This window comes from Tessaracoccus terricola (assembly GCF_054776555.1).
Window position 1 is genome coordinate 626,864 of record NZ_BAAHBS010000004.1, and the last position, 57,671, is coordinate 684,534.

Consider the following 57,671-nt stretch of genomic DNA (forward strand, 5'->3'; position numbering starts at 1 on the left):
GGACGGCTTGCCTGCCGCCAGCCTGCTCGCCTCGCGGGGTTCCGCTGGTTGTCCTTGCCACCTGTATGGCCCGTGCGCGCCAGGGCACAGCGAACACTGTCAGGAGAGGCGTCTAAGAACGAGGACCATTCGTCGATCTGGGACCAGCTGCCTACTGCTCCTTGAGTAGCCACGGGGTCAAGCGCTTCGCCAGAGGCCCTTGGCCTCTAGATCGACCTCTCATGCCGATGTTGGGGCGTAGCGGAGCCTGCGAGGATCATCCAGAGGAAAGCGGCGACCTGACATCCATCGCTTCTATGATCGAATCACTCGCCCACGCCAAGAGTCGGAGGCCCACATCCCTATGCAATCCGTCCGTGCCGTCCTCTGGGACGCTGACGGCGTGCTACAGGACACGCCTGCTGGCACCTGGGACCTCGCGGCCTCGGTCGTGTCTCAGTTCCCTGGCGCGCTCACCGGAGCAGCGATCGATGAAGATGGCATTCGGGCCGTCGCTGACGCCATGGGTTTGGGCGATCGCATTGATGATGTTCTCTCCGTCTGGTGGACCTTCGACGTCCTGCAGCCCGTGTTGGAGATCGTCGCTAGAGTGCGAGCCACCGGGGTCTCCTGCTATCTCGCGACTAACCAGGATTCCTACCGCGCGACGTGCATGCGAAACCGTGCGCCTTACGAGGAGATCCTCGACGGCGCGTACTACTCTTGCGACATCCGCTCGGCAAAGCCGTCGGCGGTGTTCTTCGAACACATCGCGTCGGATCTTGGGCTTGCCCCCGAGCAGCTGCTCTTCATCGACGATCAGCCTGCGAACGTTTCGGGAGCTCAGTCCGCGGGATTGAACGCGGAACGCTGGACATATGGTGACGGGATGGAGAGGCTCCGGAAGCTCCTCGACACGTACGAGATTCATCTGGCCTGACTCCGGGAACGTCCTCAACTGCCGATGAGCGGCAGAGCCCCATGGACTGACTGGTGCGCACGGCTCTGTCTCCGGTGCTGAGCGCTCCACGCAGGTGCACCATTCGGGTGAGTTGCCACTTTGGCTCCGTCTCCGGTGTCAAGCGCTCCACGCACTCTTCTGCCGCATCGCGGGATCTCAGGAGTTGCCGCGGCGGCCGCTACCTTGATCCGTTCACGCGGTAGCGGTCTCCTTGGACCTCGGAAGATCCACGATCTCGTTCCAGGTCAGACACCCAGTCCTACGCTGGTCTCGAAGTGGGACCATTCTGGTCTCACCCAGGTGTGGAGGAACCGTGCTTGCAGCAGATTCTCACGTGCACAGCGAGTGGTCATGGGACACCGGCGGCCCAGAGTCGGCGGCCGGAGGGACCATGGCACGCACTTGCGAGCAAGCAGTTCGAATCGGACTGTCCACGGTCATCTTCACCGAACACCTCGACCTTGACGACAGCTGGCTCGCCGATCCGGGTGACTTCCCAGGTCTGGAGAATCAGCTACTCAACGACCAGGGCTACATGGCAGTGCCGCCACTGGATGTCGAGGGCTACTTCGAGACGGTGGAACGCTGTCGACACCAGTTTCCAGATCTGAAGATTCTGACAGGGGTGGAGTTTGGACAGCCGCACGTGTTCGAGGACCAAGCGCGGCACTTGCTCAGTCTCGACCGCCTCGACAGGATCAACGGTTCCCTGCACACCTTGCCTATTGGAGGGAGCCGAGCCGAACCCGTCACACTGTTCAATCGTTGGTCGCCAGAGGACGTGGTCTGGGCCTATCTGGAGGAGGTGCCTCGGATGGTCGATGGGTCCGACGTCTTCGAGGTGTTCACGCACCTGGACTATCCGGCACGCCACTGGCCCACTGAGCGAGTTGGGCCCTTCGACCCAACGCGCTTCGAGGACGGCATCCGGGCAGCAATGCGCGCAATCGCGCAGAGCGGACGAGCCCTCGAGATGAACACGCGGCGCCTCTGGCCCTGGATGCCCCAGTGGTGGGCTCAGGAAGGGGGACGAGCGGTGACGTTCGGAAGTGATGCTCACGCACCAGCGCAGTTGGCCGCCGGGTTCCCCGAGGCAATGGCCATGGCGCAGCATTTCGGATTCCGTCCAGGCAGCCAACCGGACGACTTCTGGATCCGCTGACCCAGCCTCTTGGTGCCACCCCATGACTTGGGCCAGCCCGCAAGTTTAACGGGACATCACGTAGGACGCCGTTAGCGCAGTCCCGAATATCACTGTGCGCCCACCAAGGAGCCGCTGCCGCACGTACCCCCTGACTCTTGGAGTGGAACACACCTACTGCACGAGGGTCCTGTCGGGAGTTTGCGTTCTCACTGTAGGGGTCGGTGGACGGGGTATAGAGGGTATGACGGCCTCTCTCCACAAGTTGACGGCTGGGTCGGGGTATGACTACCTGACCCGGCAGGTTGCTGTCCAGGACACTACCGAGAAGGGGCGTGTTTCGTTGGCGTCGTACTACTCGGAGAAGGGGGAGATCCCTGGGTACTGGTGTGGCAGTGGCTTGGCGTCGTTGGGTGATGTGGGGGTTGGTGATCCGGTTTCGGCGGAGCAGATGAAGGCGTTGTTTGGTGGTGGGTTCCATCCGAACATGAGATGGCGGCAGGCGATGTTGGGGCCGGGTGCGACGGCGGGGGAGGTGGCTGCTGCGGTCAGGTTGGGTCGGCCGTTCCCGGTCCATGCGGGGGCCACGAAGTTCCAGAGCGATGTCGCGGTCCGGTGCGCGGCGTGGGAGCGCCAGCACCCGGAGGCTTCCGAGGTGCCTTCCGGGGTGAGGGCGGAGATCCGCAACTCTTTGGCGAGTGAGGGATTCACTAGGCGGATGGGGCGAGCGCCGGCCGGGTTGGAGTTGTCGTCGGAGGTGGCGCGGTTGTCGAGGGATGTGTCGACGGCGTGTGCTGGGTTTGATGTTTCGTTCACGCCGGTGAAGTCGGTGTCGGCGTTGTGGGCGGTGGCGCCGCAGGGGCTGGCGGCCAGGATTGAGGAGGCCCACAACGCTGCGGTGGCTGATGCGTTGCGGTTCCTGGAGCAGAACGCGTTGTTCTCGCGTGAGGGTGCTGGTGGTGTCAGGCAGGTCGACGTCACCGGTTTGTTGGCTGCTGCGTTCGTGCATCGGGACTCTCGTGCTGGGGATCCGAATCTGCACACGCACGTGGCGATTGCGAACAAGGTCCAGACGTTGTCGGGGAAGTGGTTGGCGATTGATGGCCGGTTGTTGTTCAAGGCGAAGGTGGCGATCTCGGAGACCTACAACTCGCAGCTCGAGGCCCACCTCGCCGGCCTGGGGATCCGGTTCGCTGAGCGCGCGGGTGATGATCCGGGGAAGCGGCCGGTTCGTGAGATCGTCGGTGTCCCGGCGGTGTTGAGCCAGCGGTGGTCGTCTCGGCGGGCGGTGATCACGGTTCGCCAGCAGGAACTGGCTGCGAAGTTTCAGCGGGATCATCATCGGCCTCCGACGCCGGGGGAGGCGTTCAAGCTGGCGCAGCAGGCCACGTTGGAGACCCGCGACGCGAAACATGAACCCCGGAGCCTCGCCGAGCAGCGGGCAACCTGGTGGGCAGAAGCCGTTTCGGTTGTTGGCCAGGACGGCATCGCCGCCATGGTCACCGAAGCCACCGGAGGTGACCGGACCCCGTCCCGGGTCACTGAGGGTTGGGTTGCTGCGACGGCCGTGGAGATCATCGCTGCTGTGGAGCAGTCTCGTGCTGTGTGGCAGTCGTGGCATCTGCGGGCCGAGGCGTCCCGCCGCGCCCGTGAACACGTGCTGGATCCCGCCACCACCGAGTCCCTCACCGCCGAGTTGCTGCGCCGGGCCCTGCGCCTCAGCCAGCCCATCGGGGACCCACATACGGGACAGGGGGCGCCTGCGGTTCTGCGTCGACGGGATGGGTCGTCGATGTACTCGGTTGCCGGGTCCCAGCAGTACACGTCGGGACGGATCGTCGCTGCGGAACAGCGAATCGTCGAACTCGCTGGCCGTGCCGACGGTCACCGCGTCGACGAGGTGCAGGTGACTTTGGCGCTGCTGGCCTCCACGGCCAATGGCATCACCCTGAACCAGGGCCAGAGGGATCTGGTGCGTCGGATGGCAACCAGCGGTGCGCGTGTCCAGCTCGCATTGGCGGCCGCGGGATCAGGCAAGACGACCGCATTGAGAGTGTTGGCTGATGCGTGGCGTGAGAGCGGAGGAGACGTGTTGGGGTTGGCGCCGTCTGCGGTGGCCGCCGGGGTGCTCCGGGAACAGACCGGTCAAGCCGGCACGGTTGCGAAGCTGTTGTGGGACCTCGACCACAACCGACTAAGCATGCGGATCGGGCCGGAGACGCTGGTTGTGGTTGACGAGGCGGGAATGGTCGACACCAACTCCTTGGCCCGGGTCGTCGACCACGTCGTGGACCGTGGCGGGTCGGTGCGGTTGGTCGGGGATGACCAGCAACTTGCCGCAGTCAACGCCGGCGGCGTCCTCCGGGACATCGCCAGCACACATGGCGCTGTCGAGCTGACTGAGCTGATGCGGTTCACCGACCCTGCCGAGGCCGCCGCCTCCCTCGCCCTGCGCGAGGGCCGTCCCGAGGCGTTGGGCTACTACCTCGACCAGGACCGGATCCATGCCGGCACCGGACAGACCAGCATCGAGGCCGCATTCCAAGCCTGGACCCACGACATCGCAGACGGCCTCGACAGCCTGATGCTCGCCAGCACCAAAGCCGCCGTCGCCGACCTGAACCAGCTGGCACGCGAACACCGCCTCGCCGCGACGGTTGCACCGTCGGGGCCGTCGGTGGTGTTGGGTGATGGGAACCATGCCTCGAGGGGTGATGTGATCGTGACGCGGATGAACGCCCGCCGGTTACCGGTCTCGGCCACGGACTGGGTCAAGAACGGCGACCGCTGGACCGTCGAGAACATCACCCAAGGCAGCATCCGGGCTCGTCACCGCACCTCTGGTCTGCTGGTCACGTTGCCTGCCGCCTACGTCGCACAGCATGTCCAACTCGGGTACGCCGTCACCGTCCACTGCGCCCAGGGCGTCAGCGTCGACGTCACCCGGGGCGTCCTGTCCGGGGCAGAGCCGAGGCAGCAGCTGTATGTGATGATGACCCGCGGCCGTCACGCCAACCACATCTACACACCCGTCGTCGGCGACGGCGACGAGCACAGCCTGCTGCACCCCAGCACCCTTCGGCCCGAGACCGGAGTCGATGTCGTGGAGGCCATCCTCGCCCGAGACGAAGCTGCACGCTCGGCCACCACCGCGAACCGCGAGGCCACCGCAGCCGCCACCCAACTCAGAGACGCGACCCTGCAGTACCTCGACGGACTGCACGTCGCAGCCGCCGACGTCCTGGGAGCTGAGAACGTGAAGGCCCTGGACCGTGATGCTGACCAAGTCGTCGACGGGCTGACTGACTGCCCCGCATGGCCAACACTGCGCGCGGCCCTGCTCCTCAACGCACTCGCCGGCCACGACCCGATCAACGATCTCCGGGCCGCGGCCGCGGGCCACGAACTGGACTCCGCCAAGGACCCCGCAGCCGTCCTGACGTGGCGCATCCACACCCCAACCGGTGGACCGCTCCCGTGGCTACCCCCGATCCCGGAAGCCTTCAACAGGCATCCCAACTGGGGCGGGTATCTCAGCGGACGCGTAGGCCAGATCATGCGTAGCGTCCGAGCACTAGCCGACGAAGCCCCAGCAGCAGGGACACCGCCATGGGTATCGCCCGGGCAGCAACTGACGACGGACCTGATCGCAGACGTGGAGACCTGGCGCGCCGCGGCCGGGGTCGACCCATCCGACCGACGACCAACCGGTCCAACTCAACATGGTGCTGGCGCACGGGCTTGGCAGAAGCGGTTGGACGTCCAACTCAACCCCGCGTCAGCCATCGGAGCCCAGCTGCTAGCGTCCCTCGAGCCCAAGTTGGAGGGCGACACGTTCGTAACCACCCTCAACCACCGCCTCGCTCACCTTCATGCCGACGGCTTGCCCGTCGCGGCGATGTTGACCGAGGCCTGCACCGAGGGCCCACTTCCGGCAGAGCACCCGGCAGCGGCTCTGTGGTGGCGCCTTGCAAGGCACCTCGACGACAGCCTCAACCACGGGAACACGGAGCAAGCGCAACCCGATCCGGTTGTTCAACAGGCCTCGAGCGCCGTCGAAAAGGTCGATGTCGAGAGCCTGGTCGTCGAACCGGAGAGACACAGAGACGAGGGACCGTCGAGTGGTGAGCCACGCACATCTTCCCGTGAGGCCCGAGGCCGTCAGGAGCATCAGAACCACTGGCGGCTCGAACAACAGCGTCACCGACGCCCATCTTCCCCGTCCCGGTGAATGGGCAGAAGTTCCCGGAACCGACCAGAATTGGGCCTGTCGGGAACTTTGTGTAACTGGTGTGGCGTGATCCACGGTTTGGCCGTGGGGAACGGAGTATCTGTTCATGAACGATCGCAACGGTAGGGAAGCCGTCACGCAAGCTGTTGGGGTGCCGGCGGTTCGGGGTCCTGACATGACTGAGTTGGCCGAGCAGTTGGTGGCCACGGCTGGGGACCGCGGTATCGCGTTGACCGGGGAGGGAGGCCTGTTGTCGGCGTTGACCAGGCAGGTTTTGCAGTCGGCGTTGGAGGCGGAGATGAGTCTCCACCTCGGCTACGACAAACACGACCCGGACGGCCGCAACCGCGGCAACTCGCGCAACGGGTCGACACCGAAGACCGTGACCACCGAGATCGGGCAGCTCACGGTCCAGGTCCCCCGGGACCGGGACGGCAGTTTCGATCCGAAGGTCATCGCCAAGCACCAACGGCGCTTGTCAGGTTTCGATGATCAAGTCGTGAGTTTGTATGCGAAGGGCATGACCACCGGAGACATCGCAGCCCATTTGGAACAGATCTATGACACCAGCATCTCCCGCGACACTGTCTCGGCGGTGACTGCGAAGGTGGCTGAGGACCTCAAGCTGTGGCAGAGCCGACCTCTGGACAAGGGGTGTATCCGGTGATCATTATCGACGCGATCGTGTTGAAGATCCGTGAGGGGCAGGTCGCGAACCGGCCGGTCTATGTGGCGATGGGCGTCAATCTCGACGGGGTCCGGGACGTGTTGGGCATGTGGATCGGCCCCACCGGAGGAGAGGGCGCGAAACAATGGATGAAAATGCTCACCCGAACTGAAGAATCGCGGCATCATGGACGCATGCATCGTGTGTTGCGACGGCCTCAAGGGCCTGCCGGAGGCCATTTCGGCGATCTGGCCGTTGGCTGTGGTGCAGACCTGTGTGGTGCATCTGGTGCGGAACTCGTTGCGTTACTCGGCCCGGCAGCACTGGCAGACCATCACCCGGCAACTGCGCGGCATCTACACCTCCGCCACCGTCGACGAAGCGACCGATCGGTTCGAGGAGTTCGCGCAGCAGTGGCACCCCAAGTATCCGGCGATGATCGGGTCCTGGCGCAACGCGTGGATCGAGTTCGTGCCGTTCTTGGACTTCCCGGCCGAGGTCCGGTCCCTGATCTACACCACCAACGCGATCGAGTCGCTGAACTCCAGATTCCGGGCAGCTGTCCGGCGCCGCGGGCACTTCCCAGACGAGGCTTCCGCGTTGAAGGTCCTCTACCTCACCGTTCGCGAAAGACGCCCGAACCGGGCCAACCCCACCGGCCAGATCGCCGGCTGGAAGAACATCCTCAACGTCCTATCCTTGACCTACGGCGACCGCCTAGGTCTCAACTGAAGCCATGGCCACTTACACAAAGAATCCGACAGGCCCTTACGCGAAGCGGGATCCAGGTCACGGCGACAGACGATCACCCGTTCTATGTTGCTAATGAAGGCTGGGTCAGAGTTGGTGACCTCAAAGTGGGTGATCAGATAGCACAGCGGGATGGTGAACTTGCCGTCATTGCGTCGATCGGAGCAATTGGCGCCAAGGCGGCAATGTACAACTTTGCGGTCGAGGGGAACCGGAACTACTACATCACTGACGCGCAACTGCTTGTGCACAACTGTAAACTGTTCCCAGATCTTTCTGGGCTTAAAGGTGCGGATCCCGAGGAGGTGCTCAATGTCATCCCAGACCATTGGGCTCGTTACCACCCCAAATAAGAATCCGAGTGGCATCAGGTTCTCGAACCCGAAAGCGCCCGGGCAACAGATTATCTACGAGCCTGCTTGGCCGGGCGGGAGTGGCGTCCACGGCGGGCCCTACGTCCGTGTCTCGGATGGTGTCCATCCTGCCTACCGAATCCCCCTAGCGGGAAATCCGACACTGCAATGAGCGAACTGAAATGGACGGTATTGCTTCTTGGTGCGGAAGTTGAGACATTTGTTCTCGAAGCGTTCCTTGCCTGCAGAGGGTCCTATCCATATGACTCTGACGCCGCTCTCGCTGTTAAGGAGTGTTTAGTGAGTCTAGAGCAGACGGGATGGGTAAAGGTGTGGATGTCGGACGCGCTTGACCCTTGGGTGCCTCTCCCGAGGGATCCTCAAGTTTCGTGGCAGACAGCACTCGACGAGGACCGGGTCATGAATGCCGTGGCTTCAGATGGTCGCTGTTCGGTGTTCGAATCCACCGATTCCGGTATCGTGGCGCTCCGTGCGCACCTAGGGTCGAGATTTCGTGGCTAACCCGGCAAACCCGGAGGCTTACCGAGCGGGGAAGGGACTGTATGTGGAGTTCGACGTGCCGAGAACCACTGTTTTTCCTGCTGGCAAGCCCGAGTGGGGCGTGATCCCAGGACCAAATGTGGGAACCACGCGGTTCGGCCCGATCCCATCTGAGATGCCAAGAGCGTCCTGCATCCTGGTTGTGTGCAGCAGATGATGCGCCTCCAACGCTTGGGGACTTGGGTCGAGCATCACCGCGTAGATCTCGAAAGATGCGGTGATGTGAGATTCGTCGTGGGACCCAAATCGTACGCCAACCCGTCTGCTCAGCTGCTGATCTCTCATGGAAGCAATGAGGTAGAACTGCTGCTATGGGAGTCGGGTGAGGCTGAGTTCACCTGCGGCCCCGTTGATTCGTACGTTACTGAGCATATCGAAGTGCGCACATCACTGGAACTGGACAAGCTCCTGCGGCGCTTTCAGGTGGCAGCCCTCCGAATGGGGAGGCCCGATTGAATCAATTGACCGAGAAGTAATATAGACACCCGCATCCTCCCAGCGGCTAGGTTCCGTACAACGTCCTCGGGTTAAAGGTCCAGGTGTCTAGGTGTGGCCGCTAGGGCCATAGTCTCTCAGAAACACCCACCAGCAGCGGCGCAGGGAACTTCGAAACAAGCGATACGAGTCCAGCAGAATAAGTCCAACGTGGCGCTTGACGATGTGGTGGGACGCTCTGCCTACGACAAGGTGATGCAAGCGGTGCAGCTAAATTTGCGTGGCCGTGGGAGCCCCTTTGATTGGGAGATGAGACGCCTTTTCGAGGCTAGACTTATGCCGAGTGCTGACTTGTGGGAAGCAGGTGCGAAAATTGTCAATCCTTTCAACTGAGTTCAATGAACTTCAATACCCTGGCAGGGTGTTCCACCTTGAGGTGTTGCGTGGAGGCATGAACCGTCTTCTGTGGCGTTCAAACCGTTCCGAACGCTGGCCTGATCGTGTGGAGGTCATTTTCATGAATGTGCGCTACATGTCGGTGGGGTTAGAGCTTCAGAGTCCTAAGATCCGGCTTCTTGGATCACTGGCTGATCACCTCGACATGGTCCCATGGAGGCTGGATTACGCTGCGCAGCGCTCAGTCTACCTAGTCTGCACAGACAGCGGAGAAGGGGTGATCGTCGGTGATGGGGTGGGTGTTGATGAATCGGATTTGTCTGCGGAGGAGCCGAGTCGCTTTTTTATGATGTGACATCGCGTTGCCGGTACTCCGTCACTCAGGGCTGTCCCGGCAGCGTCGAGTTAGCCCGTGGCTGGAGGTGGTGATCATCAACATCTATTGCGAGGCTCGCGCCTGAGTTTCACACCTGAGCCCGGTTTTGGGTCTCCGGGTGCACGTAGATCGTAGTCAGGGCGATTTGTCTGAGGTGGTCGGGGCACTAAAAACCCACCTTGAAAGCCAGCTCCGAGGCTCGCGATGGGCCGCGTGCGTCCCCGCGGTGACGGCTAGGACGAGTGTCGCTCCGTCTTCGAAGGCTGGATCCGCAGTGGTCAAGGCAGCAACTCGCTCCTCAGAGGCCGTTCAGCGGTGCCCGAAGGCCGTTTGGCAGCTGGGCTCGGATAGCCTGGGCCGTTCCTCGGGTCCGTGAGAGACCTCACGAGGAGCCGCGGTCGCCTTTCGCTTGCCAACGGGCCTCTTCCTCCTCGTCGAGATGGGCACTAAAAGTGTGAAACTCGGGCGGTACTCCGTCACTCAGGGCTGTCCCGGCAGCGTCGAGTTAGCCCGTGGCTGGAGGTGGTGATCATCAACATCTATTGCGAGGCTCGCGGCAACCCCCGTGTCCGGTGCGTCCACGCGGCCCTGGCTGCTCTGGGTCACAGACTAGGGCCGAAGCGGGTGTGGCGGCTCATGAAGACCGCTGGCCTGCAAGGACGCCACCCCAAGGCGTGGAAACGTACCACCATCCACGGCGAGGACCCGGCACCGGACCTGATCGGCCGCTGCTTCACCGCGGAGGAACCAAACCAGAAGTGGTGCGGCGACATCACCTACGTCCGGACCTGGGAGGCTGGGGCGATGTCATACCGTCGTAGCAACAGAGGGGGTTGCGGGTGGTGGAGCAAAGGAACAGCAGCGGCGGCGTCGGTTGACGTTGGAGGACAGGGTCCAGATCGCATTCGGGATCAAGCAGGGCCTCAGGGATCGCGAGATTGGGGAACTCACGGATAGGGACCGGAGCGTGATCTGGCGGGAGCGCCGACGCAACTCGTGGAAGACCGCCGGCTACAAACCTGCCGCTGCGGACACGAAGGCCCTCCGCCGGGGTGCGCGTCCGCAGACTCGCTCGATCGACGCGGACCCTGTCTTCGTGGCGTGGGTGCGGGCCGACCTTCGGCGGCCCCGGACTCAGCGGCAGATCGCTGGCCGGTTGCGTATCGAGGCCCGGGACGCGAGTGTGGAGACCATGGTGAACTCACCCGACGCGCAGGGACGGCTTGTGTGCCATGAGGCGATCTACCGTTGGATCTATGCCCACCCGAAAGGGGCGTTGGCGCGTGAGAACATCCTGCGCACGAACCGGCGGCGGCGCCGACCGTTGGGTGAACGTACCGGTGGCCGGATCGTGGGGATGGTCTCCATCGACGACCGCCCCGAAACAGCCGCCGATCGGCGGGTGCCGGGGGCGTGGGGAAGGTGACTTGATCATCGGCGCTGGTGGGAAGTCAGCGGCGGCCACTTTGGTGGAGCGTCACTCCCGGTTTCTTGGTGATCCTGGGTCTTCCGGATGGGAAGAACGCTGACGGACTCGCCGACGTCCTGGTAGATCATGTCGGTGACATGCCAGCTCATTTGCGGGGATCTTTGGCGTTGGACCAGGGCGCCGAGATGGCCCGGCACGCCCCGCTGGAGCGTTGAGGCCATCAGCCGTCCTGACCTGACGCATCCACACCCCAACCGGTGGACCGCTCCCGTGGCTACCCCCGATCCCCGACACCCTCAACAACCACCCCAACTGGGGACGCTATCTCAGCGGACGCGCAGGCCAGATCATGCGTAGCGTCCGAGCACTGGCCGATGAGATCCCAGCAGGCGGGACACCGCCATGGGTCCCGCCAAGGCGGCAACTCACGAAGGAGCTGATCACAGACGTCGAGACCTGGCGCGCCGCCATCGGAGTCGACCCATCCGATCAACGCCCAACCGGTCCAACTCAACATGGAGTGACACGGGACTGGCAGAATCGGCTGGACACCCCGCATACACCCGACATCAGTCGTGGGAGCCGAGCTGCTCGCATCCCGCGAACCCAAGCTGGAGGGCGACGGCTTCGTAACCACCCTCAGGCACCGCCTCGCCGACCTTCACGCCGACGGTCTGCCCGTCGCAACGATGTTAACTGAGGCCTGCTCCGATGGCCCACTTCCGGCGGAGCACCCGGCAGCGGCACTGTGGTGGCGGCTTGTGAGGCGCCTCGACGGCCGCAACCGGACCACCACGGAGCAAGCGCAACCCGATCTGGTCGCTGAGCAGAATGGAAGCGTGTTCGAAGAGGACAGGACGGCGCGCCTGGCGGTCGAACAGGTGAGAGGTAGAAGTGAGCGAAAGTCGAGTGTTGAGCCGCGCATATCTTCGACTGATGCCCGAGCCCATCAGGAGAGTCAGAACCGTTGGCGGCGCGAGCAGTTGCGTAACCGGCGGCCATCTTCCCCATCGCGGTGATGGGGTAGAAAGTCGGTCGACCTTGTTTTGGCAGGTCCCGCGAGGCATCATTGTTTACATGTCTACACCAGTGCTGAGCGTTCGCCTCCCGGAAGACGTCAAGCATCGACTCGACGCCCTGAGTGAGGCTACGGGCCGCCCCGTGGCGTTCTACGTGCGCGAAGCGGTCGTAGAGCACCTGGAACACCTCGAATGGGCCTACGACGTGGCGGCACGAGCTGAAGCAATCCGGGCTGGAGCACGTGAGACGGTGCCGCTCGATGAGGTTGCCCGTGGTCTGGGACTCGACCCCGAAGAACTGCGCGCTGACGCGAGCCACGTCGACTGATGGCATGGAGGGTTCAGGTCGATGCTGACTGCGAGCGATCGCTCCGGAAGCTGGACCGCCAAGTCGCGCGCCGTATCCTGACCAAGCTCTACGCGTTGGCCGAACTGCAGGAGCCCCAGACGCGTTGCAAAGCGCTCACGGGGCCACTCGCGGGACTGTGGCGGCTCCGCGTGGGTGACTTCCGTGTGCTGCTCGACATCCGCAGGGGTGAGTTGGTCATCGTTGCACTCGATGCCGACCATCGGAGCTCGATCTACGACGACTGAAGCCAGTCAACCCGCAAGCACGACTAGGTAGTTGTGTTCTGCTGCCACGCCTTGGACATGTTTCGCGCTCGTTCGGCGTCGCGTTCCGCCGTTGCTCTCTGGTATCGCAGCGCCATCGTGGGTGTTGTGTGTCCGAGCATGTTCTGGATCTCGCGGACGGTGGCGCCGGCGCTGGCGGCGAGGGTGGCGGCCGTGGATCTGAGGTCGTGATCCCGGAGGTCCTCGCGACCAATGGCCTTGGCGGCCTTCTTGTGGATGCGGCGGAGGACGTCGTGGTTCAGAGGCCCGCCGTCGTCGGCCGGGAAGAGGAGATCCTCGGGCTTGAGCTTTCCGCGGCTCTTGCGCCACGTTTTGAGCGACGCGACGGTGTGGGGGAGCAGCGAGAGCGTCCTACGCGAGGCCTTCGTCTTGGGATCCTGGATGGCCAGCGTTCTGGGTCCGGTTTCTCCCAGGCGGGCCAGAGATCCTGCGATCGTGACCGTCTGAGCATCGAGGTCGAGGTCCTTGTCCCTGAGCGCAAGTACTTCGCCGAGGCGGAGCCCGCAGGTCACTTGGAGGGTGAGTGCCGCATGGGCCCATGGGACGTCGATGGAACCGAGGTACTGCTGGGCCTCTGACACTGTGAGGACCTCGGGGTCGCGTTTCCGCTCCGGTGACCCCGCCCCCTTCAACGTGCAGGGTGTTGCGTCGATCAGGCCAGCCAGCACGGCGTCCTTGAACACTGAGACGACCAGCTCGTAGGCCTTGCCGCCCTGCGTGGCTCTGGTGCTCGGCGGGCCGCTCCATCGCCACTTGTAGACGTCGTCGCGCGTGACCTCGGTCAGGAGCAGGTCCCCGAACTCGGTGCCTTGGATGGTCAACCTTGCGAGCGTCCGGTAGTTGTCGGCCGTGGTGGTCTTGAGCGGTCGCCTCGACCGTGTTTGCCTCTCGTTGATGCAGCGCTCCAGCCATTCGGAGACCGTTGGGCCGGCCAATGCGGCCTGCTCTGCCGCCAATGCCTCTTCTTCGGCCTCCGCGCGTGCCTGGGGACTGGTCCACCCGTCCTCCATCAGGCGACGTTCCTGTCCGAGCCAGGCGAAGGCGTCCTCCTTGTGGGTGAAGGTTGTGGGGCCGCTGTGGCGGCGTCCGTCGCGGCCGATGTAGCTGGCCTGGTAGCGGCCGCTCGGCAGCCTCCGCAAGGCCCCGAAGCTGTTTCGCCCCATCATTCCCCACGCCCTTTCGTGCAACATACGTGCAACATCCATGTCACACGACGGCGTGTCAGGAAGTCAAACGTCGTAGTCAGATGTGTTTGTTTGAGCGTTAGGAGCGGTGTCGCAGTAGGTTCGACTCCTACCCGGGGAGCTGGGCACGACGCGCAGCCGTCCGACGCTGGCTGGCGCACTCTGCTCCGTCTCCGATGCCAACTGCGCCAGCCAAGTGCGCCACCTTGATTGAGTGGCGCACTCTGCTCCGTCTCCGGTGCTGAGTGCGCCATCCACCTACACGGCGGGGGAGCGTGTGCCGTAACTCTGGAACTCCCACACGGGCAGAGGCCCGAGTCGTTACTATCGACCCACCGCGCGACGAATCCCGAGGTCATTGACGACCCCGCAACGCAAGGAGGCAGGCGATGAACGACTCCCAGCTGACCGGCACCGGCGTGGTGCCCGGCATCGCCCATGCACCGGCGGCCTGGCTGCGGCAACTGCAGTTGCCGCCGCTGGACGAGGGGGTCGTCGAAGAGGGGGAGCGGGATGCGGAGAAGGAGAAGCTCCTTGTGGCGGTGGCCACCGTCGCGGACCGCTACGACGCCCGCGCGGCAACTGCGACGGGTGCCGCCAACGAGGTGCTCACGGCGACGGCGGGGCTGGCCCGTGACCGCGGCTGGACCCGGGCGGCGTCGAAGCTGGTGGCCGCCGGTTCACGCGCGCCGAAGGCGGTGAGCGAGGCGATCGCGACCTTCGTGGCCCAGTTCGAGCAGTTGGGCGGCGTGATGGCCGAGCGCACCACGGACCTCAAGGACATCCGCGACCGCGTCACGGCGGAGCTGCTCGGCCTGCCCGAGCCGGGGATCCCGGACCCGGGGGAGCCGTTCGTGCTGATGGCAGCCGACCTCGCGCCGGCTGACACGGCAGGGCTGGACCCGGAGCGCACCGTCGCCCTCGTCACGGAACTGGGCGGTCCCACCAGCCACACCGCCATCATCGCCCGCCAGCTCGGCATCCCGTGCGTGGTCGCCGTCGCGGGTCTGGACGCCGCCGTCGCAGAGGGCACGTCGGTACTCGTGGACGGCACCTCGGGCACCGTCCGGTGGGGCGTGCCCGACGACGAGGCCGCCCAACTGGTGGCCAAGGACGTCGAGCGCCGCGAGGCCATCAAGGCCTGGACCGGACCCGCCGCGCTGGCCTCCGGTGAGCGCGTGCAGTTGCTCGCCAACGTCGCCGACGGCGCAGCCGCCCGGAAGGCTGCCCCCACCGCGGCGGAGGGCGTCGGCCTGTTCCGCACCGAACTGGGCTTCCTCTCCGCCCAGACCGAGCCGACCGCCGAGGAGCAGGGCTCCCTCTACCGGGAGGTGCTCGACGCCTTCCCCGGCAAGAAGGTGGTCATCCGCACCCTCGACGCGGGCTCCGACAAGCCCGTCCCCTTCGTCAACCACGAGCACGAGGAGAACCCCGCGCTGGGAGTCCGCGGCGTGCGGCTATCGTTCGCCCGCGACGGCCTGCTCGCGCGCCAGCTCGACGGCGTCGCCGCGGCCCGAGACTCCCAGGAGGGCGACAAGTCCGAGGTGTGGGTGATGGCGCCGATGATCGCCACGGTCGACGAGGCCCGCCGGTTCGCCGAGGAGACCCGTGCCCGTGGCCTGAAGGCCGGGATCATGGTGGAGGTCCCCTCGGTGGCGCTGCTCGCCGACGCGTTCCTGCGCGAGGTGGACTTCATGTCCATCGGCACCAACGATCTCACGCAGTACACGATGGCCGCCGACCGCCTCGCCGCCGACCTCGCCCACCTCACCAACCCCTGGCAGCCCGCGGTGCTGCAACTCGTGGCCCGCACCGCCGAGGCCGGTGTCGGAGCCGGCAAGCCCGTGGGGGTCTGCGGAGAGGCGGCCGCGGACCCGCTGCTGGCCTGCGTCCTGGTGGGGATGGGCATCACGTCACTGTCCATGGCTGGGGGCGCCATCTCCGCCGTTGGTGCCCAGCTGGGCCAGGTCACCCGCGCGCAGTGCGAGGACGCCGCGGTGGCCGCACTGGCAGCCACCACCGCGGAGGCCGCCCGGCAGGTGGCGCTCGACATGCTGGCTAGCGCCTGAACAAGTCCAACCGTCGCAGGCGCGGCGGATGATGAGAAGGAGAGATGAAGATATGGCAAGCAAGAACGTGGTTGTCGGTTCCGCCGTCGGTCTGCACGCCCGCCCAGCCGCGCTCATCGCAGCCGCAGCCGCGGAGTACGACGACGACATCACCATCCGCCTCGCCTCGGCGGACCCCGGCAAGGGCGTCGACGCCGGCTCCAGCATGATGATCATGACCCTCGGCGCGAAGAAGGGGGCGGAGGTGGTGGTGGAGTCCGACAACGAGGCCGCCGTCGACGAGATCGCCGCCCTCGTCGAGCAGGACCTCGACGCCTGAGACCGTTGCTGCTCGCTTACGCGTCCCGCTCGGGCTCCTCCTGCTGGAGGCGCTCCTCGATCGTCTCCTCGACAGCCGGGTCGTCCTCGCGGCGCAGGACCTCGTCCACCGGCGCGGAGCCGTCCGCAACCAGGTCCGCCGCGTCGACGCCGTCGAAGACCAGTTCCTCTGTGGACAGGTCCTCGGCCGTCACCTCCCCGTACGGGTGCTCGGCGTCCGCCACCTCCTCGGGATCCAGGTCCTCGAGGCCGTCGATGTTGCCGTCTTGTGCGTCCATGCTCATGGAACCAGCCTGCCCCATGTCGGGGTGCAAGTCGATGGCGGTGACTCGTCGGCGTGGCCCGTTCGGCCAGTCCCGGCTGGTAGGCTCGCCGGGCATACTCCTGCCAGCAGCATTGGAGAATCGATGTGACAGATCACGCCGATGACTTGAGCCCGGTTTCCGCCGTGGTGGTCCTCGCCGCAGGCGGTGGCACCCGGATGAAGTCGAAGAAGGCCACCCTCCTGCACGAGGTGTCCGGGAAGACGATGCTGAGCTACGCCGTCTCCGCCGCAGCCGCGCTGGACCCGGAACGCCTCGTCGTCGTGGTGGGTCACCTCCGTGACCAGGTGGCCGAACACCTCGAGACGCTCTCCACCACCGTCAGTACCGCCATCCAGGACGAACAGCTCGGCACCGGCCACGCCGTCGCCGCCGGGCTCGGCGCCCTGGGTGAGATCTCGGGCGAGGTGGTGGTCACCTACGGTGACGTCCCGATGCTCACCGGCACCACCCTGCGCAAGCTCGTGGCGATCCACCGGGCCCACAACTTCGGCGTCACGCTGCTGACCGCCCACGTCGACGAGCCCACCGGCTACGGCCGCATCATCCGCGAGGGTGACAAGGTGGTGGGGATCGTCGAGCAGGCCGACGCCACCGAGGACCAGCGGGCCATCAAGGAGATCAACTCCGGCATCTACGTCTTCGAGGCCGAACTGCTGCGCGCCGGTCTGGCGCAGTTGGACACCGACAACGCCGCCGGGGAGCACAACCTGACCGACGTGGTCCGCTTCGCCAACCAGCGCGGCGACCGCATCGGCAGCTACGTCACCGACGACGTCTGGCAGACCGAGGGCGTCAACGACAGGGTCCAGCTCGCCCGCCTGAACGCCGAGATGAACCGTCGGATCCTCGACGCGTGGATGCTCGCGGGCGTCACCATCGTGGACCCGGGCTCCACCTGGATCGACGTCGACGTGGACCTCGCGCCCGACGTCGTGCTCATGCCCGGAACCATCCTGCAGGGTGCCACCACAATCGGGGAGGACGCAGTCATCGGCCCCGACACCACGCTGATGGACGTGGAGGTCGGCGCCGGCGCTGAGGTGATCCGCTCCCATGGGTCCTTCGCCATCATCGGGGAGCGGGCCGTCGTCGGCCCGTTCAGCTACCTGCGCCCCGGCACCCAGCTGGGGACCAAGGGCAAGATCGGGGCCTTCGTCGAGACCAAGAACGCGATCATCGGGGACGGCTCCAAGGTGCCGCACCTGTCCTACGCGGGCGACGCGGTGATCGGGGACGACGTCAACATCGGCGCCGGCACGATCTTCGCCAACTACGACGGCGTCAACAAGTCCACCACCCACGTCGGCGATGCGGCCTTCGTCGGGTCGAACTCTGTGCTGGTCGCCCCGGTCGACATCGCACCCGGGGGCTTCGTCGCCGCCGGGTCCACGGTCACCGAGGACGTGCCTGCCGGCGGGCTCGCCGTGGCCCGCGGCCACCAGCACGTCGCGGAGGGCTGGGTCGGCAAGCGACGTCCCGGTTCGAAGGCCGACGAGGCCGCCAAGTCTCACGACGGGAAGATCCATCCCGCCGTCGAAGAATCCCGAGCGAAGCAGAAGGGCTGACCCGCACCCATGACCCACCAAGTCCACCACACCGCGAACAACAAGCACATCATGTTGTTCTCGGGCCGTGCCTATCCCGAACTCGCCGAGGAAGTGGCGAACCTGATGGGAGAGGAACTGGTGCCCACCCGGGCCCTCGCCTACGCCAACTCGGAGATCTACGTCCGGTTCGAGGAGTCCGTCCGGGGCTGCGACGCCTTCGTCATCCAGTCCCACGCCGCGCCGGTCAACGAGTGGATCATGGAGCAGCTGATCATGGTCGACGCGCTGAAGCGGGCCTCCGCCAAGCGCATCACCGTGGTGGCGCCGTTCTACCCGTATGCTCGCCAGGACAAGAAGCACCTCGGCCGTGAGCCCATCTCCGCCCGCCTGATCGCTGACCTGTTCAAAGCAGCCGGCGCGGACCGCATCATGTCGGTGGACCTGCACGCCGCCCAGATCCAGGGCTTCTTCGACGGCCCCGTTGACCACCTGTGGGGGCTCCCGGTCCTCAGCGACTACGTCAAGGAGAACTACGACGCCACCCAGATGTGCGTCGTCTCCCCGGACGCCGGCCGCGTCCGCCACGCCGACATGTGGTCCGACGTGCTCGGAGCGCCGCTGGCCATCGTGCACAAGCGCCGCGACCCGAACAAGGCCAACACCGTCGAGGTGCACGAGGTGGTCGGCGACGTGAAGGGCAAGATCTGCCTGCTGGTCGACGACATGATCGACACCGCCGGAACCATCGCCCAGGCCGCGTCCGCGCTGCAGGAGCGAGGTGCCTCCAAGGTCATCGTCGCGGCCACCCACCCGGTGCTGTCCGGGCCCGCGGCCCAGCGCCTGAACGACTCGGGCATCGCCGAGGTGATCGTCACCAACACGCTGCCCATCACGTGCGACCCGATCAACAACCTCACCGTGTTGTCCATCGCCCCGCTGATCGCCAAGGCCATCAACGCGGTCTTCAACGACGGTTCGGTCACCGAACTCTTCGGCGGACAGGCCTGACGTGCCCACCGCCGCCAGAGTCCCCAAGGTCTCGGTCATCGGAGCCGGCGGCGTCGGCTCGTCGCTGGCCTATGCCGCGCTGATCAAGGGCGTCGCCCGCTACGTGGTGCTGCACGACATCAACGCGAAGAAGGTCCGCGCCGAGGCCCTGGACATGGCGCATGGCAGCCAGTTCTTCCCGCAGGCCACCGTCGAGGGCTCCGACGACGTCGAGATCACGCGTGACTCCGACATCGTCGTGGTCACGGCGGGGGCCAAGCAGAAGCCGGGGGAGACCCGGATGGACCTGGCGCACTCGACGGTGAACCTGATGAAGAAGGTGATCCCGCCGCTGGTGGAGCGCTCGCCGGAGGCCATCTTCCTGATGGTCACCAACCCCGTCGACGTGGTGACGCACGCCGCGCTGAAGATCAGCGGCCTGCCGCCGAACCAGGTGTTCGGCTCCGGCACCGTGCTCGACTCGTCGCGGCTGCGCTACCTGGTGGCGCACGCCTGCGGCGTCGCGGTCCGCAACGTGCACGCCTACATCCTCGGCGAGCACGGCGACTCGCAGATCCCCATCTGGAGCAGCGCCACCATCGGTGGCGTGCCGCTGCTGGACTGGGAGCGCATGACGGGCCTGCTGGGGGAGTCGGTGCGCGATGCAATCGCCGACGACGTGGTCAACGCCGCCTACGAGGTGATCGCGGGCAAGGGGGCCACCAACTACGCCATCGGCCTGGCCGGTACCGAGATCATCGAGGCCGTCCTGCGCAACGAACACCGGGTGATGCCGGTCTCCGCGCTGCTGGACGACTGGTACGGCATCAAGGACGTCTGCATGGCGGTACCCACCGTCGTCGACCGGCAGGGTGCGGGTCGCAGCCTGCGTCAGCCCCTGCAGGACGGGGAACTGGGGGCCCTCCACGACTCCGCCCAGGTGATCCGGGCCACGCTGCGCGAGCTGGGGTTCTAGGAGGCGGGCGGCGCGCAGGGCCACGGTCAGGGGCGGGTCCGCCCAGGGTCTTAGCGAGGAGCCTCCGGTCAGCGGCCGCAGGCCGATTCGCGGCGGCGAGGCGGTCAATAGGGTCGAGCTGTCCCTCCAGAAAGGCTCCTGATGACTGTGACCAGCGCCCCGCCCGCAGCCTGCGGCACCCGAAACCTCACCAAGGTCTACGCACCGAACAGTGACCGCCCCGTCGTCGCCGTCAACGACGTCTCGGTCAGCATCCGTCCGGGATCCTTCACCGCCATCATGGGGCCGTCGGGGTCCGGCAAGTCCACCCTCATGCACTGCATGGCCGGGCTGGACCGGGCCACCAGCGGGGACGCGTTCATCGGCCTCGACAACCTCTCGACCCTGCCGGAGAAGAAGGTCACCCGGGTCCGCCGGGACAAGGTTGGCTTCGTGTTCCAGTCGTTCAACCTGCTGCCCACCCTCACGGCCGCGCAGAACATCGTCCTGCCGCTGGAGTTGGCCGGCCGCAAGGTGGACCGGCAGCACTTCGAGGGCATCACGACCTCCCTGGGGCTCGCCGACCGCCTCACGCACCGCCCCAGCCAGCTCTCCGGCGGCCAGCAGCAGCGCGTCGCCATCGCCCGCGCCCTGGTCACCCGCCCCGAGGTGATCTTCGCCGACGAGCCCACCGGCGCCCTCGACTCCCGCACCGGCACGGCCCTGCTCGAGTACCTGAGCCGAGCCTCCCGGGAGCAGGACCAGACCATCATCATGGTCACCCACGACCCGAAGGCCGCCGCCTACGCGGACCGCGCCCTGGTCCTGCTCGACGGCAGCATCGTCGACGACGTGGCCGAGCCCACCGCGGACCGCATGCTGGACATCCTCGGAAAGCTCGGGTGACGCGCATGCTCAGGGATGCCATCAACGAGATCCGGCTGCACCCGACGCGCTTCATCGCGACGCTCCTGGCCATCGCCATCAGCGTGGGCTTCATCGCCGCCATCTCCACCGTCGTCAACACCGAGTCCGAGGCCATCGGACGCTCCAACGCGCTGCCGATGAGCCGAGCCGACGTCGTCGTGCTCGGCCAGTACGACGACGCGGCCGCCGTGATCGAGGCCATCGAAGGGGTCGACGGCGTCAGCGCCGCGGCCACCGGAATGACCAACAGGACCATGCTCAGCGCGGGCGACGCCACCGTCATGGTCAACCTCCTCGACGTCCCCGGCGAGGAGTTCCGCTGGGCGGAGCTCGCCGAGGGGCGCTGGCCCACCGGCACCACCGAGGTGGTGCTGTCCACCGACGGGCTCGACAAGCTCGGCGTCGCGGTTGGCGACAGCGTCCACCTCGGCAGCACCGACGGTCCCGCGCTCACGGTCGTGGGCAGCACGAAGGACGCCCGGTCCCTGTTCTCCACCACGGCCTACGCCGAGACGAGCGAGCTCATGGGCAGCGGCGGCTGGGCCAACATCTTCGTGGTCCGCACCGCCGACGGTGCCGACGTCGCAGACGTCATCCCCGCCATCGAGGAGGCGCTGCCCGCGCAGCCCGGTGGTGAGGCGGCCGACGTGCTGACCGGCGCCGAGGCGCGGCAGCAGGCGGTCAACGAAATGACCGGCGACGTCGACATCTTCAAGTACCTCTTGTACGCCTTCGCGGGCGTCGCGCTGCTGGTGGGGATGATCATCATCTCCAACACCTTCACCATCCTGCTGACGCAGCGGCGTCGCCAAGTGGGCCTGCTCCGCGCCGTCGGGGCATCGACGGGGCAGGTGCGCGGCCGGCTCGTGGCCGAGGCCTTCCTGCTCGGGATCATCGGTTCCCTGATCGGCGTCGGCGTGGGGCTCGGGGTGGCCGCGATCGCCGGCAGCATCACCGGCTCCATCTTCTGGGGGCTGGTGGTGCAGCCGCTCGAACTGGGAGTGGCGGTGGCCGTGGGTGTGCTCGCCACCCTCGTCTCCGCGATCGGGCCGACCCTCGCCGCCACCCGCGTCAAGCCGCTGGAGGCGCTGCAGACCGTGCCCACCGCAGCCGAGGCCAAGCGGGCCAGCGCCGTGCGGGTGGTGCTGTGCGCCCTGCTGGCCGCCGGCGGCATCGCGCTCGTGGCGGTCAGCCGCAGCAACACGGAGTACTCGCTGGTGTGGGCGATGGGTGCCGGCTTCCTGATCTCCATCGCCGTCCTGGCCGCGGCGCCGGTGTACGTCGCGCCCATCCTGCGCGGGCTTGGCCGGGTGTTCGGGTTCGCCGGGCCGACGGTGCGGCTGGCCGCGGAGAACGCCGCCCGGAACCCGAAGCGCGCCGCCGCCACCACCGTCGCCCTGATGCTGGCGGTGGGGCTGGTGGTGACCCTGCAGGTGGGTCTGGCCAGCGTCCGCACCTCCGGCATGGCGGTCATCGACGAGGAGTTCCCCGTCGACATCACGGCGGCCACCGACGTCGCACTCTCCGAGGAGTTCGTCGACGACGTCCGGGCCGCCGAGGGTGCCCAGAGCGTGGTCACCGTGCAGAGCAAGCCCGCGGAGATCGACTGGCCGGTCAGGGTGCGCAGCACCAACCCGGCCCGCGCGGAACTCGGGCTCCCACAGGACACGGCCGTGGCCGACGACGAGATCCTGATGTACGTCGGCGCCACCGATGCCTCGGAGGTCACCGTCGAGGGCGTAGACGGGCCCGTCACGCTCAAGGTGCGCAAGGCGGAGGGGATCCCGCCCGAGGGGCCCGAGGTCTCGCAGGCCACCTTCGAACGCTTGTCGGGCGATGCCGTCACCACCGAGATCTGGGTGAAGCTGACCGACCGGACCTCCGCCACCGCCCTCAACGAGGTGACCAAGGCCATCGAGGCCGGCGGCTACCAGATGGAGACCGGCGGCGGCGCCGTGATCGCGGGCATCCTGGAGCAGGTCCTCGACGTCCTCCTGCTGGTGCTCACGGCACTGCTCGGGGTGGCGGTCCTGATCGCCCTCGTCGGTGTCTCCAACACGCTGGGCCTGTCCGTGATCGAGCGGCAGCGGGAGTCCGCCCTGCTGCGTGCGTTGGGGATGCAGCGGGCCGGTCTGCGGCTGATGCTGTTGGCAGAAGCCCTCCTGCTGGCTGTCCTGGGCACGGCCATCGGCATCATCGCCGGGGTGTTCTTCGGGTGGCTGGGCGTCTCGTCGGCGTTCCTGATGATGTCGGAGTCGGTGTCCATCGACCTCCACCTCGGCATCGACGTGCCGCTCACGCTGGTGCTGATCGGGGTGTGCGTGGCCGCCGCCGCCCTCGCCTCCGTGCTGCCCGGCCGTCGGGCCGCCAACGCCACCCCGACGGAGGCGCTGGCCGCCGAGTAGCGCCCCACCGGCCACCACGCCACCGCGACCCGACGCGCCGAAGGATTTGGACGGAAGGGGCACCCGTGCCCCTTCCGCTGATTCTGGTCGGCGTGTCGGGTCGTCCGGGCCCGGCTGAACTGCCCGGCTACAGTGGGTGTCGTGGCAGCCCCGCGGATCACCGAAGCCTCCCTGAAGCAGTTCGTGCTCGAGCTGGGGGACAAGCACCCTCCCATCGAACTCGGGTCCGCCGACCGCACGGTGCACGACCCGGAGGCGGTCAAGGCCCGGTTCGCCGGCGTCATCGACTACCTCGCCCGCGTGGAGCTCGAGGTGGACCGCAACGTGCTGGAGCTGTTGACGATCCTGCCCAACGTGTCCGAGGTGGACAAGATCTTCTACCAGGACGTCTGGTACGACCAGGAGATGGCCCACGGCTACCTGCTGGACCAGCTGCAGGCGGACCTGGGCATGGAACCGGCCGAGCCGTTCATGACCATCCCCATCCGGATGAAGCTGCTCGGCGCGCTCGCACACTGGGAGCCGATCCACGACATCTCCCGGCTGCTGTACTACCTCACCGGCGCCTCCACGGAGCGGCAGGCGGTGCTCGCCTACAGCAACCTCACCAAGGAGCTCAAGCGGATGGGGGAGACCGCCATCGCGGAGACCATCATCCACCCCATCAAGCAGCAGGAGCCCGGCCACTTCGCGTTCTACAAGATGAGCGCGGAGAAGATGATCCAGGACGAGGAGCTCAAGCCCTGGCAGCTCTACGTCGCCAGGCTGCTGCGCTCCAAGAGCTTCACCATGGTGGGCGTCGACTACGTCAAGCAGTACCAGCGCCACTTCGGCGGCGTCATGAAGGCCCTCTCGATGGACCAGGAGATGGAGGTCTACGCCAAGGAGATCGGCCGCCTCGAGGCCCGGCTGCTGTGGGCCAACGAGAAGGGCATGGACTTCCCGCCCTACTTCCTGAAGGCGTTGCGGGAGTCGGTGGAGATGTACGAGGCGCAGGGCAACTTCGACCGCCCCAACCCGCACAAGTTCGTCCTCTAGGCGCGAAGACGGTCTCGGCTGAGCCTGCTCGCAACCGTGCGCAGCCGGGGGTCCTCGGCGTCGACGAGCGACTCGATCGCGGCCTCGGCCACCGGGCCCGGCGTCTGCCCGAGCGCCACGAGGGCCTCGTAGCGCACCAGCGCGCTGGAATCGGTCAGGGCGAGCACCAGCGCCGACGCCGCGTCCTCGGCCCCGATGAACCCCAGGGCCTCCGCGGCGCGGGCGCGCAGGGTCGCGTCGCCCTCCCGGAGCGCCGCGAGCAGCGGATGCACCGCGGCCGCCCCGACGGCACCGAGCGCGGTCACCACCGGATCCGGCGCAGCCGTCCGAGCCAGCGCCGCAACCAGGGCGGCGACGGCGTCCGCCCCGCCCAGCGCACCCAGCGACTGCGCCGCCTTGGCCGCCACCCTGGGCTCCTCGTCGTGCAGCAGGGGTGCCAGGTCGGAGACGGCGGTCACGTCCCCCAGCTTGCCCAGCACGTGGGCGAACTGGAACCGGACGGCCGGGTCGGGATCGGCGAGCCTGGCCACCACCGCGTCCGTGGCCTCGCTGCCGTGGTGCACCAGCGCCCACGTCAGGCCCTCGCGCACGCCTTCGGCCGGGTCCGTGGCGAGCCGTTCCACGAGCTCGGCCACCGGCGCCGACGACGAGGCCTCCAGCGATGCGCGGAACCGGACGGCGGCGTCGGGATGGCGCAGCCGCTCGGACAGCGCCGCCACCTCCAGGACCTCCTCCCAGCCCGCGTCGGCCGCACTGCGCAGGCGGGTCAGGCGGCGCAACAACTCCTGCTCGGCGGCGATCCGCTCCTCGACGGCGTCGATGTGGCGCTCCAGGGCCTCGGCCGCGTCGAAGTCGGCGGAGTCGAGGGCGGCGGCCACCTCGTCGAGGCTGAGTCCGAGCGACTTGAGGTGCTGGATCCGCAGCAGCCGCTCGACGTCGCCAGCCGAGTAGAGCCGGTAGTCGCCGCTCGAGCGCCCGCTCGGCACCAGCAGCCCGCGCTCGTCCCAGTGGTGCAGCGTCCGCACGCTCAACCCCGTGCGGCGAGCAACCTCGCCCACCCGCAGCCACACCTCGTCGTCCATGCGGCAACGCTAGCCGCTACTCGCTGCGGAGTGCCTCCACCGGGTCCTTGCGGGAGGCGGCCGACGAGGGAATCAGGCCCGCGAGGAACGTCAGCAGCACGCTGATGAACACCAGGACGACGGCACCCTGCCACGGCAGCACGGCGACGTTGGCGACGTCGAAGTTGGCGAGCACGATGGCGTTGGCGGGCACGGTGAGCGCCAGGGTGATGAGGATGCCGAGCAGGCCGGCGACGAAACCGACGATGACGGTCTCGGCGTTGAACACGCGACCGATGTCACCCTTGCTGGCGCCGATCGAGCGCAGGATGCCGATCTCCTTCCTGCGCTCCAGCACCGAGATGTAGGTGATGACACCGATCATGATCGACGAGACCACCAGCGAGATCGCGACGAACGCGATCAGCACGTAGCTGACCATGTTCACGATGTCGGTGACCGAGCTCATCAGGGTGCCGACGAGGTCGGTCCAGGCGATGACCTGCTCCTCATGGCCGGCGGCGCGGTGCTCGTCGTTGTAGGCGTTCAGGATGTCGGTGATGTGGCCCTTCGACTCGAAGTCGACGGGGTAGATGTCGATGCGCGACGGTTCGGCGAAGTCGGCGTACCCCAGCCGACGCAGGTTGCCGTCCGCGCTGCCGGCGCGCGTGGTGGACATCGACACCAGCAGTTGGGTGAGTTCCTCGGGGTCCATGTTGAAGCTGAACGCCTCGGCGAAGGCGTCCTCGTCGATGCTCATGGCCTCCGGCAGCGCCGTGGCGAGCTGCCCCATCGTGTCCTGCATGGCGGAGGTGAGCTGGCTCTCGAGCGCGGTGGCGATCTGGCCGCCGATCTCCTCCATGTAGACCCCCATCACCTGCTGCATGTAGCCGCCGAGGGCCGCCTGCAGTTGCTGCTCGACGGGGGAGAAGTCCACCAGTTCACCCAGGCCCGCCTGCGCCTGGGGTGAGGCGAGGAAGGCGGGCAGGTTGGCGGTCACGTCGGTGGGGTCGAGCCCGTTGGCCAGTGCGAAGGCGAGGTACTCGTCCACCAGTTGCGTCATCGGTTCGGTGCCGACGGCCAGTGCGTCCTCGGCCTGCGCCAGCGCCGCCAGGCCCTCGGGGGAGGCGAGGAACAGGGGCAGGTTGGTGGCCACGTCGGCCGGGTCGAGTCCGTTGGCCTCGGCATGGGTGAGGTAGCCGGACACGAGCAGCAGCGGCAGTTCCGCGTTGTCCCCGAGGCTCTCCTGCGCCTGTGCGACGATCTCCTGCCCCGGCTCGGAGGCGAGGAAGATCGGCAGGTTGGCCTCGACGTCGGCCGGGTCGACGCCGGCCTGCTGCGCGAACTCGAGGTAACCGGTGAGCAGGGCGGGGGTGGCCGCCAGCAGTGGCTGCAGTTCGGCCTCGGGCAGCTCGGGGACCCGGATCACCTCGGACAGGTCGATGCCGGCGACGACGGCGTCGAGGTCGATTGGCGGCAGCAGGGAGGGGTCCACCTCGATCTCGGGCATGGTGATGTCCAGCCCGGACAGGTCCAGCTGCAGCTTGGACTCGTCGACGGTGAAGGCGGCGGCGATGGCCTCCTCGTCGATGGTGATCAGCTCGGCGAGGTCCAGGTCCGCCATCGGGTCGCGGTCCTGGTCCGAGGCGAAGGTGTTGCCCGTGAACACGTTGACCGACGGCTCCGCGAGCTGGTCGCGCACGATCCCGGTCCCGGCGGCCCGCTCCGCGATCTCCATGGTCAGGGCGGGGGTGTAGTAGATGCCGGAGGCCAGCGCCACCGTCGAGGCGTCCTCTTTGGGGGCGACGACGCCGACGATGTCCAGGTCCTCGCCCGCGGCCACCAGGGAGCGCAGGTGGGCGGCGTCGCCGGACTTGTCGGTCCACACGTCGAAGGTCTCGTCGCGGACGTAGTAGTCGGTGGCGTCCACCACCTTGAAGGAGACGTCCATCAACTCGTCGTAGTCGAAGGTGAGCCGCTCCTCGGGGACCTCCACCTCCTCCTCGTTGACCATGTCCTCGACCATCCGGTCCAGCTCGGCCGGGTCGCGCAGCCCCATGGCGTAGAGCAGGAAGTCACTGATGCCGCCGCCGGGGCTGAGGACCACCACGGCCTCGTCGGCGCCCTCGGGCCACTCGCCGGCCACGACGTCGAACTGCGACTCCACCAGCGTCAGGTCTCCCATCAGTTGGGAGAACGCGTTGGTGCCGAACGACGACGTCAGCGCGTTCCCGCTGGTGGGGTCCGCGGCCAGCCCCATGGAGGAGAACGTGGTGTCCGGGTTCAGCTGGCGGACGCCGTCGGAGGTGTCGGCGCTGAAGATCTGCGGGGTGACGTCGTAGGCGTACTCGACGGCGTTGGTGTAGCGGCTGATCCCGCCGCCGTCGTCGTCCAGGAACTCCTTCAGCGTGGCCAGGTCGTTGGTGCCGACACTGTTGAACATGGTGCCCAGCAGTTTGCGTTCCCGCACCGGCTTGGTGCCGTTGCCGGCCGAGCCCTCGGCCTCCTCCTCGTCCTGGCCGCCCGCGCCGCCGGCCAGGAAGGACGTCATGTCCAGGCCCTGTGACTGGATGGTAAGCGGGTACATCGAGAGCGTCTCCTCCTCGACGTTCTTGATGTAGGAGTTCACGCCGTTGGCGAGCGCGAGGATGGCCGCGATCCCGATGATCCCGATGCTGCCCGCGAAGGACGTCATCAGCGTGCGGCCCTTCTTGGTCATCAGGTTGTTGAACGAGAGTGCCAGCGCCGTGAGGAAGGACATGCTGGTGCGCTTGGCGCGGTGCCCCGTGTCCTCGAGGGCGGCATCCGGCTGGAACGGGTCACTGTCGGCGACGACGACGCCGTCGCTGAGCTGCACGATCCGGGTGGCGTGGGCCTCGGCCAGCTCGGGGTTGTGCGTCACCATGACCACCAGCCGGTCCTTGGCGATGGCCGTCAGCAGGGCCATGATCTGGACGCTGGTGGCGGTGTCGAGTGCGCCGGTGGGCTCGTCGGCGAGCAGGATCTCGGGGTCGTTGACGAGCGCGCGGGCGATGGCGACGCGCTGCATCTGCCCGCCCGAGAGCTGGTTCGGGCGCTTGTGGACGTGCTGCTCGAGCCCCACCTCCGTCAGGGCCGCCAGGGCACGGTTGCGGCGTTCGGTGCGGGAGACCCCGGCCAGCGTGAGCGCCAGTTCGACGTTGGCCAGGACGCTCTGGTGGGGGATCAGGTTGTAGGACTGGAAGACGAACCCGATGCGGTTGTTGCGGTAGGTGTCCCAGTCCCGGTCCCGGTACTCCTTGGTGGAGACGCCGTCGATGACGAGGTCCCCGGAGTCGTAGTGGTCCAGGCCGCCGACGATGTTGAGCATCGTGGTCTTGCCGGAGCCGGAGGTGCCGAGGACGGCGACGAACTCGTTGTCGCGGAAGGCGATGGAGACGTCGTCCAGTGCCACCTGGGTGAAATCACCGGTGGTGTAGGACTTCCTGATGTCGGTGAGTTGGAGCACGCGAGGACTTTCGGGAACGAGCGGGGTCGGCTCGTTCAGGCTACCCGCGGGCTCCAACAGGACTCACGGCGGGCGAGCGAATGTGGCCGACGGTAAGCGGATTCCCGCCAGAGGCCGTACGGTGCTGGTTGACCCACCATCCACCCCCCAAAGATGGAGGAAAGATCGCAATGAAGCGCAGAACAGTTCTCAAGGCCGGCGCCGCAGCGTCCCTCGGAGGTGTCATCGGCATCCCGGGCTGGACCGTCCCGACGGCCAGGGCCGACGCGGCGGACCTGTCCCGGATCCTCGACAACTTCGTGGAGATCTACGCGGGTGCCGACGCCGACCGGAGTGACCCGGCCGTCGCGGCCAAGATCCGGAAGATCCAGACCGACGCCGCCGGCCGACTCCGAGGCATGGCGGACCCGACTTCCCTCCCGGACACCGCCGACCGGCTGTTCGACGACCTGCCGCTCGGGACCCGGGCGGAGGGAAACTACACCAACACGTTCCTCCGCCTCGCAGACCTCGCCCTCGCCACCGTCACGCCCGGCACCACGCAGTTCGGGGACGGCTCGCTGCAGACGCGGGTCCTGGCCGGTATCGACTGGGTCCACCGTGCCTGGTACTCGGACCAGGCCGCAGGCTACTTCGGCAACTGGTACGCGTGGGAGATTGGCATCCCCACCAACCTGACCCGCGCCCTGGGTCTCCTGCACGAGCAGGTCGGCGCCCACGACCCGGACCTGGTGGCGAGGTGCGTCGCGACGATGGATGCCTACCTGCGCAACGGCACGGACGGCGACGTGGACCTGGGTTCACGCTTCCACACGGGAGCCAACCTGGCCGACATCACCATGAACCGCATCGTCCAGGGCGCACTGCTCGGCGACGAGGCACGGGTGCGCAAGGCGGTCGAGGACCAGTCGACCGTGTTCGCCACCATCGACCCTGGCAACCTCGTCCACGGCAACACCGACGGCTACTACGCCGACGGGTCGTTCATCCAGCACCACACCGTCGCCTACACGGGCTCCTACGGCCGCGTCCTGCTGATGAAGGTGATGCTGAGCCTAAAGATGCTGGGCGAGACCGGGTACGAACCCTCGGAACTGGTGCCCACCGCGCACCGCTGGATCACTGCGGGCTTCGCGCCGGTGATCTACCAGGGCTACATGATGGAGATCGTCAAGGGCCGGGCGGTCTCCCGCACCGGCACCGGCTACGCGGACGTGGTAACAGTGGTGGAGGGGGCAACGGACCTCTCGCGCCACCTGGAGGGCGACGCCGCGGCGCAGATGAGGGCCTACGTGAAGTACCTGGCCACCGTCGCCCCCGCCGCCCCCAACACCGGTGGTTTCACCTCGCCCGCCACCATCGGCGCCTACGGGAACATCATCGCCGACCCTGCCGTGGAGGCCGCCAACATCGTGCCGGAGACCGCGCACTTCACCTTCAACGCCATGGAGAAGGACGTGCACCTCCGGCCCGGCTACGGGTTCGCCGTCGCTCGCAGTTCCAGTCGGATCAGCAAGTACGAGTACATGAGCGGGGACAACCTCCAACCCTGGTTCCAGGGCGACGGCACCACCTACCTCTACCTCGCCGGACAGGACCAGAGCGCCCACTTCGGCACCGACTTCTACGCCACGGCAGGCGCCTACGCGCTGGGCGGGGTGACCGCCCCGGTGGAGCAGCGGCTCACCGTCCCGCAGGCCTACGGACGCAACTGGTACGAGAACCCGGACCACCCGCTGGAGTTCACGTCGTCCTCGGTCTCGCAGAACACCTACGTCTACTTCCCGCTGGGGGTCAACGACCACTCGGGAGGTGTGCACCTCGACGACTACGGCGTCGCATCCATCGTGGTGGCCGACGACGTGGCCTGGCGAGACCGGCAGCGCGGCATCCTGCCGGAGGACTTCGTGGCCTACCCGAACGCCCGCGGCGCCAAGTCGTACTTCATGCTGGACGACCACGTCGTCGTCCTCGGCGCCGGCCTGGGTGACGACCACGGCCGTTCCGCCACGACGGCGATCGATGCCCGTACCTGTCCGCCCGGGCACCGGATCGAGGTCTCTGGACAGGGCGTCGACGGCACCACCGCGGCGGCCGCGGGGTCACTGCCCTGGGCGCGGTGGGCCGACGAGACGGCTGCGGCCGCAGTGGGCTACGTCGTCCTGGACGGGCCGGCCGTGGAGCTCGTGGACTTCCAGGCCAGCGTCTCGCGCTCCGAGATCCGGGCGAACAACAGTGGTCTGGCCGAACGCCGCGTGGTGTCCCTGGGCTACCGCCACGCCGTCGGGGCCCGCGACAGCATCGCCCACGTGCTGCTGCCCGGCGCCAGTGAGGCGCAGGTGCGGGCAGAGGCCGGGGCCCCGTCGGTGAGGATCCTCCGCAACGACTCCACCGTGCAGGCCCTGGAGTACGGCGCGGCGAAGTTGTCCGGCTATGTCTTCTTCGGGGCAGGGAAGGTGGGACGGGTCTCGAGCGAGGCGCCGGTCACGGCCATGGTGCGCAACCTGGGAGGCGGCCGCTGGAAGGTGGCCTTCAGTGACCCGATCCGCACCCAGAAGGTGTTGCGGATCGCCATGCAGGGCCGGTTCCACAAGGTGGGCGGCGACGACGACGTGGCCGTCGACTTCCGGCGGGGGCAGACGGAGATCACGGTGGCCGCGTCGGACGGGATCGGGCGGACCCACACCGTCGAACTGGCTGCCGGTCGATAGGTTCCGTGGCCCTTTGGGAAGGAGAGGGGGAGTGGGGTAAGCTGTTCGGGCTGCCTGGCGAGGGACGCCCTACGTCCGTTATCGACTAGCGAACCTTGTCCGGCGTGCGCGAATTTCGCCCAGAGACGTCAGGAGACAAGAAGTGGCCAAGCCCAAGCTCACCCCGCTCACCGCTACCGCCCGTACCGAGTTCGGCAAGGGCGCTGCCCGCCGCATCCGTCGCGCCGGCGACGTGCCCGCCGTGCTCTACGGCCACGGCACCGACCCCGTCCACGTGACCCTGCCCGGTCAGGAGACCTTCCTCGCCCTGCGCCAGGCCAACGTCCTGCTGGAGATCAACGCCGAGGGCGCCAAGCCCATCATGGCGCTGCCCAAGCAGGTCCAGCGCAACGTCATCACCAACTTCGTCGAGCACGTCGACCTCCTGATCGTCCGCGCGGACGAGAAGGTCAGCGTCGAGGTCGCCCTCGTCATCACCGGCGAGGCCGAGCGCGGCTCCCTGGTCAACCACGACCTCCTGAGCCTCACCGTCCTGGCTCCCGCCGTCGCCATCCCCGAGGAGATCGAGGTCTCCGTCGAGGGTCTCGTCATCGGTGACCAGGTGCTGGTCGGTGACCTGAAGCTCCCCGAGGGCGTCGAGTCCCAGCAGGAGGACGACATCCTCGTGGTCAACATCACCCAGCCCGTCGTCGCCGACCTCGAGACCGAAGAGGCCGAGGGCGAAGAGGGCGAAGAGGGTGCCGAGGAGTCCGCAGAGGGTTCCGAGGAAGCCTGAGGCCTGTGACCTCCAACGCGTTTCTCGTGGTCGGGCTCGGAAATCCGGGCCCGACCTACGCGTTCACCCGGCACAACGTCGGGTTCTGGGCGGTCGACGACCTGGCCGACCGCCACGGGAGTTCGTTCTCCCTCAACACCAAGCAGCGTGCCGAGGTGGCGCAGGTGACCCTGCCCGCCGCCCCGGGCGTCGACGCCGTGAAGCTGGTGCTGGCCAAGCCCACCACCTTCATGAACAACTCCGGCCAGGCCGTCGGGGCCATCTGCCAGTTCTACAAGATCCCGGCCGCCAACGTCATCGCCATCCATGACGAGCTGGACCTGGACCCGGGCCGGCTGCGCGTCAAGTTCGGCGGCGGCGACAACGGCCACAACGGACTGAAGTCCATGCGCGCCCACCTTGGCACCGGTGACTTCCACCGCATCCGGGTGGGGATCGGCCGCCCCCCGGGCCGTCAACCAGCCGCTGACTACGTGCTGAACAAGCTCTCGCCGAAGGCCTCGGACGAGATGCGGGTGGACGCCGCGGTGGCGGGCGACGCCGTCGAGTTCCTGGTCCGCAACGACTTGGCGAGCACCCAGAACCGCTACAACAGCTGATTTCCGCGCTGGGGTAGGTTGGTCCGGTGAAGTTTGCCGGCCTGGGCAGTGCCCTCGAATCAGATCCCGGAATCCGAGCCACCCTCACCGACGCCCGCGCGGCCGGTGTGAACACGCTCGACGTCACTGTCGTACCCGCATTCTTCCCGGTGGCCGCCGCAATGCTCGCCGCCGAGTCCGGACGCACCGTCCTGCTGGTCACCTCCACCTACCGCGAGGCCGAGAACCTCACGGCCGAGGTGGGCAGCCTCCTCGGCGAGGACGCGGTGGCCTACTACCCGGCGTGGGAGACGCTGCCGCACGAACGGCTCTCACCCCGCGCGGACACGGTGGGGCGCCGGCTCGCCGTCCTGCGCCGGCTGGCGGGCAAGGACCCGGACCTGCCGGTGCCGCAGGTGGTGGTGGCGCCGGTCCGCTCCCTGCTGCAGCCCCAGGTGCGGGGACTGGCGGAGATGGCGCCCGTCACGGTGACGGTGGGCCAGGAGCACGACCTCGGCGAGCTCATCGCAGACCTCGTGGGTGCCGCCTACAACCGCGTGGACATGGTGGAGCGACGCGGCGAGTTCGCCGTGCGCGGCGGCATCGTCGACGTGTTCCCGCCCACCGAGGAACACCCGGTGCGCATCGACTTCTTCGGCGACGAGGTGGAGGAGATCCGCTACTTCACGGTGGCCGACCAGCGCTCCACCGGCGACGTCGTGGCCGCCATCACCGCCTCGCCCTGCCGCGAACTGCTCCTCACCGACGCCGTGAAGCAGCGCGCGAAGACACTGATGATGCAGCACCCGGAACTCTCGGACATGCTCGAGCGCATCAGCCAGGGCCACGCCGTCGAGGGCATGGAGGCGCTCACCCCGGTGCTGGTGGACGGCCTGGAGATGCTCGTCGACGTCCTCCCGGAGCACTCCATCGTGCTGGCCACCTCCCCGGAACTGGTCCGCGCCCGCGCCTCGGAACTCGTCACCACCAGCGAGGAGTTCCTCGAGGCCAGCTGGGCCGCGGCGGCCGGCGGCGGCAGGTCCCCGATCGACCTGCGCGGCTCCTCCTACTGGAACCTCGGAGACGTCCGCGAGCACGCCCTCGAGGTGGGTCACAAGTGGTGGTCCCTCACGCCGTTCGCCGCCGACGAGAGCGACGAGGCGGCCGACTACGACGCCGGCTCCGTGCACTCCCGCACCCTGGACATCTCCCAGCCGGAGGGATTCCGCGGCGACACCGAGGCAGCGGTGGCCCACATCCGCGCCGCCGTCGCCGACGGTTGGCGCATGCTGATCTGCGTCGAGGGCAGGGGACTGGCCTCCCGCATGGTGGAACTCCTCGGCGAGCAGGGCCTCACCGCGGAGATCACCGACCTCGATGAGGAGCCCCGCAAGGGCGTCGTGGCCATCGTGCTGGCCTCCCTGCGGGTGGGTTGGCGCGCCGACGGCTCCCGGATCGAACTGATCACCGCAGCCGACCTGTCGGGCCAGGTGGCCGACGCGCAGGCCCGGCGCAAGCTCCCCGCCCGCCGCAAGAACACCATCCAGCCCCTCGAACTGAAGGCCGGGGACCCGGTGGTGCACGAGGTGCACGGCGTCGGCCGGTTCGTGGACATGATGAAGCGCGAGGTCCAGGGCGCCACCCGCGACTACCTCGTCGTCGAGTACGCGCCCTCCAAGCGCGGCCAACCGGGCGACCGGGTGTTCGTGCCCATGGACCAGCTGGACCAACTCACCCGCTACGTCGGATCCGACGCCCCCGCCCTGGACAAGATGGGCGGCGCGGACTGGGGCAAGCGCAAGTCCCGCGCCCGCAAGGCCGTCCGGGAGATCTCGGCGGAGCTGATCAAGCTCTACGCCGCCCGGCAGGCCACCAAGGGCCATGCCTTCGGGCCGGACACCCCGTGGCAGCGGGAGCTCGAGGATGCCTTCGCCCACATCGAGACCCCTGACCAGCTCGAGGCCATCACCGAGGTGAAGCGCGACATGGAGAAGGTGGTCCCCATGGACCGCCTGATCTGTGGCGACGTCGGCTTCGGAAAGACCGAGATCGCCGTGCGCGCCGCGTTCAAGGCGGTGGAGGACGGCAAGCAGGTGGCCGTGCTGGTGCCCACCACCCTGCTGGTCACCCAGCACTACCAGACCTTCGCCGGCCGCTTCGCAGGCTTCCCCGTCCGGATGGCCCAGCTGTCCCGGTTCCAGACCGACGCCGAGGTCCGCAAGATCCAGGACGAGATCGCCACGGGGCGCCTCGACGTCGTGGTCGGCACCCACCGGCTGCTGTCGAAGGAGACCCAGTTCAAGAACCTCGGACTGGTGATCATCGACGAGGAGCAGCGTTTCGGCGTCGAGCACAAGGAACGCCTGAAGGAGATGCGCGTCAACGTGGACGTCCTGTCCATGAGCGCCACGCCCATCCCGCGCACCCTGGAGATCGCCATCACGGGCATCCGTGAGATGAGCGTCATCGCCACCCCGCCGGAGGAGCGCCACCCCGTGCTCACCTTCGCCGGGCCCTACGACAACGCCCAAGTGCGGGCCGCCATCCGACGCGAACTCGCCCGCGAGGGCCAGGTGTTCTTCGTCCACAACCGGGTCCAGACCATCGAGAAGACCGCCGCCCAGCTGCGCGAACTGGTCCCCGAGGCGCGCGTGGTCACCGCCCACGGCCAGATGAACGAGCACCGGCTCGAACAGGTGATGCTGGACTTCGGCGAGCGCCGCGCGGACGTGCTGGTGTGTACCACCATCGTCGAGGCCGGCCTGGACATCTCCACCGCGAACACCCTCATCGTGGAGCGTTCCGACAGCCTCGGACTGTCCCAGCTGCACCAGCTGCGCGGCCGCGTGGGCCGCTCCACCGAACGCGGCTACGCCTACTTCCTCTACCCGGCCGACAAGCCGCTCAGCGAGGCCTCCCACGAACGCCTGACGACGATGGCCTCGCACACGGACCTCGGCTCCGGCATGGCCATCGCCATGAAGGACCTGGAGCTGCGCGGCGCCGGCAACCTGCTGGGCGGCGAGCAGTCCGGCCACATCGCCGACGTCGGCTTCGACATGTACCTGCGCCTGGTGGGGGAGGCCGTGGCCACCTTCCGCGGCGAGGACACCGAGCCCGAGGCCCCGATGCGGATCGAGATCCCCGTCGAGGCCCACATCCCGGAGGACTACATCTCGTCGGAGCGGCTGCGGTTGGAGATGTACAAGCAGATCGCCGAGATCCGCACGCCTGCGGACATCGAGGCCGTGCGCTCCGAGCTCACCGACCGCTACGGCGAGCCCCCGTCCTCCGTCGAGGGCCTGCTGGCGGTGTCCCGCCTGCGCAACCTGGCCCGCGAGCACGGCATCGAGGAGATCGTCGGGCAGGGCAAGAACATCCGGTTCTCCCCGGCCAGCCTGCCCGAGTCCCGCCAGCTCAGGCTCAACCGCCTCTACCCCGGCAGCGTGTTCAAGCAGGCCACGGGGCAGCTGCTGGTGCCCAAGCCGGCCGAGGACGCCCTCGGCTGGGCCACCAAGCTGATCGAGGCGATCTTCAGCGCCTAGTTTCCCTGGGGTGCGAGCGGCAGCGAGCCTAGAAGTCTTCCTGAGCCTCGTCCCCAGTTGCCGTGGGGTGCGAGCGGCAGCGAGCCTCGAAGGGCCCCCTCAGCCTTCCGTGATCGCCGTGCGCGGCGGGTGCTTCTCCATGAACTTGCGCTGCTTGTGCATGTCCCACCAGGTGGGGTGCCGCACGGTCACGCTGCCCGACGAGGTGCCGCTCATCAGGACGCGGGGGTTCTCGCCCAGCGGGCGGGTGCGGACCTTCGAGGTGGAGTAGGACTGTCCGGAGGTGCGCAGGTCCTGCGTGGACACGCCCCAACCCTCGGGCACGATGACCAGCAGGCTGGCGACGCTGCTGCCGCCCACGACGACGAGGTCGATGACGGGGGAGACGGTGATGGCCTCGGTGAAGTCCAGCCGGACGTAGTCCATGGAGTTGGCGTGCACCTCCAGGAACGGGGGCACGCGCCACTGGCCCAGCTGGGTGCGGGACTCCTTGTCCTCGCCCAGCACGAGGGGGTTGTCCCAGCTGAAACCGGGACCCTCGCCGAGCACGCTCTGGTCCGTGATCACGGCGTCGAGCCGGTCGGGCTCCACCAGGTCTCCCAGCACTTCGACGACGTCGCCGCGGGTGCGTGCGCCCATGGCGATGTTCATCCGACCGTCGAACTCGTCGAATCCCAGCCGGCCGTCGGCCACCGCCTCGCGGAGCGCGGCAACGGCGTTGTCGCGCTGCTGGTTGGTCACGCGCAGGCGGTTCAGTTGTTCGTCACGGGCCATGGGAGCAGGGTAGCGCCGGCCCGGTTCCGGCCCCGGCGCGATCCACTGTAGGATCGTCGTGGTTTCGCCGAGGAAGAAGGAAACGGATGAAGTTGTCTCGACTCGCACTGCTGGTCCCCGCCGTCGCGGCCCTCGGGCTCGCCGCCTGCAGCCCGTCCCCGACCACCGCCGCCGAGGTGGGCGGCGAGACCATCAGTGAGGCCACCCTGTCCGCCACGGTCGAGGGCTGCGCGGAGCTCGGCGCCACCGCCACCCGCGGTGCGCTGCTGACGCCGCTGGTGATCCGGGAGGCTGCCCAGCAGCTGGCCGCCGAGGAGGGCATCGACCTGAGCGTTCTGCCCGAGATCATGAACTCGGACCCGCAGATCGCCCCCTACCTCGCCAACACCGACTGCGCCCGCGTCGGTGAGGCCCAGGCCCTGCTCGGGCTGCTCTACTCGCAGCTGGACCAGAACGCCGTCGTCGACTACATCCTGGGTGCAGACATCACCGTGAACCCCCGCTACGGCGAGTGGGACACCACCAACGGCGTGATCGCCGGCTCCGGCTCCATCTCCGTCCCGGCCGGTTCCCAGGGCTGACGTCCCCGTGACCTCCCAGCTGGAGCGGCTCCGCGACGTGATGTCGCGGCTGCGCACCGACTGTCCCTGGGACGCGCAGCAGACCCACGAGTCGCTGCTGAACCACCTCATCGAGGAGACCTGCGAGGTGGTCGACGCCGTCGAGGCCGGTTCCGACGAGGACCTCCGCGAGGAACTGGGCGACGTCCTGCTGCAGGTCTACTTCCACGCCCAGATCGCCACCGACGAGGGCCGTTTCACCATCGACGACGTCGCCGCCGACATCGCCGACAAACTCGTCCGTCGCCACCCGCACGTCTTCGCCGACCGGGATGCCCCGGAGGACATCCACGGCTCCTGGGAGCAGGCCAAGCAGCGGGAGAAGGGACGCAAGTCCGCCCTCGAGGGCATCGCCCAGTCGATGAGTTCCGTGGCCCGCGCGCACAAGGTGATCTCCCGCAGCCGCGCCCACAAGGTGCCCGTGGACCTGCCCACCGAGGCCATCACGGCCGACGACGTGGGTGCGCAGGTGCTGGACCTCGTCGCCCGGGCGCAGGCCAGCGGCATCGACGCCGACGCCGCCATCCGCGGTGCCCTGCGCCAGCTCGAGGCCCGCATCGAATCGGCCGAGCAGACAACCTGAACCCCCGGGTTACACCCGGCAGCCATTTGGATAGGCTGGGCAATGCAAGACCTGACTCTTGGAAAGGGAGCACATGGCATCCATCGAATTCATCGAAGCCCGCGAGATCCTTGACTCGCGTGGCAACCCCACCGTCGAGGTCGAGGTCCAGCTCGACTCCGGCGCGGGCGGCCGTGCGGCTGTCCCCTCCGGCGCCTCCACCGGCGCCTTCGAGGCCGTCGAACTGCGCGACGGTGACAAGAACCGCTACGGCGGCAAGGGCGTCCTGACCGCCGTCAAGAACGTCGTCGACGTCATCGGTGAAGAGATCCTCGGCTTTGACGCCAGCGAGCAGCGCCTCATCGACCTCGCCATGATCGAGCTCGACGGCACCCCCAACAAGGCCAAGCTGGGCGCCAACGCCATCCTCGGCGTCTCCCTCGCCGTGGCGCACGCCGCCGCCGAGGAGGCCGAGCTGCCGCTGTACCGCTACGTCGGTGGCCCCAACGCACACATCCTGCCCGTCCCGATGATGAACATCCTCAACGGTGGGTCGCACGCCGACTCCAATGTCGACATCCAGGAGTTCATGATCGCCCCGATCGGCGCCGAGACCTTCGCCGAGGCCGTCGAGATGGGCGCCGGTGTCTACCACGCCCTCAAGAAGGTCCTCAAGGATCGTGGCCTGTCCACCGGCCTGGGCGACGAGGGCGGCTTCGCGCCGAACCTGGAGAGCAACCGCGCCGCGCTGGACCTCATCCTCGAGGCCATCGCCAACGCCGGCTACGAGGCCGGGTCCCAGGTGGCCCTGGCGCTCGACGTCGCCGCCTCCGAGTTCTACTCCGAGGGCATCTACAAGTTCGAGGGCGCGGACAAGACCTCCGAGGAGATGGTGGCCTACTACGCCGGCCTCGTCGCCGACTACCCGCTGGTCTCCATCGAGGACCCGCTGAACGAGGAGGACTGGGACGGCTGGAAGGCCATGACCGACCAGCTCGGTGACAAGGTGCAGATCGTCGGCGACGACCTGTTCGTCACCAACGTCGAGCGCCTCCAGCGCGGCATCGACACCAACACCGCGAACGCGCTGCTGGTGAAGGTCAACCAGATCGGCTCCCTGTCCGACACCATCGACGCCGTGGAGCTCGCGCACCGCAACGGTTTCAAGACGATGATGAGCCACCGCTCCGGCGAGACCGAGGACACCACCATCGCGGACCTCGCCGTCGCCCTCGGCTGCGGCCAGATCAAGTCCGGCGCCCCCGCGCGCACGGACCGCGTCGCCAAGTACAACCAGCTGCTGCGCATCGAGCAGGACCTCGACGACGCCGCAACTTACGCCGGACGTTCCGCCTTCCCGCGTTTCCAGGGCTGAACAACAGCGACGATGGGGGACACTGGACCTGATGGCCAGAGTCTCTCGTAACAAACCGACGAGCACCGGTCCGGGCAGCGGTTCACCCCGCTCCCGGACCGCTGCGCGTCCCGGCGAACGCGCCGCCAACCAGCGCGCCCGCACCCGTCCCGCGGATCCCAGCAGCGCGGTCTCCGGGGCCACCCCCGCGTCGCCGGTCACGCCGCCGCGTCCCATCGCAAGCCGTGCGCTGGGCGTGACCTGGCGGCTGCTGCTGCTGGGCGTCGTCGTGGCCGTGATCGCCGTCACCCTGGCCCAGAGCCTGCGCGTCTACTTCGTGCAGGCCGAACAGATCGCCGAGCTGCGCGCCGAGATCGAGGCCACCCGGGCCGAGATCGACGAGCTCGAGGACCAGTTGGCCCGCTGGGACGACCCGGCCTTCGTGGAGGCGCAGGCGCGCGAACGGCTGGGCTGGGTGTTCCCCGGTGAGGTCGGCTACCGCGTGATCGGCGCCGACGGGGAACCGATCGGCGGTGACTCGGACGTCTTCGCCACCGAGGAGGAGACCGCACCCGGCCTGTGGTGGGAGAAGATGTGGGGATCGGTCGCGGTGGCGGACCAGCCCGTGGCGGAACCGGAGCCGGCGGCGACGCCGTCGGACGACGTCACCATCGGCGTCTCGCCCGAGCCGAGCCCCAGCAACTCTGAGGAGTGACCAGGAATGAACCAACCGACGACCGCTGACCTCGAGGCCATCGAGGAGCAGCTCGGCCGGCCCCCGCGCGGAGTGGTGGAGGTGGCCTGGCGCTGTGTGTGCGGTGTCCCGGGCGTCGTGAAGACGATGCCGCGCCTGGACAACGGCACCCCGTTCCCCACCACCTACTACCTGACCTGCGCGCGAGTGGTCTCCGCGGTCTCCACGCTGGAGGCCTCCGGGCTGATGGCGGAGATGACGCGCCGCCTGGGCGAGGACGCCGAACTGGCCGCCGCCTACCGCGCCGCCCACGAGTCGTACCTCGCCGACCGTGCCGAGCTGGGCGACGTCCCCGAGATCGCGGGCATCTCCGCCGGCGGCATGCCCACGCGCGTCAAGTGCCTGCACGTGCTGGTGGGACACGCCTTGGCCAAGGGCCCGGGCCTGAACCCGCTGGGGGACGAGGCCGTCGCCGCGCTGGCCGACTTCTTCGAGCGCCACCGCAACGAACGCAACGACACGAGGGAGGCGTGATGGGCAGCACCGTCGCAGCCATCGACTGCGGAACCAACTCCGTCCGCCTGCTGGTCGTCCGGCGCGAGGACGACGGCACCACCACCGAGCTCGTGCGCGTCGTGCGCCTGGCGCAGCTCGGACAGGGTGTGGACGCCACCGGCGAGTTCCACCCAGAGGCGCTCGAACGCACGTTCATCGTGTGCGACGAGTACGCCCAGCTGATCGCCGACCACGGCGTGGACCGCACCCGCTTCGTCGCCACCTCCGCCGCCCGCGACGCCCACAACCGGCAGATCTTCTTCGACGGCGTGCGCGAGCGGCTCGGCGTCGAGGTGGAGGTGATCTCCGGCGACGAGGAGGCCGCGCTGTCCACCGCCGGCGTCCTCAGCGGCGTCGGCGCCGCCACCCCCGCTCTGGTCTTCGACATCGGCGGCGGCTCCACCGAACTGATCGTCGTCGAGGAGGGCCGCGCCATCTCCGCGGCCATCAGCCTGGACATCGGCGCCGTCCGGATCACCGAGCGGTTCCTGCACACCGACCCCCGCAGCGCCGACGACGAGGCCGCCGCCCGTGCCCACATCGCCTCGGTGCTGGACACCTCCGGGGTGGACTTCACCCGGATCGAGACCGCCATCGGCGTCGCCGGCACCACCACCAGCGTCGCCGCCCACGTACTGGGGCTGGTGGAGTACTCCCGCGACGCGGTCCACCGCGCCCGGCTGCCGCGCGAGGACATCGTCGAGACCACCAGGCGGTGGCTCGCCACTCCGGTGGAGGAGATCGCGCACGAACCCTTCATGCACCCGCTGCGCGCCAAGGTGATCGGCGGGGGAGTGCTGATCCTCGACGAGATCTCCGCCCGCGTCCCCGGCGGCAGCGTCCTGGTGAGCGAGACGGACATCCTCGACGGCATCGTGCTGGGAATGCTGGCAGAGTAGTTGCGGGCGCCCCCGTGGCCCAATTGGCAGAGGCAGGCGGCTTAAACCCGCTTCAGTGCGGGTTCGAGTCCCGTCGGGGGTACGGGACGATAGAGTCGTCGGCGACCGGTCTGTAGACTGAGTCCAAAGAATATCCATCACGAAGAGGTGTGCGGTGACCGACCCGAACCAGCCCAACCAGCCCTCGGCCGATGAGCCGCAGCCCGATGAGTTCCAGCAGCCCGAGGCCAGCCAGTCGGCCGGTGATCCCTACGCCCAGCAGCAGGGCCAACCCCACGGGCAGCCGTCCGGGCCGTCCTACGGGCAGGAGCAGGGCGATCCCTTCTCCCAGCAGCAGGGTCAGGCCTACGGTCAGCAGCCCGGTGATCCGTACGCCCAGCAGCAGGGCCAGGACTACGGTCAGCAGCCCGGTGATCCGTACGCCCAGCAGCAGGGCCAGGCCTACGGTCAGCAGCCCGGTGATCCATACGCTCAGCAGCAGGGACAGGCCCAGCAGCAGGGGCAGCAGGGCTACGGCCAGCCCCAGGGCCAGCAGGGCTACGGCCAGCAGGGCTACGGTCAGCCGTACGGGCAGCAGCCGGGCCCGGGCTACGGACAGCAGCCGGGCCAGCCCTATGGTCAGCCCGGCAACAAGATCGGGCAGCCGGGAGAACTTCTCGACAGGTTCCTCGCCCGCCTGATCGACTTCATCCTCCTGGCGGTCACCGGCTCGATCATCATCGGTTTCCTCGTGGTCAGCCTGCTCATGGGTGGCTCCTTCGGGGTCCTGGGCATGGGTGGCGGCAACTTCCTGACCAGCCTGGTCAGCTCGGTGCTGATGGCTGCGCTCTACCTGGGCTACTTCGCCTACTTCGAGTCCAGCCGCGGGCAGACACTTGGCAAGATGGTGATGAAGCTGGAGACCCGCAGCGCCAACGGGGGCCGTCCCACCATGGAGCAGGCCGTCAAGCGCAACATCTGGGTGGCCATCAGCGTGCTGGGCGTGATCCCGGTCATCGGCGGCCTCCTGTCCGGTGTCGGCCAGCTCGTCGCGATGATCATGATCGCCGTCGGCATCAATGGCGACGTCGCCGGCCGCCGCGGCTGGCATGACAAGTTCGCAGACGGAACGCAGGTCATCAAGATCGGCTGACGCCAGGACGCCTCAGTGTGGTGATCGTGCTGGTGAAGCATCCAGATCGCCACACTGGGGCGTCGGTGCGCTCCGAACAGCAGAGGAAGTGGAGGGGCTTGTGCAGCGAACCCGACGCAGGGAGGCGGAGGCAGCCGACGCCGAGTTCGCGGATGGCGACACGCCGTTCCGCACGGACCTCGAGCGCATCCGGTTCTCGCCCTACTTCGCCCGGCTCTCGGCCGTGACGCAGGTGATCGGCCAGACCTCCGCCGGACCGTTGGTTCACAACCGGCTCACTCACTCCCTGAAGGTGACGGCCGTGGCGCGCTCCGTCGCCGTCGAACTCGCCACCAAGCTCAGCGAGGACCACAACCTGCCGCCCGAGTTCGTCTGTGACCCGGTGGTGGCCCAGGCGGCCGCCAGCGCCCACGACCTCGGCCACCCGCCCTTCGGGCACCTGGGCGAATCCGTGCTGGACCGGCTGGCGCGCGAGAACCTGGGGCTGGCCGACGGGTTCGAGGGCAACGCCCAGACCTACCGGATCATCGCCACCCTCGACGTCTGCCACGGCCCGTCCAAGGGGCTCAACCTGACCGCCGCAACCCGCTCCGCCGTCGCCAAGTACCCGTGGACACCGGCCGTGGACGTGTCCCCGCTCGGTGACCGGCCGCTCCCGCCCGGGCTCCGGCGCTCCGGCGACGAGTTGAGCGTACGCAAGTACTCCGCCTACTTCCTGGACGCCGACGACCTGGCCGACGCCCGCGCGGACGCCCATGGCCTGTTGCCGCTCCAGCAGTCGTTGGAGGGCTCCGTCATGGACATCTCCGACGACATCGCCTACTCCATCCATGACGTCGACGACTTCCACCGGGCGGGGCTGCTCAGTCAGGGCGCGGTGTCCCGCGAGTTCCGGGAGTGGGAAGAGCACATCATGGACTTCCGGGAACTGGACGACGGTCGGCTGCTGGCCCAGCACACCCGCGCCGGCAGCGCGCTGGAACTGCTGCGCCGCAAGCTGCACCGGGACGACCCCTGGATCGCCGACGACGACGCCTTCGTCGCCGCCGTGAGGGACGTCTCGCACGACCTCGTCGATGGTCTGCTGGGTGACGATTTCAACGGGTCCATCGCAGCGGAACGGGCACTCTCGTCGTTCACCAACCGCTGGATCCACTACCTGCAGGACTCCGTGGTTCTTGCGCCGCGGGACAACCCGCGCACCGGTCTGGTGATGCTCAACCGGCAGGCGTGGCACGACGTCGAGGTGCTCAAGTTCGTCCACCGGCAGTTCGGGCTCAACCGCTCGGACATCGCCCTCTACCAGCGGGGCCTGAGCCGCGTGCTGCTCCGGGTGGTCAAGGGCCTGACGGCGTGGCTGGCCGACACCCCGGACCGGCTGCGGGTCCCGCCCCGGCTGCAGGAACTCGTGGAGGTGGCCAGCGATGGCTACGACCGGATCGCCCGGGAACGACCTGAGGGCATCCCGGAGGTGGATCCTGCCGACGTCCGGCGGCTCGGCCGCGGCCGAGGTGTCCTCGACTACGTCGCATCCCTGTCCGACGGGCAGGCGATCGCCGTTTCGGAGGCCATCGACGGGCGCCCGGACAAGCTCTGGGACATCGGCCAGAGCCTGTAGGGTGCTCCGCTAGATTTGCGCCCATGACTGACATCATCGACGCACTCACTGGCATCAATGCGGGCGACGTGCTCGACGAGGCGCGCTCCGGGCGCCCCGCCGCGAAGCAGCACGCCCAGGGCAGCTTCAAGGCCCTCTTCCAGCCCATCGACGCATCCCAGGTCTCGCTCCCGGAGCGAGCGGCCGTGGCGCTGTTCGTGGCCCGGCTGCACGGCCAGCAGGCAGCTGTGGAGTTCTACGGATCCCTCCTGCGGGAGACCGGTGGCGGAGACCTGCTGGAACCCATCATCGTCGCCGAGGCGGACAGGGCGGCGGGCACCGGGCCCTATGGGGCATTCCGTGCCGAGAACGCAGACGAGAGCGTGCCCGGCGTCGAGTACGCCGTGGATTCGGTGGAAGCCAGCTATGCGGTGGCCGACCGGCTGGCTGCCGCCCTCGAACACGCACACTTCCTCGTCTTCCATCCCCGGGATGCCAGCCGCGAGCGCCTGCAGCAGCTGCTCGACGACGGCTGGAGCACCACCGGCGTGGTGACCCTGTCCCAGTTGGTGTCCTTCCTCACCTTCCAGTTGCGCGTCATCCACGGCCTGAGCGTGCTGCGCGAGACAGCCGGTGGCAGCGGGACGGCGCCCACCACCGAGGCCCTGGCCGCACTGGCCAGCGAGGTGGCCAGGGCTGCTGCCGCCCGCCTCGGCGACGGTGCGGGTGTCGCCCCCGAGGCTGCCGCCGAGCAGTTGCCCGCGGCCCCCAAGGTGGACGAGCCGCCGCGCTTCACCCAGGAGAGCCTCGGCTGGAAGCCTTGGCTCACACCCCTGCCTGCCGCGGAGTTCACGGACCTTCACCGCGAGGCACTCGTCGAACCCGAGCGCATCCACATGCCCTACTTCCGGCTCCTGGCGCGCGACCCCGAGGCGTTGAGGGAGCGCACCCTCACGGACATGGACATCTTCTACAACACCGAGGGCGGCCTGCCCCGTGCAGACCGTGAGCTCGCGGCGGCGGCAGCATCCCGGTTCAACGGTTGCGTGTTCTGCGCCTCCGTGCACTCCCGCTTCGCCACGGAACAGGGGGCGGATCGTGACGAGGTCCAGCGCCTGCTCGACGAGGGCGTCGGAGCCCGTGTCAATGAGCGCTGGGACGCGCTGGTGGATGCCACCGTGGCGCTCACGGCCACGCCGTCGCGCTTCGGGCCCGATGATCTGGCCCGACTCCGCGGCGTCGGTCTCGACGAGCCCGAACTGCTTGACATGGTCCAGGCCGGGGCCTTCTTCAACTGGGCGAACCGGCTGATGCTCTCGCTCGGCGAACCCACGCAGTCCTGACGGACGGAAGCACCTGGGAGGGGCGGCGGTGAAGGAGCTGCGGAGCAGGCTGGCCGAGGCATTCCCGTGGTGGCTGGGCGGGCTGCTCGGGATCCTGTGCGTCGTCACGGGCGCCGTCCTGGCACTCAGACCGTTCCGCTCCCTCGGTGTGCTCGTCGTGCTGCTGGCCGTCGGGCTGGTGCTGTTGGGGGTGTCCCTGCTGGCCGAGCGGTCCGGGCGTGGCATGGCCACTAACCTGCTCGGACTGGCGGCCATCCTGGCGGGGGTGGCCGTCCTGGTGCTGCCCGGTTTGACCATCCAGCTGCTCACCCTCGTCGTCGCCGCTGCGCTGGTGGTGGTCGGTGTGCTCCGGATTGTGGGGGTCCGCCGGACGGAACCGGGGGAGCGGCTCAGCGCCGTGCTGCTGGGCGTGGCGAGTGTGGTCCTCGGGGTGGTTGCGCTGGCGTGGCCCGACGTGACCGTCCTGGTCATCGCGGCCGTCTCCGGCGTCCAGCTGGTGCTCTTCGGGATCGCCCAGGTGGCTTCCGCATGGCGGCGACGGTCCGGTGCCCCGGGGCGCGCTGCGGAACCCGGGCGGGATCGGCGTCGGACCTGGCGCACCGTCGGGGCCGTGGCCGCACTGCTGGCGAGCGCCGGCCTGTTGCTGCTCAGCATCCGGCTGACCGGTCACCCCCAACCCGACGACTTCTACGCCGCGCCCGCTGACCTCCCGGCAGAGGCCGGGGTGCTCCTGCGTACGGAGGCGTTCGCCACGGACGTCCCGGAGGGGGCTGAGGGCTGGCGCATCCTCTACACCACCACCCTGGCCGACGGTGTCCCTGCCGTTGCGTCGGCGATCGTCGTGGCACCTGACGGCGACGGCGACCATCCGGTGGTGGCGTGGGCCCACGGCACCACGGGGCAGGCCACCGGGTGTGCGCCGTCGCTACTGGAGCATCCGTTCGAGGCGGGGGCGATGCCGGACCTGCCCGGCACGCTCGCTCAGGGCTGGGCCGTCGTCGCCCCGGACTATCCCGGCCTGGGCACCGGAGGCTCCCACCCGTACCTTGTGGGGCAGCCCACCGGGCGCTCGGTCCTGGACGCAATCCGGGCTGCGCAACAGCTGGAGGAGGCCCGGCTCGGGGAGCAGACCATGGTCTGGGGGCACTCGCAGGGCGGCCATGCCGCACTGTGGACCGGCGGGCTCGCGGAGTCATATGCGCCCGAGCTGGACGTCAGGGGCGTGGTGGCGATGGCGCCGGCAGCCAACCTGCCACAGCTCCTGGCGGACCTGACCACCTCACCGATCGGGCCGGTGTTCGGCGCCTACGTGATAGCTGCCTGGGAGGACGTGGACCCGTCGATCCGGATGCAGGACTATGTCCGCCCCGCGGCCCGGATCGGGATGGAGGAGATGGCTGGCCGCTGCCTCAGCGATCCGTCGGTGCTGGTTTCCGTGGCCACGTCGATCCTGGGCAGGGATCCGGTCTGGAGCGGCGATCCGTCCCGGGGTCCGGTGCTGGCGCTGGCACACCAGAACGTGCCCGAGTTGCCGGTGGCCGCACCCCTGCTGATTGCGCAGGGGGAGGCTGACACCCTGGTCCGGCCGCAGGCGCAGCAGGAGTACGTGGCGAAACAGTGCGAGGCCGGCCAGGAACTGGAGTACCGCACCTACCCCGGGATGGACCACATGGGGCTGGTGACGGGTGACTCGCAGCTGCTGGCCGACCTCGTCGAATGGACCGAAGCACGGTTCGCCGGTGGGGACTGGTCACCCACCTGCTGAGTGGGGGATCAGGCGGCGTCGGCGCGCTGCACGCGCTCGATGAGCTCCTTGAAGGCACCCAGGTAGCCGACGAGGAAGCCTGCGGTCTCCTCGTTGGTGACCTCGCCGTCCTCGGTGAACAGGCCGGGGACGGACTGGATGAAGCCCTCCGGCTGGCCGAGCTGCGGCGAGGCGAAGTGGGTCAGGATGGACTTCAGGTGCTGCTGCGCGATGGCGGCGGAGACTGCGCCGCCGGAGGTGCCGATGACCGCGGTGGGCTTGCCGGTGAAGGAGTTCTGGCCCCAGGGGCGCGAGGCCCAGTCGAGGGCGTTCTTCAGGTAGCCGGGAATGGAGCGGCTGTACTCGGGGGTGACGAGGATGACGCCGTCGACGTCGGCGATGGCCTGCTTGAAGTCGCGCGCCACCTGCGGGTAGTCGGCGTCGAAGTCCGGGGAGTAGAAGGGCAGCTCATCGATCCGGATCTCGGTGAGCTCGACCTCGGCCGAGGCGCCGAGGCGCTCGAGGGCCTTCGCGAGCCGACGGTTGATGGAGGTGCTGGAGAGGCTGCCGACGATGTAGCCGATCTTGGTCATGTGGTTCCGTTCCTTCGGGAGATAGTTGCAGATTCAACTTACTCCTTCAGGGTGCCCGAAGCCAACTCGGGACCCTCCCGCCCGTCCTCCCTGGCGGCGGCAGCATCGCGACGCCGTCTGGCTGCCCGACCGACGACGAGCCCCCAGGTCACCCCGCCGAGCGTGAGTGCCACCGTGACCAGTTCCTGCCAGGTGGGTGCCCGGCTCTCCAGGGCCAGGGTGTAGAGGAGGGCGAACATCACCTCCGTCACGATCAGCATCCCGAGCGCCGAGGCGCTGAAGTACTTCGCCGCGCGGCTCCACAGTGCGGTGGCAGCCCAGGACGCGCTCAGGCCGAGCACGAGCCCCCAGACCAGCACGCCCGTCGGGAACGCGGCCACGAAGGCTTGCGGGCTCTCGGTGGTGAGCGCGAGGGCCACGACGAGCAGTGGGAGGGTGACCAGCGTGCCCACTCCCGTGAGGCTCGTCCAGACCACCGTGCGGTGATGCGGGTTGTCCGCCACGTACTCCGCGTTCCAGGTGCTGAAGACCGTCCAGCAAGCCAGCGCAACCGCGGCCAGCAGCAGACCCAGTGCCGGCGAGGTTCCGTGTGTCCCGCCTCCGGAGCCCAACGTGGTGACGGTGGTGATCACGATCCCGGCCGCGATGCACAGCATCGGTCCCACCAGGGAGCGCCACGCCATCACCTTTCGGCGTAGGTTCCCCACGGCGGTCATGATGATTGGCAGGGCCCCGAAGATTAGCGAGACCGGGGCTGGTCCGATGGCCATCACGGCGCCCGACACGGCCGCGTAGTAGAGAGTGTTGCCTGCGAATCCGATGCCGATGATCCGCAGCCAGCCGCGGCCGTCGAGCTCCCTGAAGGGGTTGAACCGCAGGATCCGCAGGACCAGGACGGAGGAGAGGGCGAACACCCCGTACCGGGTCAGGGTCAGCGGGATGCCCCCGACGCCGCCCGCAGCCGGGGCGACGAACGCCAGCCCCCACAGTGCACAAGCGCCCAGCGCGTACACGAGTGCTGATCCCACTTGGCCTCCTGCCGGAACTCCACTGTCCGAACCGGCGCCTCGCGGACACCGGTTTGGCTGGGTGGCCGGGTACGCTTGGAGGAGTAACGCAATTTCGTGTTTGCAGTAGAGACGAGGAAACCCCCATGGCGAACCCCGTATTCGCACGCAGCGACACCTTCAACGGTCGCCGCGCGCCACAGAGCAACTTCCAGCAGTACCAGCAGCCCGGCCAGCCCGGCTACGGTCACCCGCAGGGCTACGGCCAGCCCCAGGGCTACGGTCAGCCGCAGGGCTACCAGCAGCAGGCCCCGCAGGCCACCGGCGGGGTGATGACCCTCGACGACGTGATCGCCAAGACCGCCATCACGCTGCTCGTGGTGTTCGCGGCCGCCGCCGCCACGTTCATGCTGCTGCCGATGAACCTGCTGTACCCCACGATGATCGGCTCCGCCATCATCGGGCTGATCACGGTCTTCGTCGTCGCCGGGCGCCACAAGCTGCCCGTGGGCGGCGTGATCTTCTACGCACTGGTCGAAGGTGTCTTCGTCGGCGCGATCTCCAAGATGTTCGAGGCCTTCTGGCCCGGCATCGTCGTGTCCGCAGTGCTCGCCACCTTCGTGGCCGCCGGTGCGACGCTGGCCGCCTACAAGTTCTTCAACATCCGGGTCACCCCGAAGTTCCGCAAGTTCGTGACCATCGCCACCATGTCGCTGGCCGGCGTGCTGCTGGTCAACTTCGTGCTGGCGCTGTTCGGCGTCGACACCGGTCTGCGTGACATCGGCTCCGGTGCGGGCTGGCTCTCGATCGGCATCTCGGTGCTGGCCGTCGGCCTGGCCGTGTTCAACCTGATCGTGGACTTCGACTTCGTCGAGCGGGGCATCGCCTCCAGGGCGCCCGCGAGCGAGTCGTGGCGCGCTGCCTTCGGCATCACCGTCACGATGGTCTGGCTCTACATCGAGATCCTGCGGATCCTGTCCTACTTCAGGGACTGATCCAACGCCATCTGGCCCACGTAACGGGCCAGTAGGTTGCGCGAACCGATGGTCCAGTGCAACCGGCGCCAGGACTGCCAAGGCACCCAGTCAGCCCGCTCCGTCGACCCTCCCAGGTCGTGGACGACGGGCTGGCTGGGTGTTTCGCATGTTGCGGCATAGACCACGCGCAGGGCGTGGTAGTCCTCGAGCACACCCGTGTTGGAACGCCCCACCCAATGGTCCGAGTCCAGCGTCAACACGCGGTCCAGGGTGATGTGCTGACCGGACTCCTCGTAGACCTCGCGGATGACGGCCTGCGCCGGCGACTCACCCGGGTCCACCCCGCCGCCGGGCAACGCCCAGGTGCCGGGCACCGCGGTCAGTGAGGAGTTGACGGTCCCCAGCAGCCCGCGTTCGGAAAGGACGACGGCGTAGGCGCCCACCCGTTGCTTGGTCACCGGCACCTCGCCGGGGAGGGCCTCGTCGAAGACCACCTGCGTGCGCGGCCTGCGGGCCGCCACCGGCTCGGCGGTCTTGCGGACCAGGTAGGTGAACACGATCTCGTCGTCGACGATGACCGTCGCGAGGGGGCGCAGGGGGATGAAACCGAGCCCGAGGAGCTGGTCACGGGGGTGTTCGCCGTGCGCGACGGTGAACTGGACGCTGGGTGGGGACACAGGCGTGGTGACCCCGATGATGCGCATTGGGACAGTCTAGGCGGGTGGTCGCGATACTCTGATCCGGACTCGCTGCAAGCCCAGAAGGAGTGGTCACGATGGAGTACCGGGACGACGTCAAGCTGGATCGGGCGCGCGTGCGCTACGGCGGCGGGGGTGGTAGCTCCGGCGGTGGCCGCGGGATGGCGGTCGGCGGCGGCATCGGCGGCGTCATCGTCCTCGTGCTGGTCCTGCTGTTCGGCGGCAACATCGGCGACGTGCTGGGCGGCGCCGCGATGCCCGACGACGGTCGGCAGCAGACCACGGGCGAGCAGCTCGAGTGCCAGACGGCCGCCGAGATCGAGGCCAACCGGGACTGCCGATTCGCCGCCTACGACATCGCCGTGCAGGACTACTGGAACTCGGTGATGAAGGGCTACCAGTACGGGCAGATGGTGCTTTTCAGCGGCCAGGTGGCCACGGCCTGCGGCACGGGCTCCTCGCAGATGGGCCCGTTCTACTGCCCGGGCGACTACACCGTCTACATCGACGGCGACTACATGGGCCAGCTGCTGAACCAGCTGGGGGCCGCCGGTGGCGACGCCGCCGAGCTCTACATCGTCGGGCACGAGTACGGCCACCACGTGTCCAACCTGACCGGTCAGATGCAGCAGGCCCGCGCCGGTGGCAACCAGACCGGGCCGTCGTCGAACCAGGTCCGCCTCGAGCTGCAGGCCGACTGCTACGCCGGGGTGTTCTTCAACAACACCCTGAAGGACCCGAACTCGCCCATCGAGAGTGTCACGCGTGACGACCTGATGCGGATCGCCGACGCCGCACGCGCCGTCGGTGACGACCACATCCAGGAGACCTCGGGCGGCCGAGTGGTCCCGGAGAGCTGGACGCACGGCTCCTCGGAGATGCGGCAGCGATGGGTGGCGAAGGGGTACGACTCGGGGGACCCGAACGTGTGCGACACGTTCGCCACCGACGACCTGTGAGCTAGGAGAACTGCGCGGACATGTCCCTGCCGCGCATGTCGGTGTGGAAGATGTCGCCGCCGCAGTCGTAGCGGACCACGGGCTGGGTGCGTTCGTAGCGGTTGTCCACCGTGACCGAGCACTCCTGCTCCGGGTCCTCACGGAACTCCGCGATCGCCATGGTGATGGCGGCCGGGTCCAGCAGCAGGGGGTCGAACGGCTCCAGCCCGAGCGTCTCCGAACGCTGGGCGCTGAAGGTCGGGAGGCTGCCGATGCGGATCCGGCGCTCGATCACGCCCTCACCCTTCGGGACGTCGGCCCAGTAGCCGTCGGCGACGCTGAAGCCCACGGCGAGGACCACCTGGGTGGAACCCGTGACGGCCTTCAGGCCCGCGGTGATGTCGGCGACGCTGTGGGTGTCGAGCTCCTTGACCACGGTGCCGTCACGGTGGAAGAACACGGTGCGGGACTCGGGCCGGGTGGTCACCGTCATGTAGACCTCGCCCCCGCGGTACTCCACCACCTGCAGCACCTGGTTCTCGGAACTCGTGGCGTGCAGCGCTGCGACGTCGAAGATGCGACGCAGGTCGTGCAGTGGGAACGTGGTGGGGTTGAAGCTGGCCTGCCCGAGGTTCTGGACGTCGCTGTCGGCCACCGAGACCACGCCGTCGCGCCACCGGTAGGTGTGGACCTGGTCCTCGCCGTCGACGACGGTGAGGGTGGCCTGGTCCGCGGTCACGTCCAGCTTCAGGGCGGGCAGTTCGGAGGCCACCCGGTGCAACTCCGCCACCACCTCGGCGGCATGGTCCACAAGCTCACCCTCGACGGGGAAGTCACCCGGCAGGGTGGCGTCCGGCGACGGTGAGGCCTGGCGCGTGTAGGAGCGTGAAGGCGTGCTGGCGCGCGTGGTGACGCTGGGCGACGGGGAGGCCACCCGGGTGGGGGAGGGCGTCGCCGAGGCGGCCGTGGGATCGCCACTGGCCGACGCCGGGGGCGTCGGGGTGGTGGGCTCGGTCGAGACGGGTGCGCATCCCGCCAGGGTCGCGACCGAGAGGGCCGCAACGGCCAGTGGGCGCAATTTCACCACCCAAGCCTAGCTCGGGTTAGGCTCAGCCCATGGCCGCCAGGTTCCTCGAGTCGCAACCCTGCCAGGACGCCTGTGGGGTGATGGAGACGGGGGAGTTCGTCGAGGGTGCCCCGGTCTACTCCTGCCCCGGCTGTGACACCCGCTGGATCGAGCTCAACGAGCGTCGCCCCGAGCAAGCCGCTCCATCCGGTAGTGCAGCCGAACCACCCGCGCACCCCACAGCCTGAGCTCGTGGTCGGTGCGCAGGACGCCCGCCCCGTCGACGAAGATCCTGAACGTCTCGTGCAGCGGCACCCTGGCCGCGTAGGTACTGCCGGCGTCGGTGACCACCACGTAGGCGCCGTCCTCGCCGAATCGGCCGCGGGGTGAGCGCAGGACCAGCGCACCGTCGTCGACCTCGGGGCGCAGGAACACCTGCACGTTCCCGTCCTCGAGCGGGAACGCGACGTGGATGCCTGGCTGGGTGGAGCCCGGGAGCGTCCTGGTGGAGTAGCAGCCGCTGAACACGAAGTCGCCGGTGGCTCGCAACGTGCGCAGCCACCCGGCGGCCAGCTGGGTGCCGTCGTCGCCGACGATCAGGGTGACCTCACTGTCCATGCCGCGGGAGAGGTCCAAGGGGTTCATCGGGAGGGCGAGCTGCTGCACCCGACGCCCGAAGAAGCGGGCAACCAGCTCACCGCCGAGCCAGAACAGCGGCGACCAGCCGGACCACGCCTCCATGCGCCAGGCCGAGGTGTGCTCGTAGAAGTCACGCACCTGCGCGTCGAGACCGGCCGCGGAGAACGCGGCCCCGTCGAGCTGGCCCAGGGAGGCGAGCAGGCCCGCCTCCGGGGTGTTCCGCGCCAACCTGCCGCCCAGGCGGGCCGCCTCGGCCTCGAGCCACGCGGAGGCCACCTCGGAACCGGAGTTCTGCGGTGCGGCCAGCCAGGAGTGGCTCCCGGCGAGGTCGACGCGCCGTCCCACCAGGCGCCAGAACTTGCGCGTCAGGAGGTCGAGGGACCGCACTTCACACCGGTGGCGTGGACGGGGCAGTAGCCGTTCGGGTTCTTGTGGAGGTACTGCTGGTGCTCGGCCTCGGCGTAGTAGAACGTCTGGTCCGTGGAGATCTCGGTGGTGATCTCGCCGTAGCCGGCCTCGGAGAGGCTGCGCTGGAAGACCTCCCGCGACTGCTCGGCGGCGGCGAGTTGCGCGTCGTCGACGGGGAAGATGGCGGAGCGGTACTGGGTACCGATGTCGTTGCCCTGCCGGTTCAGCTGGGTGGGGTCGTGCGCCTCCCAGAAGATCCGCAGCAGTTCGTCGTAGCTGACCCGCTCGGGGTCGAAGACCACCTTGACCGTCTCGGTGTGGCCGGTGCTGCCGGTGCAGGACTCGGCGTAGGTGGGGTTGGGGGTGAACCCGCCCATGAAGCCGACGGCGGTGTTGACCACGCCATCGGTCTGCCAATACATCCGCTCCTCGCCCCAGTAGCAACCGAGCGCGAAGTAGGCCACCTCGGTGCCCTCCGGTTCGGCGTCGAGCGGGAGTCCCAGGACCGCGTGGTTCGGGACCGGGAACAGCACCGGCTCGTCGCGCCCGGGCAGGGCCTCCTCCGGGTTGATCATGCGCGGCTTGAGGTTGCTCCGGATCCAGCCCATCACGTCGATGTCCATGGCCCCAGACTATGCCCGCCAGTCAACCGCCGTACCGCCCAGCCGCTCCAGTTCCGCGTTGGCGCGGCTGAAGGGCCGGGACCCGAAGAAGCCGCCCCGCGCCGACAGCGGCGACGGGTGGGCGCTGGCGATCACGGGCACGTCGCCCAGCAGGGGCGCGACGCCCTGGGCGTCACGGCCCCACAGCACCGCCACCAGCGGGCCGCCGCGCGCGGCGAGCGCCCGCACCGCGGTGGCGGTGACCTCCTCCCAGCCCTTGCCCCGGTGGGAGGCGGGGGCACCCGGGCGCACCGTCAGCACCCGGTTCAGCAGCAGCACGCCCTGCTCGAACCAGGAGGTGAGGTCCCCGTGGGGTGCGGGCGGGATGCCGAGGTCGGCCTCGAGTTCGGCGTAGATGTTGACGAGGCTGCGAGGGATCGGGCGGACCTCGGGGGCGACGGAGAAGCTGAGGCCCACGGCGTGCCCGGGCGTGGGGTAGGGGTCCTGTCCGACGATCAGCACCCGGACGTCGGCCAGGGGGCGGCTGAAGGCCCGCAGCACGTGCTCGCCCGAGGGCAGGTAACTGCGTCCCGCTGTGAGTTCCTCCCGCAGGAACGCGCCCATGGCCGCGATGTTGTCGGAGACGGGGGCGAGGGCCTCGGCCCAGTCCGGGGCGACGAGTTGGGAGAGCGGCTTGGCCATGGCGAGAACTCTGCCACAGGCCACTCAGGGACGAATCAGGGTTCCAATCCTTCAACAACACTTCCAGAAGTGGAAAGGGAGGCTTATCATTTAGTGCATGAGCAACCTTGATCTAGGACCGATCCTCGACGATCTGGCCGCCGGACGCATCGACGCCGCGGAGGCCAATCGCCGGATCGAGGAACTGAAACTGGACGCCGAGGCGAGCGAGTCCCCCGGGGACGAGCAGCCCGAGCAGGACAAGCCCACGAGCAAGCCCCGCGCGGGCGGTCTCGAGCGGATCGCCATCACCGCCGTCGGGCGCCGTGTCCGGGTGGAGGCCGACTCGTCGGTGACCACTCTGACCGTCGAGGGCCAGCACGTGCTGCGACGCAACGGCACGGTCATGGAGATCAGCAGCACCGGGGACTTCGGCCCCAGCTTCAACGGCTTCTCGCTGATCCGCCCGCCCCGCAGCCTGGACGACTTGCGTGACATCGGGCTCGGCAAGGAGCTGGTCATCAAGGTCAACCCGCGGCTGGTGGTGGACGCCGAACTGACCACCGGCGGCCTCAGGACCTCCGGTGTCCCGAAGCTGGGGCGCATCCGCGTCACCGGCGGCGGCTGCTCCCTCGAGGGCGTCACGGAGGTGGCCGACCTGCTGTCCCAGGCCGGCGCGGTCACCGTCGAGGGGCCCATCAGCACCGGGCGCTCGAAGCTGCGCGTCGAGTCCGGCAGCCTGACCGTGAACCTCACCGACGGCGCCAACGTGACCATCCGGGGCGAGGCCAAGCTCGGCCGCATCAACTGGCCCGGAGACAGCGACAACGTCGACGAGGTGGTCATCGGCAACGGCTCCGCCCGGCTCGACGTCAGCGTCGTGATGGGGCTGGCCAGCATCAAGAACCAGGAGGACGAGTGAGCATGCCCAACCACCTGTACCACGCACCCGCCGACTGCCCCGTCTGCGGCGACGACCTGATCATCACCCGCAAGGGCTGCCTGAAGTGCGGCACGGAACTGGCCGGCGAGTTCGCCAGCTGCGCCTACTGCGCCCTGGACGACGCCGAGCACGAGATCCTGAAGGTCTTCCTCGTCTCGCGCGGCAACCTGCGCGAGGTGGAGAAGCACCTGGGCGTTTCGTACCCGACGGCGCGGGCCCGCTTCGATGCCGTCGTCGCGAAACTGGGCTTCGGCCCTGCCGCTCCCGAGGACCCCGAGGAGCAGTCCGAGGACTCGTCGGAGCCCCCGCAGACGCCGCAGGAGCAGATCCTCGCGCGCGTGGCCGCCGGTGAGATCTCCAGCGAGGTGGCGGCGGCGCTGATCGCCGCGCTCTGAGCCCGCCTGCCCAAGGGCATGCACGAGGGCGGTCCCGACCAGGAGTCGGGACCGCCCTTCGTGCTGTGGTTCGGCTAGAGGACCTCGACCTTGAGGATCGTCACGCTCAGGGTCTTGCCGGTGGGTGTCTCGTAGCTGACCTCGTCGCCCACGCGGTGGCCGTTGACGGCGGCGCCGAGCGGGGACTGCGGCGAGACCGCGTTGGTCACGGAGGCGTCGGTGCCGAGCACCTCGCGGGAGCCGAGCAGGAACGTGTCGGTGTCGTCCTCGTCGCCGTCGAAGGCCACGGTGATCACCTTGCCGGGAACGGCCTCGTCGACGTCGCCCTCCGGCTCACCCACCTGCGCGGTGCGCAGGAGCTGTTCCAGCTGGCGGATGCGGCCTTCCATCTGGCCCTGTTCCTCGCGGGCGGCGTGGTAGCCACCGTTCTCGCTGAGGTCGCCCTCCTCCCGCGCCGCGGCGATGCGGGCGGTCACGTCGGGGCGACCCACGGTCTTGAGCTCGTTCAGCTCGGCTTGCAGTGCGTCGTGGGCCTCTTGGGTGAGCCACACGGTGTCGGCAGTGTTGTCGGACATCAAGCCAGCCTATCCCACTCAACCGGCCAAC

The 57,671-nt window shown here is 68.2% G+C and carries 48 protein-coding genes, 1 tRNA gene and 3 pseudogenes (1 of these 52 cut by a window edge); 38 read left to right on the plus strand and 14 right to left on the minus strand.

Features of this window, described 5'->3' with window-relative positions; genetic code table 11:
* Positions 1 to 343: 343 nt before the first annotated feature.
* The 11 genes and pseudogenes from ACYU7G_RS08580 (at position 344) to ACYU7G_RS08630 (ending at position 12,892) form a co-directional block, all read left to right on the plus strand.
* The gene (locus tag ACYU7G_RS08580; RefSeq protein WP_461106767.1) at positions 344 to 919 is read left to right on the plus strand and encodes an HAD-IA family hydrolase; all 576 of its coding nucleotides are present in this window, start codon (positions 344 to 346) and stop codon (positions 917 to 919) included.
* A gap of 355 nt (positions 920 to 1,274) precedes the next feature.
* The gene (locus tag ACYU7G_RS08585) at positions 1,275 to 2,102 is read left to right on the plus strand and encodes a PHP domain-containing protein (RefSeq protein ID WP_461107281.1); all 828 of its coding nucleotides are present in this window, start codon (positions 1,275 to 1,277) and stop codon (positions 2,100 to 2,102) included.
* Positions 2,103 to 2,325: 223 nt separating this feature from the next.
* Positions 2,326 to 4,584: pseudogene (gene mobF, locus ACYU7G_RS08590) on the plus strand (MobF family relaxase); the annotation flags it as partial.
* Between the two features lie 1,903 nt (positions 4,585 to 6,487).
* Positions 6,488 to 7,711 (plus strand): annotated as a pseudogene (locus ACYU7G_RS08595) (IS256 family transposase).
* Positions 7,712 to 7,779: 68 nt separating this feature from the next.
* Positions 7,780 to 8,082 (plus strand): annotated as a pseudogene (locus ACYU7G_RS08600) (Hint domain-containing protein); the annotation flags it as partial.
* A gap of 514 nt (positions 8,083 to 8,596) precedes the next feature.
* Positions 8,597 to 8,800, plus strand: coding sequence for a TreTu family toxin (locus tag ACYU7G_RS08605; RefSeq protein ID WP_461106769.1), 204 nt, complete (start codon positions 8,597 to 8,599; stop codon positions 8,798 to 8,800).
* Between the two features lie 699 nt (positions 8,801 to 9,499).
* Entirely contained in the window at positions 9,500 to 9,829 is a 330-nt protein-coding gene (locus tag ACYU7G_RS08610; RefSeq protein ID WP_461106771.1) for a hypothetical protein, read from the plus strand.
* A gap of 546 nt (positions 9,830 to 10,375) precedes the next feature.
* Positions 10,376 to 10,807 (plus strand): IS3 family transposase, encoded by a 432-nt coding sequence (locus ACYU7G_RS08615; RefSeq protein WP_461106773.1) that lies wholly within the window; start codon positions 10,376 to 10,378, stop codon positions 10,805 to 10,807.
* On the plus strand, positions 10,725 to 11,276 hold the full coding sequence (locus ACYU7G_RS08620) for a transposase (protein WP_461106775.1): 552 nt from the start codon (positions 10,725 to 10,727) through the stop codon (positions 11,274 to 11,276). Before ACYU7G_RS08615 ends, ACYU7G_RS08620 begins: the two co-directional genes overlap by 83 nt.
* Before the next feature lie 1,080 nt (positions 11,277 to 12,356).
* Complete coding sequence (relB, locus tag ACYU7G_RS08625) at positions 12,357 to 12,626, plus strand: type II toxin-antitoxin system RelB family antitoxin (RefSeq protein WP_461106777.1); 270 nt, start codon at positions 12,357 to 12,359, stop codon at positions 12,624 to 12,626.
* On the plus strand, positions 12,626 to 12,892 hold the full coding sequence (locus ACYU7G_RS08630) for a type II toxin-antitoxin system RelE family toxin (RefSeq protein WP_461106779.1): 267 nt from the start codon (positions 12,626 to 12,628) through the stop codon (positions 12,890 to 12,892). Before relB ends, ACYU7G_RS08630 begins: the two co-directional genes overlap by 1 nt.
* Positions 12,893 to 12,915: 23 nt before the next feature.
* Here the strand turns inward: ACYU7G_RS08630 and ACYU7G_RS08635 are convergent, their stop codons facing one another.
* Positions 12,916 to 14,070 (minus strand): site-specific integrase, encoded by a 1,155-nt coding sequence (locus ACYU7G_RS08635; protein ID WP_461106781.1) that lies wholly within the window; start codon positions 14,068 to 14,070, stop codon positions 12,916 to 12,918.
* A 434-nt stretch (positions 14,071 to 14,504) separates the two neighbouring features.
* Between ACYU7G_RS08635 and ptsP the strand changes: the two genes are divergently transcribed.
* Together ptsP and ACYU7G_RS08645 are read left to right on the plus strand one after the other, a co-directional pair.
* Positions 14,505 to 16,184, plus strand: a complete 1,680-nt coding sequence (gene ptsP / locus ACYU7G_RS08640) for a phosphoenolpyruvate--protein phosphotransferase (RefSeq protein WP_461106783.1) — start codon at positions 14,505 to 14,507, stop codon at positions 16,182 to 16,184.
* A 52-nt stretch (positions 16,185 to 16,236) separates the two neighbouring features.
* The gene (locus ACYU7G_RS08645) at positions 16,237 to 16,503 is read left to right on the plus strand and encodes an HPr family phosphocarrier protein (protein WP_461106785.1); all 267 of its coding nucleotides are present in this window, start codon (positions 16,237 to 16,239) and stop codon (positions 16,501 to 16,503) included.
* A 16-nt stretch (positions 16,504 to 16,519) separates the two neighbouring features.
* On the opposite strand, the gene ACYU7G_RS08650 is transcribed toward ACYU7G_RS08645, so the two are convergent.
* A complete protein-coding gene (locus ACYU7G_RS08650; RefSeq protein ID WP_461106787.1) occupies positions 16,520 to 16,786 on the minus strand; it encodes a hypothetical protein in 267 nt (88 codons plus the stop codon).
* A gap of 125 nt (positions 16,787 to 16,911) precedes the next feature.
* On the opposite strand from ACYU7G_RS08650, the gene glmU reads away from it, so the two are divergent.
* The 6 genes from glmU to ACYU7G_RS08680 all read left to right on the plus strand — a co-directional run bounded on the left by glmU (position 16,912) and on the right by ACYU7G_RS08680 (position 24,687).
* A complete protein-coding gene (glmU, locus tag ACYU7G_RS08655; protein ID WP_461106789.1) occupies positions 16,912 to 18,393 on the plus strand; it encodes a bifunctional UDP-N-acetylglucosamine diphosphorylase/glucosamine-1-phosphate N-acetyltransferase GlmU in 1,482 nt (493 codons plus the stop codon).
* Positions 18,394 to 18,402: 9 nt separating this feature from the next.
* Positions 18,403 to 19,383, plus strand: coding sequence for a ribose-phosphate diphosphokinase (locus tag ACYU7G_RS08660; protein ID WP_461106792.1), 981 nt, complete (start codon positions 18,403 to 18,405; stop codon positions 19,381 to 19,383).
* 1 nt (position 19,384) lies between these two features.
* On the plus strand, positions 19,385 to 20,338 hold the full coding sequence (locus ACYU7G_RS08665) for an L-lactate dehydrogenase (protein WP_461106794.1): 954 nt from the start codon (positions 19,385 to 19,387) through the stop codon (positions 20,336 to 20,338).
* A gap of 141 nt (positions 20,339 to 20,479) precedes the next feature.
* Positions 20,480 to 21,223 carry an ABC transporter ATP-binding protein gene (locus ACYU7G_RS08670; protein WP_461106796.1) on the plus strand — a complete coding sequence of 248 codons (744 nt, stop codon included), beginning with the start codon at positions 20,480 to 20,482 and terminating at the stop codon, positions 21,221 to 21,223.
* Between the two features lie 5 nt (positions 21,224 to 21,228).
* A complete protein-coding gene (locus ACYU7G_RS08675; RefSeq protein ID WP_461106798.1) occupies positions 21,229 to 23,649 on the plus strand; it encodes an ABC transporter permease in 2,421 nt (806 codons plus the stop codon).
* 141 nt (positions 23,650 to 23,790) lie between these two features.
* Entirely contained in the window at positions 23,791 to 24,687 is an 897-nt protein-coding gene (locus ACYU7G_RS08680) for a GTP-binding protein LepA (protein ID WP_461106800.1), read from the plus strand.
* Here ACYU7G_RS08680 and ACYU7G_RS08685 read toward each other — a convergent pair.
* Entirely contained in the window at positions 24,684 to 25,769 is a 1,086-nt protein-coding gene (locus tag ACYU7G_RS08685; RefSeq protein WP_461106802.1) for a HEAT repeat domain-containing protein, read from the minus strand. The genes ACYU7G_RS08680 and ACYU7G_RS08685 overlap by 4 nt on opposite strands.
* A 16-nt stretch (positions 25,770 to 25,785) precedes the next feature.
* Positions 25,786 to 29,235 (minus strand): ABC transporter ATP-binding protein/permease, encoded by a 3,450-nt coding sequence (locus ACYU7G_RS08690; RefSeq protein WP_461106804.1) that lies wholly within the window; start codon positions 29,233 to 29,235, stop codon positions 25,786 to 25,788.
* Between the two features lie 170 nt (positions 29,236 to 29,405).
* Between ACYU7G_RS08690 and ACYU7G_RS08695 the strand changes: the two genes are divergently transcribed.
* From ACYU7G_RS08695 to mfd, 4 genes are all read left to right on the plus strand, one after another.
* Complete coding sequence (locus ACYU7G_RS08695) at positions 29,406 to 31,946, plus strand: polysaccharide lyase family 8 super-sandwich domain-containing protein (RefSeq protein WP_461106806.1); 2,541 nt, start codon at positions 29,406 to 29,408, stop codon at positions 31,944 to 31,946.
* Between the two features lie 142 nt (positions 31,947 to 32,088).
* A complete protein-coding gene (locus ACYU7G_RS08700) occupies positions 32,089 to 32,721 on the plus strand; it encodes a 50S ribosomal protein L25/general stress protein Ctc (RefSeq protein WP_461106808.1) in 633 nt (210 codons plus the stop codon).
* Positions 32,722 to 32,726: 5 nt separating this feature from the next.
* Positions 32,727 to 33,320, plus strand: coding sequence for an aminoacyl-tRNA hydrolase (gene pth / locus ACYU7G_RS08705; RefSeq protein WP_461106810.1), 594 nt, complete (start codon positions 32,727 to 32,729; stop codon positions 33,318 to 33,320).
* Between the two features lie 26 nt (positions 33,321 to 33,346).
* Positions 33,347 to 36,844, plus strand: a complete 3,498-nt coding sequence (mfd, locus tag ACYU7G_RS08710; protein ID WP_461106812.1) for a transcription-repair coupling factor — start codon at positions 33,347 to 33,349, stop codon at positions 36,842 to 36,844.
* Positions 36,845 to 36,943: 99 nt separating this feature from the next.
* On the opposite strand, the gene ACYU7G_RS08715 is transcribed toward mfd, so the two are convergent.
* Positions 36,944 to 37,618, minus strand: a complete 675-nt coding sequence (locus tag ACYU7G_RS08715; RefSeq protein WP_461106814.1) for a DUF1707 SHOCT-like domain-containing protein — start codon at positions 37,616 to 37,618, stop codon at positions 36,944 to 36,946.
* Positions 37,619 to 37,704: 86 nt separating this feature from the next.
* Between ACYU7G_RS08715 and ACYU7G_RS08720 the strand changes: the two genes are divergently transcribed.
* From ACYU7G_RS08720 to ACYU7G_RS08770, 11 genes are all read left to right on the plus strand, one after another.
* Positions 37,705 to 38,199 (plus strand): hypothetical protein, encoded by a 495-nt coding sequence (locus ACYU7G_RS08720; protein ID WP_461106816.1) that lies wholly within the window; start codon positions 37,705 to 37,707, stop codon positions 38,197 to 38,199.
* A 40-nt stretch (positions 38,200 to 38,239) separates the two neighbouring features.
* The gene (locus ACYU7G_RS08725) at positions 38,240 to 38,821 is read left to right on the plus strand and encodes a nucleoside triphosphate pyrophosphohydrolase (protein ID WP_461107283.1); all 582 of its coding nucleotides are present in this window, start codon (positions 38,240 to 38,242) and stop codon (positions 38,819 to 38,821) included.
* A gap of 73 nt (positions 38,822 to 38,894) precedes the next feature.
* On the plus strand, positions 38,895 to 40,175 hold the full coding sequence (gene eno / locus ACYU7G_RS08730) for a phosphopyruvate hydratase (protein ID WP_461106818.1): 1,281 nt from the start codon (positions 38,895 to 38,897) through the stop codon (positions 40,173 to 40,175).
* Between the two features lie 31 nt (positions 40,176 to 40,206).
* The gene (locus ACYU7G_RS08735; protein WP_461106820.1) at positions 40,207 to 40,869 is read left to right on the plus strand and encodes an FtsB family cell division protein; all 663 of its coding nucleotides are present in this window, start codon (positions 40,207 to 40,209) and stop codon (positions 40,867 to 40,869) included.
* A 6-nt stretch (positions 40,870 to 40,875) separates the two neighbouring features.
* Entirely contained in the window at positions 40,876 to 41,382 is a 507-nt protein-coding gene (locus ACYU7G_RS08740) for a DUF501 domain-containing protein (protein ID WP_461106822.1), read from the plus strand.
* Positions 41,379 to 42,302: a Ppx/GppA phosphatase family protein gene (locus ACYU7G_RS08745; RefSeq protein WP_461106824.1), complete on the plus strand. Its 924-nt coding sequence runs from the start codon at positions 41,379 to 41,381 to the stop codon at positions 42,300 to 42,302. Before ACYU7G_RS08740 ends, ACYU7G_RS08745 begins: the two co-directional genes overlap by 4 nt.
* 8 nt (positions 42,303 to 42,310) lie before the next feature.
* Positions 42,311 to 42,384, plus strand: a tRNA-Leu gene (locus tag ACYU7G_RS08750).
* Positions 42,385 to 42,456: 72 nt separating this feature from the next.
* Entirely contained in the window at positions 42,457 to 43,434 is a 978-nt protein-coding gene (locus ACYU7G_RS08755; protein ID WP_461106826.1) for an RDD family protein, read from the plus strand.
* A 100-nt stretch (positions 43,435 to 43,534) separates the two neighbouring features.
* Positions 43,535 to 45,052, plus strand: coding sequence for a deoxyguanosinetriphosphate triphosphohydrolase family protein (locus ACYU7G_RS08760; protein WP_461106828.1), 1,518 nt, complete (start codon positions 43,535 to 43,537; stop codon positions 45,050 to 45,052).
* 23 nt (positions 45,053 to 45,075) lie between these two features.
* Entirely contained in the window at positions 45,076 to 46,374 is a 1,299-nt protein-coding gene (locus ACYU7G_RS08765) for an alkylhydroperoxidase domain protein (protein ID WP_461106830.1), read from the plus strand.
* Positions 46,375 to 46,402: 28 nt separating this feature from the next.
* Positions 46,403 to 48,139, plus strand: coding sequence for an alpha/beta fold hydrolase (locus ACYU7G_RS08770; RefSeq protein WP_461106832.1), 1,737 nt, complete (start codon positions 46,403 to 46,405; stop codon positions 48,137 to 48,139).
* 8 nt (positions 48,140 to 48,147) lie between these two features.
* Here the strand turns inward: ACYU7G_RS08770 and ACYU7G_RS08775 are convergent, their stop codons facing one another.
* On the minus strand, positions 48,148 to 48,711 hold the full coding sequence (locus ACYU7G_RS08775; protein WP_461106834.1) for an NADPH-dependent FMN reductase: 564 nt from the start codon (positions 48,709 to 48,711) through the stop codon (positions 48,148 to 48,150).
* A gap of 38 nt (positions 48,712 to 48,749) precedes the next feature.
* The gene (locus tag ACYU7G_RS08780; protein WP_461106836.1) at positions 48,750 to 49,739 is read right to left on the minus strand and encodes a DMT family transporter; all 990 of its coding nucleotides are present in this window, start codon (positions 49,737 to 49,739) and stop codon (positions 48,750 to 48,752) included.
* Positions 49,740 to 49,864: 125 nt separating this feature from the next.
* On the opposite strand from ACYU7G_RS08780, the gene ACYU7G_RS08785 reads away from it, so the two are divergent.
* Complete coding sequence (locus ACYU7G_RS08785; protein ID WP_461106839.1) at positions 49,865 to 50,713, plus strand: Bax inhibitor-1/YccA family protein; 849 nt, start codon at positions 49,865 to 49,867, stop codon at positions 50,711 to 50,713.
* Here ACYU7G_RS08785 and ACYU7G_RS08790 read toward each other — a convergent pair.
* On the minus strand, positions 50,698 to 51,399 hold the full coding sequence (locus ACYU7G_RS08790; protein ID WP_461106841.1) for an NUDIX hydrolase: 702 nt from the start codon (positions 51,397 to 51,399) through the stop codon (positions 50,698 to 50,700). The genes ACYU7G_RS08785 and ACYU7G_RS08790 overlap by 16 nt on opposite strands.
* Before the next feature lie 71 nt (positions 51,400 to 51,470).
* Between ACYU7G_RS08790 and ypfJ the strand changes: the two genes are divergently transcribed.
* Positions 51,471 to 52,352 carry a KPN_02809 family neutral zinc metallopeptidase gene (gene ypfJ / locus ACYU7G_RS08795; RefSeq protein WP_461106843.1) on the plus strand — a complete coding sequence of 294 codons (882 nt, stop codon included), beginning with the start codon at positions 51,471 to 51,473 and terminating at the stop codon, positions 52,350 to 52,352.
* 1 nt (position 52,353) lies between these two features.
* Here the strand turns inward: ypfJ and ACYU7G_RS08800 are convergent, their stop codons facing one another.
* The 4 genes from ACYU7G_RS08800 to ACYU7G_RS08815 all read right to left on the minus strand — a co-directional run bounded on the left by ACYU7G_RS08800 (position 52,354) and on the right by ACYU7G_RS08815 (position 55,748).
* On the minus strand, positions 52,354 to 53,415 hold the full coding sequence (locus ACYU7G_RS08800; protein ID WP_461106845.1) for a hypothetical protein: 1,062 nt from the start codon (positions 53,413 to 53,415) through the stop codon (positions 52,354 to 52,356).
* Between the two features lie 156 nt (positions 53,416 to 53,571).
* Positions 53,572 to 54,423, minus strand: a complete 852-nt coding sequence (locus tag ACYU7G_RS08805) for a hypothetical protein (protein ID WP_461106847.1) — start codon at positions 54,421 to 54,423, stop codon at positions 53,572 to 53,574.
* Entirely contained in the window at positions 54,402 to 55,067 is a 666-nt protein-coding gene (gene msrA, locus ACYU7G_RS08810) for a peptide-methionine (S)-S-oxide reductase MsrA (protein ID WP_461106849.1), read from the minus strand. Before msrA ends, ACYU7G_RS08805 begins: the two co-directional genes overlap by 22 nt.
* 9 nt (positions 55,068 to 55,076) lie before the next feature.
* Positions 55,077 to 55,748 (minus strand): uracil-DNA glycosylase, encoded by a 672-nt coding sequence (locus ACYU7G_RS08815; protein ID WP_461106851.1) that lies wholly within the window; start codon positions 55,746 to 55,748, stop codon positions 55,077 to 55,079.
* Between the two features lie 97 nt (positions 55,749 to 55,845).
* Here ACYU7G_RS08815 and ACYU7G_RS08820 point away from each other — a divergent pair, with 97 nt between their 5' ends.
* Together ACYU7G_RS08820 and ACYU7G_RS08825 are read left to right on the plus strand one after the other, a co-directional pair.
* Complete coding sequence (locus tag ACYU7G_RS08820; protein ID WP_461106853.1) at positions 55,846 to 56,649, plus strand: hypothetical protein; 804 nt, start codon at positions 55,846 to 55,848, stop codon at positions 56,647 to 56,649.
* 2 nt (positions 56,650 to 56,651) lie between these two features.
* Complete coding sequence (locus ACYU7G_RS08825; protein ID WP_461107285.1) at positions 56,652 to 57,065, plus strand: DUF2089 family protein; 414 nt, start codon at positions 56,652 to 56,654, stop codon at positions 57,063 to 57,065.
* A gap of 74 nt (positions 57,066 to 57,139) precedes the next feature.
* Here the strand turns inward: ACYU7G_RS08825 and greA are convergent, their stop codons facing one another.
* The gene (greA, locus tag ACYU7G_RS08830) at positions 57,140 to 57,640 is read right to left on the minus strand and encodes a transcription elongation factor GreA (protein WP_461106855.1); all 501 of its coding nucleotides are present in this window, start codon (positions 57,638 to 57,640) and stop codon (positions 57,140 to 57,142) included.
* 18 nt (positions 57,641 to 57,658) lie between these two features.
* Positions 57,659 to 57,671, minus strand: the end of a protein-coding gene (locus ACYU7G_RS08835) for a DUF4307 domain-containing protein (protein ID WP_461106857.1). It continues 404 nt past the right edge of the window; the window shows 13 of its 417 coding nt (coding positions 405-417); its start codon lies off the right edge, out of view — the gene reads right to left on this strand; it ends in the stop codon at positions 57,659 to 57,661.

What these genes read in the sequence shown, in the direction of transcription:
- ACYU7G_RS08580 (WP_461106767.1), top strand. Translation starts at nt 344, where the DNA reads ATGCAATCCGTCCGTGCCGTCCTCTGGGACGCTGACGGCGTGCTACAG.
- relB (WP_461106777.1), top strand. Translation starts at nt 12,357, where the DNA reads ATGTCTACACCAGTGCTGAGCGTTCGCCTCCCGGAAGACGTCAAGCAT.
- ACYU7G_RS08630 (WP_461106779.1), top strand. Translation starts at nt 12,626, where the DNA reads ATGGCATGGAGGGTTCAGGTCGATGCTGACTGCGAGCGATCGCTCCGG.
- ptsP (WP_461106783.1), top strand. Translation starts at nt 14,505, where the DNA reads ATGAACGACTCCCAGCTGACCGGCACCGGCGTGGTGCCCGGCATCGCC.
- ACYU7G_RS08645 (WP_461106785.1), top strand. Translation starts at nt 16,237, where the DNA reads ATGGCAAGCAAGAACGTGGTTGTCGGTTCCGCCGTCGGTCTGCACGCC.
- ACYU7G_RS08650 (WP_461106787.1), bottom strand. Translation starts at nt 16,786, where the DNA reads ATGAGCATGGACGCACAAGACGGCAACATCGACGGCCTCGAGGACCTG.
- ACYU7G_RS08660 (WP_461106792.1), top strand. Translation starts at nt 18,403, where the DNA reads ATGACCCACCAAGTCCACCACACCGCGAACAACAAGCACATCATGTTG.
- ACYU7G_RS08670 (WP_461106796.1), top strand. Translation starts at nt 20,480, where the DNA reads ATGACTGTGACCAGCGCCCCGCCCGCAGCCTGCGGCACCCGAAACCTC.
- ACYU7G_RS08675 (WP_461106798.1), top strand. Translation starts at nt 21,229, where the DNA reads ATGCTCAGGGATGCCATCAACGAGATCCGGCTGCACCCGACGCGCTTC.
- ACYU7G_RS08685 (WP_461106802.1), bottom strand. Translation starts at nt 25,769, where the DNA reads ATGGACGACGAGGTGTGGCTGCGGGTGGGCGAGGTTGCTCGCCGCACG.
- ACYU7G_RS08695 (WP_461106806.1), top strand. Translation starts at nt 29,406, where the DNA reads ATGAAGCGCAGAACAGTTCTCAAGGCCGGCGCCGCAGCGTCCCTCGGA.
- ACYU7G_RS08715 (WP_461106814.1), bottom strand. Translation starts at nt 37,618, where the DNA reads ATGGCCCGTGACGAACAACTGAACCGCCTGCGCGTGACCAACCAGCAG.
- ACYU7G_RS08720 (WP_461106816.1), top strand. Translation starts at nt 37,705, where the DNA reads ATGAAGTTGTCTCGACTCGCACTGCTGGTCCCCGCCGTCGCGGCCCTC.
- ACYU7G_RS08725 (WP_461107283.1), top strand. Translation starts at nt 38,240, where the DNA reads ATGTCGCGGCTGCGCACCGACTGTCCCTGGGACGCGCAGCAGACCCAC.
- eno (WP_461106818.1), top strand. Translation starts at nt 38,895, where the DNA reads ATGGCATCCATCGAATTCATCGAAGCCCGCGAGATCCTTGACTCGCGT.
- ACYU7G_RS08735 (WP_461106820.1), top strand. Translation starts at nt 40,207, where the DNA reads ATGGCCAGAGTCTCTCGTAACAAACCGACGAGCACCGGTCCGGGCAGC.
- ACYU7G_RS08740 (WP_461106822.1), top strand. Translation starts at nt 40,876, where the DNA reads ATGAACCAACCGACGACCGCTGACCTCGAGGCCATCGAGGAGCAGCTC.
- ACYU7G_RS08765 (WP_461106830.1), top strand. Translation starts at nt 45,076, where the DNA reads ATGACTGACATCATCGACGCACTCACTGGCATCAATGCGGGCGACGTG.
- ACYU7G_RS08775 (WP_461106834.1), bottom strand. Translation starts at nt 48,711, where the DNA reads ATGACCAAGATCGGCTACATCGTCGGCAGCCTCTCCAGCACCTCCATC.
- ACYU7G_RS08785 (WP_461106839.1), top strand. Translation starts at nt 49,865, where the DNA reads ATGGCGAACCCCGTATTCGCACGCAGCGACACCTTCAACGGTCGCCGC.
- ACYU7G_RS08790 (WP_461106841.1), bottom strand. Translation starts at nt 51,399, where the DNA reads ATGCGCATCATCGGGGTCACCACGCCTGTGTCCCCACCCAGCGTCCAG.
- ypfJ (WP_461106843.1), top strand. Translation starts at nt 51,471, where the DNA reads ATGGAGTACCGGGACGACGTCAAGCTGGATCGGGCGCGCGTGCGCTAC.
- msrA (WP_461106849.1), bottom strand. Translation starts at nt 55,067, where the DNA reads ATGGACATCGACGTGATGGGCTGGATCCGGAGCAACCTCAAGCCGCGC.
- ACYU7G_RS08815 (WP_461106851.1), bottom strand. Translation starts at nt 55,748, where the DNA reads ATGGCCAAGCCGCTCTCCCAACTCGTCGCCCCGGACTGGGCCGAGGCC.
- ACYU7G_RS08820 (WP_461106853.1), top strand. Translation starts at nt 55,846, where the DNA reads ATGAGCAACCTTGATCTAGGACCGATCCTCGACGATCTGGCCGCCGGA.
- ACYU7G_RS08825 (WP_461107285.1), top strand. Translation starts at nt 56,652, where the DNA reads ATGCCCAACCACCTGTACCACGCACCCGCCGACTGCCCCGTCTGCGGC.
- greA (WP_461106855.1), bottom strand. Translation starts at nt 57,640, where the DNA reads ATGTCCGACAACACTGCCGACACCGTGTGGCTCACCCAAGAGGCCCAC.